A 45435-nucleotide genomic window follows, 5' to 3' on the forward strand; every position below is an offset into this window, starting at 1 on the left:
GGCGTCGTGTCAGGCAACACAGTATCGGCAGATCTGGCGCCTTCGCGGGCAAGCCTCGCTCCTACAGGTTTTTGTGTTGACGATGCACAAAAAAGCCCCGCGACCATTCGGTTGCGGGGCAAGGAATTTGGTTGGTTGCGGCCAACCAAAGGAGCTCTGTGAAGGCCGGTTACTTGCTGGCGACGGTTTCCGGTTGCCAGCCGCCACCGAGGGCCTTGTAGATGGCGACGATGCCGCGGTACAGATCGATTTCCGCCAGGGCCTGGGTGTCTTCGGCCGCCAGGCGTTCGCGCTGGGCGTCGAGCAACACGAGGAAGTCCGACGAACCTTCGCGATAGCGAATCTCGGCCAGATCGGCCGCCGAACGGCTGGACTCACTCTGACGGATCAGCGAAATCAAACGCTGTTGGCGTTTGTTGTAATCGCTGAAGGCGTTTTCCGATTCCTCCAGTGCCAGCAATACCTGCTGCTCGTAGGTCGCCAGGGCGCCTTCGGCATCGGCGTCGGCGCCGCGGATGCGGGCTTTCACGCTGCCCAGGTCAAACGCCGCCCAGGTGATGCTCGGGCCCAGCGCCCAGGCGTTGGCCGCCGAGGAGCCGATCTGCGAGCCACGTCCGGCAGTCCAGCCGAGGAAGCCGCTGAGACTGACCCGAGGGAACAGATCCGCCTTGGCCACACCGATCCGCGCCGTGGCCGAGGCCAGTTGGCGTTCGGCGCTGAGAATGTCCGGACGACGTTGCAGCAGTTCACCCGGATCACCGATGGGCAAGGCCTTGGCAATCGCCGGCAGGTCTTTCGGGCTCAGGTCCACGGTCAACTTGTCCGGACGCTCACCCAGCAGGGTAGCGATACGGTTTTTCTGCCGTACCTGCTCAGCCTGCAACTGCGGCACGCTGGCTTCCACCGCAGCCAGGCGCGCATCGGCACGCTCCACGTCGAGCTGATCGCCAACGCCGGCATCACGCAGGCTGATGGTGATCTTGCGCGACTCCTGCTGGTTCTGCAGGTTCGCGAGAGCGATCTTTTCCCGCAGTTGCGCACCGCGCAGCTGACCATAGGAGTCCACCAACTCGGCAATCATCGTCACTTGCAGCTGATACAGATCAGCCTCGAGTGCCTGTTGCTCGGCGTCGGCCGATTCCAGGTTGCGCTGGATACGGCCAAACAAGTCGACTTCCCACGCCATGTCCAGGCCCAGGTCGTAGCGTTCGCTGTTGACCCGATTGGTGGTCTGCCCCGGAATCTGGCCCTTGCCCAGATCGCTGCTGGCCCGGCTGGTGACGGTCGGCATGGCGTCGTTGCTGATGTCATCGCGGATCGCCCGCGCCGCTTTCCAGCGGGCGAAGGCGACACGCAGGTCACGGTTGCCCTTGAGCGATTCGGTCACCAACTGGTTGAGGGTCGGGTCCTCGAACTGCTGCCACCAGACACTTTGGAAGCGCGAGCGGTCGAAGTTCTTCTGACCCGCGGAGCCGTCAGTCGCCGTGGTGATGTTGGCTGGCGCCGTATCAGGGGTCTTATAGTCCGGGCCGACGGCACAGGCGCTCAGCGCCAGCACCAGCAGGCTCGGCAGAAAGGCTTTCAGACTCATCAATGCGACTCCAGTGGCTTGTCCAGTTTCGGCTTCTTGGCCGCTTTGCGCGCTTCGCTGCGCTCGACAAAGTTACGAATCAGTACGTAGAACACCGGCGTCAGCAGCAGACCGAAGAAGGTCACCCCGAGCATCCCGGAGAACACCGCCACACCCATCGCGTGACGCATCTCGGCACCGGCACCGCTGGAGATCACCAGTGGCACCACACCCATGATGAACGCGAAGGAGGTCATCAGGATCGGCCGCAGACGCAGGCGGCAGGCTTCCAGTACCGCAGCCAGCGGATTGAGACCTTCCAGCTGTTTGTCCTTGGCGAACTCGACGATCAAAATCGCGTTCTTACAGGCCAGGCCCACCAGTACGATCAGGCCGATCTGGGTGAAGATGTTGTTGTCGCCACCGGACACGATCACCCCGGTAATGGCCGACAGCAGCGTCATCGGTACGATCAGGATCACCGCCAGTGGCAGGCTCCAGCTTTCGTACTGGGCAGCGAGCACCAGGAACGCCAGCAGTACGCAGAGCGGGAACACGAACAGCGCAGTGTTGCCGGACAGAATCTGCTGGTAGGTCAGGTCGGTCCACTCGTAGGTCATGCCGTTTGGAAGTTCTTCCTTGAGCAGTTTCTCGATGGCGGCCTCGGCCTGGCCGGAGCTGTAGCCTGGGGCTGCGGCACCGTTGATTTCAGCGGTGATGAAGCCGTTGTAGTGCATCACGCGGTCCGGCCCCGAGGTGTCGCTGACCTTGATGAAGGTTGCCAGCGGGATCATCTCGCCCTTGTTGTTGCGCACTTTGAGCTGACCGATCTGGTCGGACTCCAGGCGGAACTGTTGCTCGGCCTGAACGTTGACCTGATAGGTGCGACCGAAGCGATTGAAGTCGTTGGCATACAGCGAGCCCAGATAGATCTGCAGGGTGTCGAAGATGTCGCTGACGGCCACGCCGTGGGTCTTGGCTTTCTCGCGGTCGATGGCGGCATCGACTTGCGGCACGTTCACGGTGTAGCTGGTGAACAGGTTGGCCAGTTCCGGAACGTTATGGCTCTTGGCGATGACGTTCATGGTCTGCTTGTACAGCTCTTCGTAGCCCAGGTTACCGCGGTCTTCGATCTGCAGGCGGAAACCGCCGATGGTGCCCAGGCCTTGTACCGGTGGCGGCGGGAAGATCGCCATGTAGGCTTCCTGAATCCCGGCGTACTGGCCGTTCAAGGCACCGGCAATGGCGCCGGCGGACATGCTTGGGTCCTTGCGCTCATCGAACGGCTTCAAGGTCACGAACACGATGCCGGCGTTCGGGCTGTTGGTGAAACCGTTGATCGACAGGCCCGGGAAGGCTACCGCGCTTTCCACACCCGGCTGTTTGAGGGCCAGGTCGGACATGCGCTTGATTACGTCTTCGGTGCGATCCAGGCTCGCGGCGTCTGGCAGTTGCGCGAAGGCCACCAGGTATTGCTTGTCCTGGCCGGGTACGAAACCGGTCGGCGTGCTGGAGAAACCAAAGAAGGTCAGCACCATCAGGCCTGCGTACACTAGCAGGGCGATACCGCTGCTGCGGATGACCCGGCGCACGGTACCGACATAGCCATGGCTGGCTTTCTCGAAGAAGCGGTTGAAGGGACGGAACAGCCAGCCACCGAAGATCTTGTCGAGAATTCTCGAAAAACGGTCCTTCGGCGCATCGTGACCCTTGAGCAATACCGCCGCCAGCGCTGGCGACAGGGTCAGGGAGTTGAAGGCCGAGATAACGGTCGAGATGGCGATGGTCAAGGCGAACTGTTTGTAGAACTGACCGGTGAGGCCGGAGATGAACGCCGCCGGTACGAACACCGCACACAGCACCAGCGCCGTGGCAATGATCGGGCCGGTCACTTCACTCATGGCCTTCTTGGTCGCCTCGAAAGGTTCGAGCCCCAGTTCGATGTTCCGCTCGACGTTCTCCACCACCACGATGGCGTCGTCCACCACGATACCGATCGCCAGTACCAGGCCGAACAACGACAGCGCGTTGAGCGAGAAGCCGAACAGGTGCATCACCGCAAAGGTACCGATCAGCGATACCGGCACCGCCACCAACGGGATGATCGAGGCGCGCCAGGTCTGCAGGAACAGGATCACCACCAGCACCACGAGGATCAGCGCTTCGAACAGGGTATGAACCACCGCCTCGATGGAGCCGCGCACGAAGATCGTCGGGTCATAGACGATGCTGTAGTCCATGCCTTGCGGGAAGCCTTTCTTCAACTCTTCCATCTTCGCCCGAACCTCGTTGGAGATTTCGATGGCGTTCGAACCTGGACGCTGGAAGATCGGGATGGCCACCGCCGGCTGGTTGTTCAGCAGGGAGCGCAGGGCGTATTGGCTGGAACCCAGTTCGACTCGGGCGATGTCTTTCAGGCGGGTGATTTCACCGTTGTCGCCGGCACGGATGATGATGTTCTCGAACTCTTCCTCGGAGACCAGACGGCCCTGAGTGTTGATCGACAGCTGAAAGCTCTGGGCGCTCGGGGAGGGCGGCGCACCCAGTTGACCGGCGGCCACCTGGCGGTTCTGCTCGCGAATGGCGGTCACCACATCGGTAGCGGTCAGGTTGCGCGAAGCGGTCTTGTTCGGATCGAGCCACACACGCAGCGAGTAATCGCCCATACCGAACAACTGCACGTCACCGACACCACCCAGGCGAGCCAGCTCGTCCTTGATGTTGAGAATCGCGTAGTTGGACAGGTAGAGCATGTCGTAGCGTTGGTCCGGCGAGGTCAAGTGCACGACCATGGTCAGGTCGGGCGAGGCCTTGTCCACGGTGATACCGATGCGCGTCACTTCCTCGGGAAGCTTCGGTTCGGTCCGGGTCACGCGGTTCTGCACCTGCACCTGCGCATTGTCCAGGTCGGTGCCCAGGGCGAAGGTGATGGTCAGGGTGATCTTGCCGTCGGCGGTCGACTGCGAGGACATGTACAGCATGTTCTCGACGCCGGTGATGGCTTGCTCCAGGGGAGCGGCCACGGTTTCACCGATGACTTTCGGGTTGGCTCCCGGGAAGTTGGCGCGCACCACCACGGTCGGCGGCACCACTTCCGGGTATTCGCTGATCGGCAACTGGAACAGCGAGATGGCGCCGGCGATCAGAATCAGCAGCGAGAGCACCGCTGCGAAGATCGGCCGGGTAATGAAGAATTTGGAGAAATTCATCGGAGTCGTTATCCCTTAACCGCGTGGAGTCACGGCAGCCACTTTCACAGCCGTACCCGGCGCGGCCTTGGCAGGCGCGACTTGGGGCAGGTTGCTGGCTTCCAGTGCTTGTCGTTGTTGTGCAAGAGCGGCGAGGGTCTGCTCGCTGGCCATCGGGATCACTTCAGGAGTCACCGGCGAGCCAGGACGCACCCGCTGCAGGCCCTTGACGATGATGGTGTCGCCCGCGTTCAGGCCGCTGCGCACGATGCGCAGGCCTTCGATCTTCGGACCCAGTTCGACGGCGCGGTAGGCGGTCTTGTTGTCGGCGTCCATCACGATCACGAATTTCTTGCCCAGGTCGGTACCGACCGCTTCATCGTTGATCAGCATGGCGTTGTAGGTGCCGCTGCCCACCAGTTTCAGGCGTGCATACAAGCCCGGGGTGTAGCTGCCGTCGCTGTTGTCGAACACCGCGCGACCGCGGATGGTGCCGGTTTTCGGGTTGACCTGGTTGTCGACGAAGTTCATCTGGCCCAGGTGCGGGTTGCCGTCTTCGTTGGACAGGCCCATGTACACCGGGGTGGTGGCGCCGCGTTTGCCTTGGCGAGCGAGCTGGGTGTACTTGAGGAACACACGCTCGTCGGCGTCGAAGTAGGCGTAGACCTTGTCGGTGGAAACCACGCTGGTCAGCGCGGTGGTATCGGCGGTCACCAGGTTGCCGGCGGTGATTTCCGCACGGCTGACGCGACCACTGATCGGCGCGGTCACGCGGGTGAAACTCAGATTCAGTTTCGCCAGATCCAGCTGGGCCTGAAGGGCGCCAACGGCGGCACGGGCTTCCTGGGCGGCGCTGGTGCGCGAATCGGCAAGCTCAGCGGAGATCGCGTTGCTGGTGCGCAGACGCTCACCGCGCTGGGCTTCGTTTTCACTGCGGGTGGCGTTGGCGCGGGACTGGGCCACCAGGGCCTCGAGACGGCGAACTTCAGCCTGGAACGGACGCGGGTCGATCTGGAACAACAGGTCGCCTTTCTTGACCAGCGCGCCTTCGGTGAAGGCCACTTCATCGATCTGGCCAGACACCCGTGGACGGATCTCTACGGTTTCCGGAGCTTCAAGGCGACCGGTGAACTCGTCCCACTCGTTGACCGGCTGCTCCAGCACCTTGGCCACGCTGACCTTGGCGGCGGGCGGAGTTGCGGCCGATTGCGGCGCTTTGCCACAAGCGCTCATCACCACCACGGCCAACACGGCCAACGGGAAGCGCAAATGTTTGAATGACTGTTCCATGGATGCATCCGCCAATGTATTGAGATGGGCGAATGATGCTAGGCGGGCGGATATCGCACGAATCGAACGCGGCGAAGGTAACTATCATTCGGAATGATAGGAAGGCGGGGGCAGCTCTCTAGCCTGCGCCTTTTCACGGGGGGCGATCAATGGGTTTGCAGCAATTCAGTCTTTCCCAAACAACACAAATCCCATGTAGGAGCGAATTCATTCGCGATGGAAGTCCAGGCGCCGCGGACATCCAAACAGCCCGCGTCATCGTTGACGACCATTGTAGGAGCCGAGCTTGCTCGCGATGGAAGTCCAGGCACCGCGGGCATTCAGACAGCCAGCGTCAACATTAACGACCCTTGTAGGAGCCGAGCTTGATCGCGATGGAGGTCCAGACACCGCGGGCATTCAGACAGCCAGCGTCATCGTTAGCGACCATCGCGAGCAAGCTCGGCTCCTACACGGGGCGGTGGTGTCAGAAGAGGTCGCGGGTGTAGGTCAGGTATACCCGGTTCTCATCGATGTCCCGCTGATTGGGCACGGTGCTGCGCAACGTGGCATTGCGCAGCGACACGCTCAAGCCTTTGAGCATGGGCTGTTGGAACGCATAGTTGAAGTGAATATCGCGCTCCCACTCATGCTGGTCGCCGGAATCGGTTTTCACATGATCACCCCGCTGGTACGTCACCTGGGTGGTCAGCCCCGGAATGCCGACCGCCGTGAAGTTGAAGCCGTATTGCGCCACCCAGGTGTCTTCGCCGGCCCGCTGGAAGCGGGCGCCGGTCTGGCGGTCGGTGATCAGATAGGTCGCTGAGCCATCACCCTGATTGACGAAGGGGAAATCACTGGAGCCGCTCAGGGCCTGATAACCCAGGCCGATCGAGTGCGGCCCCACGGTGTAAGTGAACATGCCCGCCAGGGCGCGGTTATCGACTTTGCCGTCATTGTGATAGCCGCTGCTGCGATAACCTTCCTGCCGGCCGGCCTGGCTAGCATTGCGACCGTCCGGGCCGCTGTCGAAAAAACGCAGGTCGCTCTTCAGATTGCCTACCGGCAAAGCGAGGTTATGCACCATGCCGAGGAAATGTTGCTGATAGAAGTTCTCCAGACCACCGTAGTAGTACTGGAGCAACAAGTTCGGATTGAGTTTGTAATCGATACCGGCGAAATAGAACTTGTTGCTGCGCTTGCCCGCGGCGCCACCGGCACCGGATATCGCCAGATTTTCATTATTGGAGGACGTACGGCTTTTGACCTTTTCAACTTTACCGGCGGTGAGGGTGATGTTGTCGAAGTCCTGGGACGTGACTTGCATGCCTTCGAAAGTTTCCGGCAGCAAGCGACCGTCGTTCAGCGTCAGAATCGGCATTCTCGGCCGCAGCGTGCCGAGCCGGGCTTCGGTCTTGGCATAACGCACCTTGGCGGTCAGGCCCAGGCTGCTGAAATCACTGACCGCCCGACCATCACTGTCGGTCGGGAAGACCAGGCCCGCCTGGTTGGTGCTGTTGGGGTTGTAGTGCGTGCCTTTGCCCGAATCCAGGCGGATGCCGAGCATGCCCAGTGCATCCAGTCCAAATCCCACCGGCCCCTGGGTAAAACCGGAGGTGTAATTGAGGATGAAACCCTGCCCCCATTCTTCCTGTTTCGAGGGCGCGGCCGAGCCGCTGCGGTAATCCTGATTGAAGTAGTAGTTGCGTAACTCGAGGGTGGCTTTGGAGTCTTCGACAAATCCGGCGGCGAAGGCGCTCAAGGGCAGGGCACAGGACAAGGCTGCAAAGCCGATCAGACTCAAAGGGGGCCGATGCCCCGCACTTGCAGCGAAGCGCGTCGTTGTAATGTTCATGTTCTTCTCGCCGTATTTATTTTTATTGGGACGTCGGGTGCAATCACAGGCAAAGCACTGCCGTCTGCGCTGAAAAGGCAGAAGGCTTTTATGTAGAGGGATGTCGCCGCAGCGAACTTCAATAAATGCCGATAGCAACTAAGCAATGAGTGGTGTGAGGGGCATCTCCAGATCTTTCAGTTGTTCGTGAAATCGAAATTAAGCCCGGTAGCTGGAGGGCAGTATCCAGTTTCTGCAGATCCTTATCCTCTTTCTACAAACCCGCCCCGGGTGCGCGCCGCACGCCCGTAGAACCCTGTATAAGGCAGGACGTTCGCAGCCGTTGGGCGGTTTGTGCCGGGCTGATGCTTGACGCCATCGGGCCACGGGTGGAACTTCGTGAGCAATGGCGACCATCAGGGTTCTGAGTGATGCAGCAGTTACTTTCAAGTCAACAAAGTGCGGTGTTCAATCTGGCCGACCCTTATGCGGTCTCCGACTACGTGAACGAACACCTGGGCAGTCATGACATTCAACTTTCCCGGTCCCGGGCGTATGTATCCAGTCTGTTGCACCGCAAGTTCGCCAACCTGGATCTGTGCCGTATCAGTTACGGCTCGGATGTACGTATCACATCCCCCGCGCTGGAAACCTTCTATCACTTGCAGATCCTCCTGAACGGACATTGCCTGTGGCGCAACCACAAACAGGAGCACTATCTGGGTGCGGGAGAGATGCTGATCATCAATCCCGATGATCGCGTCGACCTGACCGGTTCGGCCGATTGCGAAAAATTCATCCTGAAAATCCCGGCCTCGGTCATGGAGTCGATCTGTCGTGACCAGCGCTGGCAGACGCCGGGCGAGGGCCTGCGCTTTGTCGAGTCCTGCTACCGGATGGATGAGCTGGAAGGGTTTTTCGATCTGTTGCGCATGGTTTGCAGCGAGGCCGAAACGGCCGAGCCGATGCCGCGGATTCAGGAAAACTACATGCAGATCGTCGCCACCAAGCTGCTGATGTTGCTGCGCACGAACCTGACTCGCCCGGAACTCAATACCTCCCTGGCGACCTTCGAGCAGATCGCCGACTACATCAGGCAGAACCTCAAGGAAGATCTGTGCAGTGACGAACTGGCGCGTCGGGCGCACATGAGCCCGCGCTCGCTGTATGGGTTGTTCGAGCGCACCGTGGGGCTTACGCCCAACCGCTACATCCGCCAGAAAAAGCTGGAACGGGTACACGCCTGCCTCAGCGACCCTACCTGCGGCTACCGCAACGTCACCGAACTGGCGATGGATTACGGCTTCCTGCACCTGGGGCGTTTCTCCGAAATCTACCGCCGACAATTCGGCGAACTGCCCACCGAGACCCTCAAACGTCGCCAGTAACCACCACAACGCGATGATCCGAAATGGACGATCTGTAAAAAACGGATAAAGCCCTGCGAACTGCGGATATAGCCCATCCGCACCCGGACCTACCCTTGAGTTGCCTGAAAACAACAACAAGAGTTGAGTGCCATGCGAAAAATCGACATTAACGAGGTCATCGACCAGGCGCGCTTCAACGCCTTTCACTGGCAAGTGCTGTTCTGGTGCGCGCTGATCATCATCTTCGACGGCTACGACCTGGTGATCTACGGCGTGGTCCTGCCGGCTCTGATGAAAGACTGGGGCCTGACCCCGCTGCAAGCCGGTGCGCTGGGCAGTTACGCGCTGTTCGGGGCGATGCTGGGCGCGATCATCTTCGGCTCGCTGTCCGACCGGGTAGGGCGCAAGTGGATCATCGCCATTTGTGTGATCCTGTTCAGCGGCTTCACGCTGCTCAACGGCCTGGCGCGCGATACCACCGAGTTCGGTCTGTGCCGGTTCCTGGCCGGGCTGGGCATCGGCGGCGTCATGCCCAATGTGGTGGCGTTGATGAGTGAATACGCGCCGAAGAAAATACGTGGAACCCTGGTGGCGATCATGTTCAGCGGCTACTCCGTGGGCGGCATTCTGTCTTCGGGACTGGGCATCGTGCTGCTGCCGAACTTTGGCTGGCAGTCGGTGTTTTACGTGGCGGGGATTCCGTTGCTCCTGCTGCCGCTGATCCTGCGTTACCTGCCCGAATCGGTCGGCTTCATGATCCGCCAGGGCCACGAAGCGCAAGCCCGCGAGGTCCTGCACCGAATCGAACCCGCCTTCGTGTCCCGTCCGGACGATCAGTTCATCGTGCCTGCCCTCAAGACACCCGGCGCGCCGGTGGTGCAGTTGTTCCGTGAAGGTCGGGCGATGGGCACCGTGATGCTGTGCCTGGTGTTCTTCTGTTGCCTGCTGATGATCTATGCGCTGAACTCCTGGCTGCCGAAACTGATGATCAGCGCCGGTTACGGCCTGGGTTCTAGCCTGAGTTTCCTGCTGCTGATGAACGTCGGCGCCATTTTCGGTGCCGTGGGCGGCGGTTGGCTGGGAGATCGCCTGGGGCTGCGCAGGGTGCTGGTGGTGTTTTTCCTGCTGGCGGCAGCGTCGATCAGCCTGCTCGGTTTCAACAGTCCGCCCACCATTCTCTACGGGCTTATTTTCATCGCGGGCGCCACCACCATCGGCACGCAGATTCTTGCCTACTCCTGTGTGGCGCAATTTTTCCCGATGGGCATCCGCTCGACCGGCCTGGGCTGGATATCCGGGATCGGCAGAAGCGGCGCCATCAGCGGTCCGATCCTCGGCGGTGTGCTGGTGAGCATCCAGTTGCCGCTGCATCTGAACTTCATCGTCTTCGCCATCCCCGGCTGCGTGGCCGCATTGGCCATGTGCTTCGTGCGCCAACGAAAGGCCAGCCTCAAGGCGCAGCCCCAGCCCGTTTGACGCCGTCAACACCTTGCGTTGATGCCTTTGCTCCATCACTGACCATCGCTGACTGGCATTAGGCAATGCCGGGAGGCGTGTTGCCGGGGGAAGCCGTCAACGTTCGCAAAACAACCTCAATGGAGTGTCAGTTGATGACCAACCCGATGAACGACCAGGACGTAACCGCCGCCAGCGACTTGCCCGACCAGATCTGGCGCTGGGACGCCGTCGATGTGGCGGCGCATATTCGCCGTGGCACGATCTCCAGCCACGAAGCACTGCAAAGCTGTTTTGCGCGCACCGATGCACTCAATCCTCGCTTGAACGCCATTGTCCATGCCGACCGGGAACGGGCGTTGCTGGCGGCCAACAAGGCAGACAGTCAGGTTTATCGCGGGGAAATCACCGGGCCGATGCATGGCGTGCCGGTCACGATCAAGTTGAATGTCGATGTCCAGGGCGAAGCTACCACCAATGGCGTGCCGGCCTTCGCCGAGCGTATCGCTCCGGGCGACAGCACCGTCGTCAGCAATTTGCTCAAAGCCGGCGCGATCAACGTCGGTCGCACCAACACACCGCCATTTTCCTTCCGTTGGTTCACCGAAAATCCCCTGCACGGACGTACGCTCAACCCCTGGGATGAAACGGTGACCTCCGGCGGATCGAGCGGCGGCGCAGGTGTCTCGGTTGCCGCCGGCATGTGCTCGCTGGCCCACGGCACCGATATTGCCGGCTCCATCCGTTATCCCGCCTACGTCAACGGTCTGGCCGGTTTGCGAACCACGCCTGGACGAATCCCGGCTTTCCATCCCACTACGGGCCTGCGTTTCCTTGGACTGCAGACCATGTCTGCGCAGGGACCGCTGGCACGCCGGATGCGCGATCTGCGTCTCGGGCTGATTGCCATGTCCGGTGCCGATCGTCGCGACCCTTTGTGGGTGCCGGCGCAAATGGACTACCCGGACGACTCGGCGCCAGTGCGCGTAGCCCTGGTCGATGAAATTCCCGGCAGTTCGCTGGGCCCCGAAATCAAGGCTGCCCTGAACGCTGCAGCGCAGATCCTGGAAGCGGCCGGATACATGGTCGAGCGTGCAACGCCTCCGGGCATGGCCGAGGGCGTGGAGATCTGGCAATCGATCGTCATGACCGAAGCGCGTATGGGCATGATCGCCGGCGTAAAGGCCATGGGCGACGACGTGATTCTGCGCTCCGTCGAAAACATGCTGGCAGGCGCCCCGGCAATTGACCTCGAAGGATACGCACTGGCGATCGCCCGGCGCGATCAACTGCGCCGCCAGTGGAACGAGTTCATGAGCCGCTATCCGCTGATCCTGCTTCCCACCTCCTGCCGGCTGCCCATGCGCTGGGACGCGGATCTGGGCTCGACGGATGACATGAAAAGCGTGCTGGCGGACCAGAGTCCGCTGATTTCGGTGGCGGCGCTGTGCCTGCCGGGACTGAATGTGCCGACCGGCGTTGTCGATGGGCTGCCGATCGGTGTGCAGTTGGTGGCCGACAGTTATCGCGAGCAACGGTTGTTGGCGGCGGGCAGCGTGATCGAACGGGCAGTCGACATGCCCAATCTGCATGACCGGTTCTGATCGCGGCGCCAGATTCATGAGTTGAGCTCTGCCGCCGTTGTTGGCGGATTTGCGAGACCCGGTTGCGCAATTTCCGGGGCTCGCCCTTTTTATCCCTGCGGGTCTGTTTTGTGTCCGCCATGCTGGCAGACGTCATTGGCCAGGCTGTCCAGGTTGGCGAAACGCTCCACCAGAAAGTCGATCAGGCTGCGCACCCTGGCCGACAGATGCAACTGCTGCGGATACACCGCATAGATGTCCGCCCGATTGCTGTGCTCTTGCAACAGAACGCGAAGGCGGCCGCTGCGGACATAGCGAGCCAGATCCCACTCGGAACGCTGCAGGATGCCATAGCCGTCCAGTGCCCACCTCATGGCAATTTCACCGTCGTTGCAGCTCAGCGCGCCATGCACCTTGATGTTCTGCGCCCGCTCGCCACTGTCGAAGTTCCACACACCGTAAGTCGCTTCGTTCTGGCGCAGGAAAATGCAGCTGTGGTTCGCAAGATCCGCGAGGCTGGCAGGGGTGCCATGTTTTTCCAGGTACAGCGGGGACGCGCACAGCAGACGGCGATTGGAAGCGATCTTGCGCGCATGGAACGCCGCATCGGGCAGGGCGCCAATGCGGATGGCCAGGTCGAAACCATGGGTCGCGAGGTCCAGAGGATGATCACTGATTTCAAGCTGGACCTTGACCTCCGGATAACGGGTATGAAAAGCCGCCAGGGCCGGGCCGATGTAGCGTCGGCCAAAGCCCAGGGTGGCGTTGATCCGGATCAGGCCCTTGGGCGCGGCCCGGCAGCTGCTGAGCATCTGCTCCACCTCATCGATTTGGGTGAGGATGCGCTCGGCGTGGGTCAGGTAGATCTCGCCTTCATCGGTAAGGCTCATCGAGCGGGTGGTGCGATTGACCAGACGGGTACCCAGCCGCGCTTCCAGTGCGCTCAGGCGTTTGCTCACCGCCGGGGGCGTAACCCCCAACTCGCGGGCGGTCGCCGCCAGGCTGCCTTTTTCGGCCAGCAGGTAAAAGAAAGATAGATCGAGGGTCTGACTCATTGGTAACTCAGCGGTTAAGTATGTAGTGAGTTGAAGTAACTCTCAGGATGTTGCCAGCTATATATAATTTGGCCGGACATCCTGGTGAATGGACCAATCAAAAGATACCGCTAAAAACAATTTAAGTGGAGTTGATTATGAGTATGTAGATGATATTTAACTACCGGCCGACGGTCGGTTGATTAGTTGTGGCAAGTAATCGCCATTCGCAAGAATGACAGCGCCTTCGAGGTTGCTGCGAATTACTATGCCGGTACATATTTAGAACAATAAGATTCAGGACTTTTCAATGAAAAGAATGCTTGGAAAACTATACGTGCAAGTTCTGCTTGCCGTTATCACCGGCGCCGTGATCGGCGTGTTCTTTCCTGAAACCGGTACGGCGCTCAAGCCTTTGGGCGACGCCTTCATCAAACTGATCAAAATGCTTCTGGCGCCGGTGATTTTCCTGACAGTGGTGACGGGCATCGCCGGCATGGAAAACATGAAGGATCTGGGGCGGGTCGGCTTGCGTGCCCTGATCTATTTCGAGGTGGTTTCCACCCTGGCCCTGGTGGTGGGGTTGATCGTGGTCAACCTGTTCATGCCCGGTGCCGGCATGAACGTCGACGTCGCCACGCTGGATACGTCGAGCCTCAACGCCTACACCACGGCGGCGAAGCACACCTCGTTCATGGACTTCATGATGAACATCATTCCCGACACCATCGTCGACGCTTTCGCCAAGGGCAATGTGCTGCAGATCCTGCTGTTCTCGGTGTTGCTGGGCGTCGCCCTGGCCCACGCCGGCCCCCGGGCCAAGCTGTTCGTGGACACCCTGGAAAGCCTGACACACGGCATGTTCCGCATCGTCAGCATGGTCATGCGCCTGGCTCCCATCGGCGCCTTCGGGGCGATCGCCTTCACCATTGGCAAGTACGGCTTCGGCTCATTGCTGTCCCTGGGCAAGCTGGTGGCCTGCGTCTACATCACCTGTGCAATCTTCGTGATCTTCGTGTTGGGACCGATCTGCCGGTACAGCGGTTTCAGCATCTGGAAGCTGCTGAAGTACATCAAGGAAGAACTGTTCACCGTGCTGGGCACCTGTTCCTCCGAGTCGGTGCTGCCGCAAATGATCTCGAAGATGGAAAAGGCCGGCGTATCGAAACCGGTGGCCGGGCTGATCATTCCCGCCGGCCTGACCTTCAACCCCGACGGGCAGGCCATTTACTACACCATTGCCGCCGTCTTCATCGCCCAGGCGACCAACACGCCGCTGACCCTGACCGATCAGCTGATCGTGCTGGCTGTACTGATGTTTACCTCCAAAGGCTCGGCAGGTGTTGCCGGTGCGGGTTTCATCATCCTCACGGCGACGCTGGCATCCCTTGGGACCATTCCGGTGGCCGGCATGGTGCTGCTGTTGGGCGTGGATCGATTCATGTCCGAGGCGCGGGGGATTACCAATACGATTGGCAACGGTGTCGGAACAATGGCGATTGCCAAGTGGGTGGGGGCACTGGATACATCGAAGATGCACAAGGCGCTCAATGGCGAGGCGTCGGAAGATGGTTCTGCAAAAGTCGTGACTAAGCAATCCACGGGGCGCGTGGAACACATGAGTGATTCACTTCGCCAGTAAGTTCCATGGTTTCAGTTTTCTGGATTATCAAGTTGGAAATTAGTTGCCGAGTTTCACTGTGCGCGGAATGTAAGTCAGTTCTTAATGACTTGTTTTGCGCATTCATAAAAACAAAATATCGAAAACGCAAATGAGGATAGTTTGATGGCTGGCAGAACGCTCTACGACAAACTCTGGGATGCGCATCTCGTGCAACAGCGAGCCGATGGTTCGGCGCTGGTTTATATCGACCGCCATATCCTTCACGAAGTGACTTCGCCGCAGGCCTTCGAAGGTTTGCGTCTGGCCGGGCGCAAACCCTGGCGTATCGACACCAATATCGCGACGCCGGACCACAACGTACCGACGACCCCCGAGCGCAAGGGCGGCATCGACAGCATCACCGATCAGGTCGCGCGGCTGCAGGTCCAGACTCTGGACGACAACTGCGACGAGTACGGTATCACCGAATTCAAGATCGACGACGTGCGCCACGGCATCGTCCATGTGATCGGCCCGGAGCAGGGCGCCACCTTGCCGGGCATGACCGTGGTCTGCGGCGATTCGCATACGGCCACCCACGGCGCATTCGGTGCCCTGGCCCATGGCATCGGTACTTCCGAGGTCGAGCATGTACTCGCCACCCAGTGCCTGGTCGCCAAGAAAATGAAGAACATGCGAGTGCTGGTCGAAGGGCAATTGCCGTTGGGCGTGACGGCCAAGGACATCATCCTGGCGATCATCGGCAAGATCGGTACGGCTGGCGGCAATGGCCACGCCATCGAGTTTGCCGGCAGCGCGATTCGCGATCTGTCCATGGAAGGTCGCATGACCATCTGCAACATGGCGATCGAGGCCGGTGCCCGGGTGGGGCTGGTGGCGACTGATGATAAGACTGTGGCCTATGTGAAGGGTCGTCCATTTGCGCCGAAGGGCACGGAATGGGATCTGGCGGTCGAGGCCTGGAAGGATCTGCAGTCCGATGCCGATGCGGTGTTCGACACGGTGGTCGAGCTCGACGCGACCCGGATCAAGCCGCAAGTCAGCTGGGGCACTTCGCCCGAGATGGTCTTGTCGGTCGATCAGCGTGTGCCGGATCCTGCCGAGGAAATGGACCTGATCAAACGCGGTTCTATCGAGCGCGCCTTGACCTACATGGGGCTGAGCGCCAATCAGGCGATTACCGACATTCAGCTGGACCGTGTGTTCATCGGTTCCTGCACCAACTCGCGGATCGAAGACCTGCGCGCTGCTGCCGTGATCGCCAAGGGCCGCAAAGTGGCCTCGACCATCAAACAGGCGATTGTTGTGCCGGGCTCGGGACTGGTGAAGGCTCAGGCCGAATCCGAAGGCCTGGACAAGATTTTCCTCGAAGCCGGTTTCGAATGGCGCGAGCCGGGTTGCTCGATGTGCCTGGGCATGAATCCGGACCGTTTGCAGTCGGGCGAGCATTGCGCCTCGACCTCCAACCGCAACTTCGCCGGGCGTCAGGGCGCCGGTGGCCGTACCCATCTGGTAAGCCCGGCGATGGCAGCCGCCGCCGCTGTAAATGGTCGTTTTGTCGACGTCAGAGAGTTGATTTAAGGAGCACACATGAAAGCTTTTACCCAGCACACCGGCCTTGTTGCCCCTCTGGATCGTGCCAACGTCGACACCGACCAGATCATCCCGAAGCAGTTCTTGAAGTCGATCAAGCGCACCGGTTTCGGCCCTAACCTGTTCGATGAATGGCGCTACCTGGACGTGGGCCAGCCTTACCAGGACAACTCCAAGCGCCCGCTGAACAAGGACTTCGTCCTCAATGCCGAGCGTTATCAGGGCGCCAGCGTGTTGCTGGCCCGTGAGAACTTCGGTTGCGGCTCCAGCCGTGAACACGCGCCGTGGGCGCTGGAAGAATACGGTTTGCGCAGCATCATCGCGCCGAGCTACGCCGACATCTTCTTCAACAACAGCTTCAAGAACGGCTTGCTGCCGATCATCTTGGGCGACGAGGAAGTCCATGAGCTGTTCAAGCAGGTCGAAGCGGACCCGGGCTATCAGTTGCAGATTGATCTGCAAGCCCAGACCGTGACCCGTCCGGATGGCAAGGTCTTGGGGTTCGAGATCGATGCGTTTCGCAAGCACTGTTTACTCAATGGCCTGGACGACATTGGCCTGACGTTGCAGGACGGTGATGCGATTGCGGCGTTCGAGGTGAGGCATCGGGCGAGTCAGCCTTGGTTGTTTCGTGATGCTTGATTTTGCGTAAGACGTAATGACGCCTTCGCGGGCAAGCCTCGCTCCTACAGGTCGGTGGTAAACCTGTAGGAGCGAGCAGGCCGGTAGTGAATCTGTAGGAGCGAGGCTTGCCCGCGAAGAGGCCAGTACAGACACCACACGAACCCAGACAATATCAATCCCCCACCTGCGACAACGGCCTGGCCACATGCTCAAGCGACCGACGCTCCGCCGCCACACCCCACAACGCCTGCACCACCGCCGCCGCAACCATCAACACCGCACCCATCAAATAGCCATAAAACACATTGGTCCGCTCACCCGTCTCGATCAGCACGCCAAACAGCATCGGTCCGATCAGCCCGCCCAGACCGGTGCCGAAGGCGTAGAACACGGCAATCGCCAAAGCGCGTATTTCCAGAGGAAAGGTTTCGGCCACGTTGAGGTAGGCTGAACTGGCCGCTGCCGAGGCGAAGAAGAAAATCACCATCCAGGCGATGGTCTGCTGGGTGACATCGATCAATTGCTGCTGGAACAGATAGCCGCTCACTGCCAGCAGCACGCCCGAGAGCAGGTAGGTACTGCTGATCATGATGCGCCGTCCCACCACGTCGAACAGCCGGCCCAGCAGCAGCGGGCCGCAGAAGTTGCCCAGGGCGAAGGGCAATATGTACCAGCCGACCTGTGCCGAGGGCACGCCGTAGAAGTCGGTCAGCACCAGGGCGTAGGTGAAGAAGATCGCGTTGTAGAAGAAGGCCTGGGCCGTCAGCAACGTCAGCCCCACCAGCGCCCGTCGGCGGTGTGCGATGAACAGGCTTTTGAATACTTCCCTCAACGGCGTGTGGTTCCGTGCACGCAGTCGCAGTGGTGGCGTATCGACCGGGGGCAGTTCGATACCGCGTTCGCGGTATTGGCGTTCGATGTCGGCGACGATGCGCTCGGCCTTTTCCGGTTGATTGTGGATCATCAGCCAGCGCGGGCTTTCGGGGATCCACAGACGCATCCAGATGATCCCCAGGCCCAGCGCCGCCCCGATGCCGAAACACAGGCGCCAGCCGAGTTCGCTACCGGCCACTGCCGGATCGAGCAGAATCACCGCGCCCACGGCGCCCAGTGCCGCACCAATCCAGAAGGTGCCATTGATGGTCAGGTCGACCCAACCGCGAAAACGCGCCGGGGTGAATTCCTGGATGGTGGAGTTGATCGCGGTGTATTCGCCACCGATGCCGGCGCCGGTGAGGAAGCGGAACAGCAGAAAACTCGCCAGATTCCAGGAAAAAGCCGTCGCCGCCGTGGCGCCGATGTACAGGAACAGCGTGATGAAGAACAACTTGCGCCGCCCCAGTCGATCCGTCAGCCACCCGAAAAACAACGCCCCCAACACCGCCCCGGCGATGTAGACCGCGCCCGCCAAACCAATATCGGTATTGCTCATCGCCAACACCGGACTGTCCTTTAGCGCTCCCGACACCGACCCTGCCAGCGTCACCTCAAGGCCATCGAGCAACCAGGTGATGCCCAGCGCCAGAACCAGCAAGGTGTGGAAACGGGTCCAGGGCAGGCGGTCGAGACGGGCGGGGATGTCGGTGCTGTAGATCCGCTCGTCCGCCGCAGCACCGGCAGGAGCACGAAAAGCCTGGGTAGTCATTGGCAACTCCTGTTCGCTATTAGTCGATGGAATTGCCAAAGTGACCGCAAGTTCAAAAAACTGCGGCTCCCTGTAGGAGCGAATTCATTCGCGATGGAGAACAACGATAACGCGGAAAGCCAGATACTCCGCGGTGTCTGTGCCTCCATCGCGAGCAGGCTCGCTCCCACAGTTGATCGAGTGGCAGACACAAAACCCTGTAGGAGCTGACGAGTGAAACGAGGCTGCGATCTTTTGATTTTGTTTTAAAGCAGGATCAAAAGATCGCAGCCTTCGGCAGCTCCTACAGAGACAGCAGGCATCTGCCGGAATCGCTATTTATGTACGCTCGACTTCTTCCTGGTCGTCAGCATCGCGCAGGTCAAGAAGGTTGATGAGAACGTCAGTGCCCGGATAACAATCCGGGGCCTGATCGGCCCCGTATTTGTCGTTACTCAAGCTTTTATATGCCTTACCGCTTTGAGCACGGCTTCGCGGGTAGGCAATTTGATCTCGTCGTCACTGGAAGGCACGAAGCCCTCGAGGCGCAGGCTGGCGGCGAAATTGGATTTGCGTGTCTTGGCAAAATGGGCTTTTTTGGCCATTAGGCTCAGCTTTTCCATGGTGCGTTCTCACTGTGTGCGTGAGGTTGGGCCAGGTCACTGATCAGTCGTTATGCAAGTGCAACTGCACTTCCATGGCGTCATGAAGGAGTCTGACGACCTCGATCACGTCATCGTTTGCCACACGATAGAACACGATATGACGTGGGCTTTTGACCGTTCCAAGGGTTTGTTTGGCCTGCTGGCGTGAATAGACGAGGTGATAGCTGCGAAGGCCCGGTGCAAGCTCATCGCGGTCGTGGCTGCCAATACGATAAGGCGTGTCGGCAAGCGCTTGCAGCGCCGCGAGGATGAGCGCCTGGTCGCGCTGGCGAGCTTGATCGCCGAACTGCGTCTGGGAGAGCCTGAGGATGTCGACAATGTCAGTGCGCGCCGCGTTGGAAATCCGATACTGCGGCATGCTCAGTGTTTTTCTCTCACGGGGAGGGTTGCCTCCAGGCTCAAGCCCTCGAGGTAGTGCTCCAGATCCCCTTCGTTCACCTGAGTAAAACGCCCGTGCCCAATATCCATGAGGCCGATCGAGGTTGCCCGACGCAGTGCCTCAATTTTGGCGGTGTCTTCGGCGACGCGCTGTTCCAGTAGCCGCAAACCTTCCCGCATCACTTCACTGGCATTCTGATAGCGGCCAGACTGAACAAGGTCATGGATAACCTGTTCCTGGTGAGGTGTGAGCACAACGTTTCGCGTCGCCATAACCAGCTCCAGTTTCACGTAAACAGATACTTCTGATTGTTGGCATATTATGCCATCTCCTCTCGGGAGAATAGCTTGAGGGCGACCCCACAGATATGCCCCCAATGTAGCCATCCACGGGAAGCGAATGGAGCTCCATGGTTTGTGGAAAGGCAGAAATGATCAGCCGAACAGCCTATCCGACGACGCCTAAAGACTATCCGGGTCGCCGAAAAACATCTGAATCCGCGACCGCAACCAGCGCTCCCCGGGATCGTTGTCCTGCGATCCACGCCAGGCCATGTGCAATTCGAAACTTTGCACCGGCAACGGCGGCTCTTCAGCCCTTACACCACCCGCTGCGGTCAGTGCTTCGGCCGTGTAATCGGGGACGGTGGCGACGATGTCGGTGCCGGCGAGGAGGGTGCTCAGGCCGTTGAACTGCGGAACGGCGAGGACCACGTGGCGTTTGCGGCCGAGCTTTTCCAGTTCTTCATCGATAAAGCCGCTGAGGTCCCCGGCGAACGACACCAGTGCATGTGGCCGTGCGCAGAAGTCGTCCAGGCTCAGGGGGCCGGGGACGGAGTCGGCGCGCAGCAGTTTTGGCGAGCTGCGGCGCAATACTTTGCGCTTGGCGTTCGCCGGCAGGTCGGTGGTGTAGCTGACGCCGATGGAGATTTCACCCGAGGCCAGCAGGCCTGGCATCAGGATGTAATTGACGCGCCGGATGACCAGTACGATCCCCGGCGACTCGGCGCGCAGGCGCTTGAGCAGCATCGGCAACAGGGCGAACTCGACATCGTCCGACAGCCCGATGCGGAATACCGCATTACTGGTGGCCGGATCGAAATCGGCCGCGCGGCTGACGGCGGTGGAGATTGAGTCCAGCGCCGGCGAGAGCAGCGCGAAGATCTCCACGGCGCGCGCGGACGGCTCCATGCTGCGCCCGGTGCGGACGAACAGAGGATCGTCGAACAGCCCGCGCAGACGCGAAAGCGCCGCACTGATCGCCGGCTGACCGAGGAACAGCTTCTCTGCAGCGCGGGTCACGCTGCGTTCGTGCATCAGGGTTTCGAATACGATTAACAGGTTCAGGTCGACACGACGAAGGTCATTACGATTCATCTGGAGTCCTGGCAGAGTCAGCAAGCTTGACGTGAGCGGGCATATGAGAACAATGGCCAGCAGGAATATTACGGGGTATTGCTGGTACTCTGCACCGAGAAATTGAGTTTTTCCTGCAAGAAGCGGTCAAAATTCCTACAACATAGAGCGACTGTGGATGACGCTCCCGCTGTTGCGGAATCAATGACAGGCATGTCGACTATTAATAGCCACTGATAGTGTTGGGGCAAAAGCCCAGCTAGAGTTCAGGGCATTAGAGGTTCATTTGGCGAGGTTTGCGATGTCCCGCACGATCCGTTTTCACAAGTTTGGTTCAGCCGAGGTGCTCAAATGCGAAGAGCATGCGGCGGCTTTGCCTGCACCCGGCGAAGTGCAGGTACGCGTCGAAGCCATTGGTATCAGTTGGTATGACATTCTGTGGCGTCAGAACCTGGCGTCGTCCCACGCTCGTCTGCCGTCAGGTCTTGGCCAGGAAATGGCCGGAGTTGTCACAGCGGTCGGCGAAGGCGTCGATGACCTGGCAGTGGGCGACAAGGTCGCCAGCTTCCCGGCCGAAAGCCCGAACGATTATCCGGTCTACGGCGAACAGATCGTTCTGCCACGTTCGTCCGTGACCCGTTACCCCGACGTGCTGACCCCGATCCAGGCGGCCGTTCACTACACGCCGCTGCTGGTTGCCTATTTTGCTTACGTCGATCTGGCGCGGGTCAAACCCGGCGATTTCGCCCTGGTCACCGATGCCAGCCACTGCTCGGGTCCTTCGTTCGTCCAGCTGGGCAAGGCTTTGGGTGTGCGGGTGATTGCCGCGACCAAGTCGGCCGATGAGCGTGAATATCTGCTGGCCCTGGGTGCCGAGAAAGTCATCGTCACCGAGGAAGAAGATCTGCTGATGCGGATCAACAAGATCACCGACAACCGCGGCGTGAACGTTGTGTTCGATGGCCTGGGTGGCCCACAGATGTCGCTGCTCGGCGACGTGCTGGCGCCCCGTGGCAGCCTGGTGCTGTACGGTCTGCAAGGCGGCAACCAGACGCCGTTCCCGGCCTGCGCAGCGTTCCAGAAGAACATCCAGTTCTTCGTGCACTGCATCGGTAACTTCACCGGCAAGCCGGAGCTGGGCATCATTCAGGACCAGGTTGCGCTGCAACGTGCCTTGCGTGACATCAACCAGCTGACCGCCGATCGCGTACTGGTGCCGCTCGAAACTCGGGTCTTCCCGTTCACCGAGTTTGTCGAAGCGCATCGCTACATGGGCGAATGCCCGTGCCGCGAAAGGGTTGCCCTGCAGGTCGAACCGGCCTGATAGCTCCAACCGCTGCCACTCGAAGAGTCCGTGCCCTCACGGACTCTTTTGCTATCTGCGCCTTGTAAATCAGACATCCGTTGACCGGTCGACGGGACAGTTCAGCAACTGAACTGGTTTTTGCTCTGGATCTGTAGCTTCTAATCAGCAACTAAGCCTTGATAATTGAATGATTACTTTCATCTCAAGGAATGAGTCATGGGCGAGTATCAAGTCGATACTTTTCAATGCGCTACACGGTCGTCTATTCAGAAAAGAACGAACTTTCCTGTTGTTGTAGAACAATCGGCTGCAACTTCTTTCTTTATTTCCTGTATCCCATGTCTGTGGGACTGCGTAGGACATTTCCTAGGACATTGCGCGCAAACGCAAATTTCCTTTAAACCCCTGAGGTTACGGCGGCTGGCGTATGCGCAGGGTCGTGGAAGCTGTGTCGCCTCGCCAATGCTGCTCTGAAAACTTAAGTGCTAGCATTCGGCACTAACGCCCTGTTTTCAATTCATTCTCCGGCCATTCCCTGCACCGCGGGTGCAGTTGTCTGCGCATTATCGAACTTATGCATATCAGGTAAATAACGATGACCAACATCCATGAGCAGGCCATGAAGTATGTCTATCAACAAGTACTGCAACGACTGCTGAGTTTTTTCTCGCGCGCGGAACGCACGGCGTTGCAGTTGCTGATTCAGCGCCTGGGAGTGGCCGCGGGTGGCATGGAGCGGATCGGTGAGTTCAAGGTATTGGCCGTCCAGAACGGATCCCGCGACAACTGCTACGCCCTGGCGCTGCTGCGCGCCGCGCAACTGACCATCGCCAGCCGTGCGCCTTCGACATTTCGTTTGCGCGTGGCCAGTCTGCGTCTCAACAGCAGCCACCCGGCGGCGCTGGAAAACGTTCATCGCAGTTACAACGCGCTGTTCCTTTATGACGACCCCAGGGTGGAAGTGCTGATGGTCGATAACCGCGAAGTGCTGGCGTTCGACCATGCGGCGCCGATTTCCCCGGCCGGTCGCGCCACCAATCGCACCAATCTGCTGATGCTCGGGCACCGCCGGGCGTGGGACGGGCTTTTTGATCTATGGGATGACTGCTATCTGGCCAGCGGGGAGTTCCACGCGCAGATCTCCCGCTGGAACCACGGGGTCGATGCCTTGATCAGTTGCGATTCCCCGCGTCAGCAGAAGCAGTACCACGAGGGCGTGAGGCGGGCGGCCATCAAGGCCGGACTGCACTTTTCCAGTCAGCATAAACCCGACAGCACTGGGCTTTTCCCGTTGCTGGACGAACTCGGCAACCAGGGCTATCAGCGCTTCTACAGCGAAGAGGGCCAGCTGCCATGGCGTCCGGTCGATCAATTCGAAACCTGTCGTCGCGCGACGGTGATCGATATCCACGACATGCTGGTCAGCAACAGGGAAGAGCGCTGGCCATTGCTCACCGAGTTTCTAGGTTTCAAGCCCGACGAACTGTCGGCGCACCTGAGCGACAACGAACACGTGGGGCTGGCGGTATCGGCGCACCTGCGAGGCCTGCAAGCCTGTTTCGTGGAAGACAGCACCTACGAGGACGGCGTCGCCGAGTTCCTGCAACGGTCCTTGGTCATGATACGTCGCAAGCACTTGCCCGAGCGTTTGTGCGAGCAGGCGGTGGAAGCGTTCGGTAATCCATTGACCCTGGCAGAGCTGCGCGCTCGGGCAGCCGCCGAGGCGCAACGCAGTCTTGGCCTGAGCGAGGCGCAAATGGTCTGTCTGGTGTTTGCACCCTTTGCCAACAAGGCGTCGCAGCTTGAACGTTTCCTGCGCCAGTGCCATCCGGGCATGCTGGTGGCCTTGCCGGATCTGCATCGGGCGATGCAGGGCTACCCGGTCGCCGACCAGATCCTGCAATGGCTGGTGGACGTCAGCGGACTGTCGATCAACTTTATCGCCAAGCTCTATCGGATGCCGCGGCTGCCCATCCCCGAGGGCAGACCGGTTGATGCCAGTGGCGACCAGGACGAGGCAGAAGGCGATGCCCCGTCGATGATGGGCGAACGGTCGGCAGGTCGCTGAGCGTGCCTGGATTGCCAGCGATCCTGATGCCGCGACCTCAGCGGCGTCGTGCCCATGGCCCGATCCCATGAAAGGGCCTCGCGAATCCGATTTCGCCTACCAGGCGGTCTACCGCTACCTGACCAGCATCATCGGGGAGAGCGCCAGCGACGGGCATGTGCGTTTGCCGTCGTTGCGCCAATTGGCCGAGCGCCTGAACGTTTCCATCTCGACCATTCAGTACGCCTATTCGTTGCTGGAGAAGGAAGGGCGGGTGTATTCGGTGGCCAAGTCCGGTTATTACGCAGTACCCGCACCGGCCATCAACATGCATTGCCAGGGCAATGATCTGCTCGAAAGCGTCTACATCAACGCCCGACGCCCCGGCATGCTGGTGCTGAGCAGCGATGAGCCGGTGCTTTTGCAATCAATTGACAGCCCGTTGCTGCTGCAGGAGCGAGAGCTGCTGCGCCAGTACCCGCGTCAGCCACAACCAAACTCGCAACCGTGTGGCGAACTGGAGTTGCGCACGGCACTCGCGGCGCGCTACACCACGTCGCCTGTGCGCTGCTGGCACGCCGATGACGTCTATATCGGCGCCGATCTGCGCGGTGTGCTGGAAATCCTGATTACCGTGATGGTCCTCAGGGACGCCACCGTGGTGATCGAATCACCTTGTGACTGGGTCATTCTGCGGCTGTTCCAGGGCGCGGGCGTGCGGGTGATCGAATGGCCGCTGCAAGCCAACGGCCGATTGCATCATGACCGGCTCAAGCATCTGCTGGAAACCGAACCGGTGCGGCTGGTCATTGTGTCCTCGGGCCTGAACATGCCGCGTGGCAGCCAGGCGCCGGATGACGACCGCCAGGCCGTCGCGCAATTGCTCGACCGCCATGACTGCTTTGTGCTGGAAAACGACTGTTACGCAGAACTCGCTTTCGAGGCCCCCAGCTTGCGCTTTCGCGATCTGCTAGCCCCGGAACGGCTGATGATCTTTTCCACTTTCGAAAAGATCATCGGCCCGGAGGCGCCCTATGGATATTTGCTGTCCCGTCATCTGAGCGGCGAATGGCAGCGGCATTTCCTGTTGCGGGCCTTTCGTCTGTCCTCGATTCGCCAGAAGGCCATCGCCCGTTTGTTCAGCAATGGCCGGATAGACCAGCATTTGCAGTCGCTGCGGCGCAGGCTCAAGGAGAGCAAGCTGCAGATGATCGAATTGCTGGGCGAGCGAATGGGCGAGGCTTTGCAGTTCGTCGAGCCGCAAGGGGGCGCAACGATCTGGTTACGATCTTCGCGTCGGGTCGATGTACGACAGGTGTTCCAGCGGCTGCTCAAGGAACACGTGGTGATCGCGCCGGGCGAGTTGTTCAGTCTCCAGGGCCTGCATACCCAGTATTTGCGCCTGAGCCATAACGTCGGCAGCGACCATGATCTGGTCACCGCGCTGGGCCTGTTGGGTGACGCCCTGCGTCTGGAGTCGATCGATTGAGCGGGCAGGCTGGCAATTTATAACAGTGGGCCTGCACTTCGCCGGGATCTATAACGTCGCGCGATGGTCAAACTGCCAGTAAACTGCGTCCAATCTCCTGAACCACTCTATCCAGAGGTTTTGCATGACACTCAGTCCTTTTGCGGGTAAACCGGCACCGGCAGAATTGTTGGTCGACATCCCGCGACTGGTTACGGCGTACTACACCGGCCAGCCTGATGCCGCCATCCCGACCCAGCGCGTGGCCTTCGGCACGTCCGGGCACCGAGGCAGCTCCTTCGACCTGAGTTTCAACGAGTGGCACGTGCTGGCGATCAGTCAGGCGATCTGCCTGTACCGCGAGGCCCAGGGTATCGATGGTCCGCTGTTCGTCGGTATCGACACCCACGCGCTGTCCACCCCGGCCGGCGCCAGTGCTCTGGAAGTGCTGGCCGCCAACGGTGTGACGGTGATGATCGCCGAAGGCGACGAGTACACGCCGACCCCGGCGGTTTCCCACGCGATCCTGTGCTACAACCGCGGCCGCACCACGGACCTGGCGGACGGCATCGTCATCACGCCCTCGCACAATCCGCCGCAGAGCGGTGGCTACAAATACAACCCTACCAACGGTGGCCCGGCCGATACCCACATCACCAAGTGGATCGAAGCCAAGGCCAACGAGCTGCTGGCCAACAAGCTGGCCGGCGTCAAGCGCATCAGCTACGAGCAGGCGCTCAAGGCCAGCACCACCCACCGTCACGACTATGTGAACACCTACGTCGCCGACCTGATCAACGTCATCGATTTCGACGCTATCCGTGACGCCAAGCTGCGTCTGGGTGTCGATCCACTGGGCGGAGCAGGGGTGCGCTACTGGTCGGCGATTGCCGAGCACTATCGCCTCGATCTGGATGTGGTGAACAAGGAAGTGGACCCGACTTTCCGCTTCATGACCGTCGACTGGGACGGTCAGATTCGCATGGACCCGTCGTCCACTCACGCCATGCAGGGCCTGATCGGCCTGAAAGAGCGCTTCGACGTGGCCTTCGCCTGCGACCCGGACCACGATCGCCACGGCATCGTGACGCCGTCCGGTGGTTTGCTTGCGCCGAACAACTACCTGGCAGTGTCCATCGACTACCTGTTCCAGAACCGTCCGCAATGGCGCGCCGATGCCGCAGTGGGCAAGACCGTGGTCAGCAGCGGCCTGATCGACCGCGTGGCCAAGCGCCTGGGTCGTCGCCTGTACGAAGTGCCGGTGGGCTTCAAGTGGTTTGCCGATGGCCTGTTCGATGGTTCCCTGGGCTTTGGCGGCGAAGAAAGCGCCGGTGCCTCGTTCCTGCGCAAGGACGGCGGCGTCTGGAGCACCGACAAGGACGGTCTGATCCCGGCCCTGTTGGCGGCTGAAATGACCGCCCGTACCGGTCGCGATCCGAGCCAGGCTTATCGCGCGCTGACCGATGAACTGGGCGAGCCGTTCTCGGTCCGCGTCGATGCCAAGGCCAATCCTGAACAGAAAGCGTTGTTGAGCAAGCTGTCGCCGGCTCAGGTCACCTCGACTGAATTGGCGGGCGAAGCGATCCAGAGCATCCTCAGCCACGCACCGGGCAACGAACAGGCTATCGGCGGTCTGAAAGTCATGACCGAAAACGGCTGGTTCGCGGCACGCCCGTCGGGCACCGAGGATATCTACAAGATCTATGCGGAAAGCTTTGTCAGCGATGAGCACCTCAAGCAACTGGTCGCTGAAGCGCAGACCCTGGTGGACGGCGCAATCTCCACCAAGTAACGCAACCCCCTGTAGGAGCGAATTCATTCGCGATGGTCGTCAACGATGACGCGGGCATCCAGACAGCCCGCGTCATCGTTGGCGACCATTCGCGGGCAAGCCTCGCTCCCACAAGGTTTGGTGGTGTAATGCAAAAAGGGGCGACCTCCATGGTCGCCCCTTTTTCTATCAGGCCAGATCCACCAGCACGATTTCGCTGTCCTCGAGCGCCGTCACTCGCAACACGTCTTCTTCCTCCACCGCAACACCGTCTCGAGCTTGTGCACGTAAGCCATTGACTACTATCACACCAGTCGCCGGAACCAGGTACGCACGACGGCCGCTGTCCAGACGATACTCAGCGCTTTCACCCGCCTTGAGGTTCGCCGCCACCAACCGCGCATCGGCGCGGATGCGCAGGCTTTGATCATCACCCGCCTTGCCGCTGGCCAGGGTCACGAAACCTTCGCGTCCGTCTTTCGGGAAGGGTTTGGCGCCCCAGGACGGTGCCAGGCCGGATTCATTGGGGATGATCCAGATCTGGAAGATCTTGGTCGGAGTCGCTTCCAGGTTGTATTCGCTGTGGGCGATACCGGTCCCGGCGCTCATGACTTGAACGTCACCGGCTTCGGTGCGGCCCTTGTTGCCTAGGTTGTCCTGGTGGCTGATCGCGCCTTCACGCACATAGGTGATGATTTCCATGTCCCGGTGCGGGTGCTGCGGGAAACCGGTGCCGGGGGCGATCACGTCATCGTTCCAGACCCGCAGGTTGCCCCAGTTCATGCGCTTGGGGTCGTAGTACTCGGCGAACGAAAAGTGGTGATGGGCATTCAGCCAGCCATGGTCGGCACCACCGAGGGAATTGAAAGGTCTGAGTTCAAGCATGATCGTCTCCAGTAAAGGTTCGTCATGGTGGGCAGAGAAGGGTGCAGAGCGCCTGAGCCACGAAGAGACCGTTGGTTGATGACGGGCATCATCCGTCAGGCAAGGATCGATAAAAAGCGTAAAAAATGCCTCATAACAATCGAGTATCTTGATATAAAAACACCTCGAAACATTCTCATTCGGCATTCAGTTCATCGCTTAACCCAATGAGTCATAAGCATTTCACTAGAACTCAACGGCAAATGCAGACACCATAGCCCGCAACAGCCTCACACCCTGGAGCCTTTTCGCGTGTCGCAACACACCCCCGATCTCCCTCCCGAACTTCTTCCTCTGGCCGAGATGTCGCTGTTCAAGCGCCTGGCCGCCCGGTTCTTTGGTCACGGCCTGACACGCCTGCGCGCGCAACACCGCGCGTCCTGGCTGCACGGTCAGGCGGACGGCTTTCGCAGTGGACACACCGCCGGGGTCGAGTATGGCTATAAGGAAGGCCGGCTCGAAGGTCTGGAAGAGGGCCGGCAGGTCCTGCTGATTCGCGACTCGCGCTCGACCGAGCATCGGCCACCGAACATCGACGATCACCTGTTCGATGACTGGCGCCTGCCGCTGACGGCCGAGCTGAAAAAGCGCATGAAGGCCGACGTCGCGCGTCTATTGCCCGCCCACGCGCAACCGAGCGCCGCGCAGTGGAAGATGATCTTCAGCGATACCCCCTCGACTTCGGTGATCGCCGGTGCGGGCGCGGGCAAGTCGACGACGCTGGTGCTGCGCATTGTGTTGCTGAGCCATTACCTGGGCTTCGAATTGAGCTCGATGACAGTGGTGACCTTCACCCGCGAATCGCGCAAAGACTTCATCAATAAGCTGATCGAACTGTTTGCCCTGTGGGGACGCACCCTTGGCTTCAAGGAAGCGCGGGATCTGGTGCGCACCTTCCACTCGCGGATTCTGCCAATGGTCCGCAGCCTGCCGGGCTTCGAGCGCCTGCAAGCCTTCGAAAACCTCAGCCTGCGTTCGCAAGGCGGTGATGAGGAGATCGACAGCAATCCGTTCGACCTGCGCATCAACGATGCCCAGCGTCAGCAACTCAACGCCTGCTATCACGCCCTGCATACCCGCGATGAACGTTTCCGCGAGCTGATCCAGCCACTGTCGCGCCACGCCCTGCAACTCAAGGAGCTGGAGCGCGATCACCCGGATGTGCAGAAACGCGTGGCGGTCACCGAGCTGGCGGCCAAGCGCGACGAAGAGTTGTGCGATCTGGTCGAGGATCTGTGGGTACGCGCCGGCGCCTGGCCAATCAAAGGTATAAAGCCCAATCGTCAGGTCTTCGATATCAATGGCGCGAAATTCCATAGCCACGGCTACATTCCATCGCTGGATGCCTGGGTGGTACTGGGCTTCGATCCCCGGGAAAACCCGCAGGTCAGCCGCCCCAACGCCAAGCTGACGGTGCGCGCGGAATGGGCAGTAAAGCGCACCCTGTTTCAAGCTTTTTGTCGTAAGCCATTGATTTGGCTGGATAGCTACGAATCATCGAAACGTGTACTGGCCTCGCTGGCCGGTGACGCCAGCGCCGGGCCGGGCTTCGATTACAAGGTCAAGGGCGAGCTGGCTTCGGCGCCATTGCTGGACTGTTTTGTCGCCGCCGCCGGCTTTATCGAGAACCTGGGGCTGGATGTGCCGGACGCCGTCAGCCAGATGAGCTTCGGCAAAGACGATCCGGACCGGTTTTTCTTCGAGGCCCTTAGCCTGTTCTGGCGGGCGCTGGAAGATCATCTGCTGGACCAGAAACCGCCGATCATGACCTACAACCGCATGTTCGCGCTGTTCAGCGAGCATTCGCCGGAGAACCTCAAGCTGCTCGGCGATGACTTGCTGCGGCCGATGTCGCACCTGATGATCGACGAATTTCAGGACGTCTCGCCGCAGATCGTCTCGTGGATTCGCGCCAGTCTGGCCGAGATCCGCAGTCGCGGTCCGGCCATGCACGTGGGGCGCGGCGCCCAGCGTTCGTCGCTGCTGTGCGTCGGCGATGACTGGCAGTCGATCTACGGCTGGCGCGGCAGTTCGCCGAGTTACTTCATGGAATTCAACAAGACGTTTTCCTCGCCGAGCACCACCAAGGTCATGCTCAGCGACAACTACCGCAGCCATCAGCACATCATCGACGCGGCCGAACACATCGTGCGCGCAGCGCCCGCGATTGCCGGCAAGAAGGCCAAGGCCTGCGGCGAGCTCAAGGATCTGCTGCCGGTCAATGTCCTCGATCGCGATGACCAGGGCATGGCCAAGCAACTGATCGAGCACTATAGAAAGGGCGATTCGATCTTGATGCTCTATCGAAAAAGCAGCGATAAGTCATTGATTGAAGAGCATATTCAGTCTGTAGTTAATGTTGATTCTAGCTTGCCTCATGAGGCACGCCGCTTGAAACAACTGACCTATCACAGCGCCAAGGGCCTGCAAGCCGACGCGGTATTCCTGCTGGGCGACTGTCAGCACCTGACCAGTTCGCCCTACAAGAACCAGGTGTACCGCATGGCGGGCCTGGGCAAGGCCGGCGACAACGAAGCCTACGACAATGCGCAGAAAGACGAGATCCTGCGTCTGGCGTATGTGGGCATCACTCGGGCGGTGAGTCATTGCTACTGGTACGTCGACGGGCAGGACACCCAGGCTGCGAATCTACCGAAGGCATCCGACCGAATCGGCAAGGGCAAGCCGTTTTTCACCGATCACCGGCGCGAGGCATAAACGATCCCCCACAAAAAAGCCCACATAATGTGGGCTTTTTTACAGTCTCAAACGACCCTCAGGCATAACTCCTCAAGGCCACCGGTGGAATGAAAGCTTCCAGCTCATCTTCCACCGCTTCGATTATTCGTTCGACATCCGCGGCATTCATCACCGTCGCGCAAGGAATACCGGCAATGGCGATCATGGTCTCGCCACTGGCACGATCAAACAGACGGGCAATCATGCTGCCCGGCGCATCCATGCTCGCCTCGAAACCCATGGGATGAAAATGCCAGCGCATCAGCTGGCAGGCATTTGGAAAAGTGACCTTGCTGAAACCTCTATTCATGTGTTGCCCGCCTTCTTCATCGAGCGCTTCCTTTAGCTCACGTTAGGAGGGAAGAGCCTTCATTGGCTCAACCAGTGACAGACCTTAAAAGTAGCATTGGCATGTGAAAAGAATGTGTTTTTTTCAGGCCGTTTGGCGATTGCATCTCATTTTTTATGCGGGGCGAGGCGCGCAAACGTTTTACGCACGACCAAGCCTGCGGTGTGGCGATTGAATCAGCCGTGGAAGTTGGGCAAGCTCGGCTTTTTTTCATCGAGACCTTTATGCACGCCGAGGATGATGGCCCGCAGCAAACCCAGGCCACGGCCGAGACGGTCATGCGTTATCACTTGCGCTGGAAACACCGGGATCTGGACGGCGTGATGGCGCTTTATCACCCGGATGTTCAATACAACGACTTTTTCCAGAACCGTGTGATGGGCCTGGACGAATTGCGCGAATACGTACGCAGCAGCATGCCTCGCGATCCCGATGAAGCACTGGAACACTCGGACCGCATTCGCCTGGACGGCAACACCGCGTTCATCCAGTACCGCATCACCCTGCGTGGCGGCGAAGGTCTGGTGTCGTTTCGTGCCAGCGAAGCGATCACCGTGCGCGACGGCTTGATCTGGCGGGTCAACGAATACGCCTCGCTGGTCCACGAGCAGGCCACGCGCAAGCACTCGACAGCCCAGCGCCCGGCCGTCAGTCGACTTGGCCTGTCGCCCCGGCAATTGAGTTTCATGGCCGATGACCTGCAGCAATATTTCCAGCGCCAGCAACCTTATCTCGACCCTGAGCTGGATTTGCAGCGGGTGGCGAAGGAGTGCGGGTACAGCCGCAATCAGATCTCCTATCTGCTCAATCAGGTGCTTGGCCAGAGCTTCTACCGCTACGTCAACCAGGCCCGCCTGCAGCACTTGCTGGCGACGCTGGATCAGGCCACGCCACCGCTGCGTATCGACGAACTGGCGTTTGCCGCCGGCTTCAACTCGCTTTCCGCGTTCTATAGCTGTTTCCGTCAGCACACCGGTCAGTCGCCCAAGGCTTACGTGAAGCAAATTTCTCTGCGTGCACGCGCGCAAGACATTTCCTGAGATCACCCACTAGGATCGACGCCATCGAAGTTTTGAGTGGCGGGATCCGGCATGACAGCGTGGCGCAAAATCAGTTTATGGATGGACCAGCTCGACGAGCCGCTACAGGCGCGTTCTTCGCTGGAGCGGGACCTGGATGTCGACGTGGCGATCATCGGCGCCGGGTATACCGGGCTCTGGACCGCTTATTACCTCAAGCGCCATGCCCCTGAGCTGAACATCGCCATCGTCGAGGCGCAAACCGCGGGTTTTGGCGCTTCGGGGCGCAACGGCGGCTGGTTGATGGGGAACATGCTAGGCGAGGATCGGCTGCTTGCGGCTTTGTCTCCCAAACAACGCCGCTCCTCTTACGATTTGCTGCACGGCATTCCCGATGAAGTGGCGATTGTCCTCGAACGCGAAGGGATCGACTGCGATTACCGTAAGGGCGGGGCGCTGTATTGTGCGGCTCGCTACCCGGAGCAGGAAGCGAGCCTGCGTCAGTATCTGGCGAAGCTGTATTCCCAGGGACTTAACGAAAGCGATTACCGCTGGCTGAGCCCTGAGCAGCTGTCGCAGCAGATCCGTGTCGCCAAACCCTACGGCGGCATCTTCGCGCCCCATGTCGCCACCGTGCATCCTGCCAAACTGGCGCGCGGCCTGGCTCGGGCGGTCGAGCGTCTTGGCGTGACGATCTACGAGAACAGCCCGGTGACCCAATGGCAATCCGGCAGCCTGCGCACCGCCAAAGCCTCGGTGCGTAGCCGCTGGGTGGTGCCGGCGGTGGAAGGCTATTCGGTGACCTTGCCGCCGCTGGGACGTTACCAGTTGCCGGTGCAAAGCCTGATCGTCGCTACCGAGCCGCTGTCCAACGCCACCTGGGACGAGATCGGCCTGAGCCAAGGGCAAGCCTTCAGCGAAAGCAGTCGTCAGGTCACCTATGGCCAGCGCACCGCGGACAACCGGCTGATCTTCGGCGCTCGGGGCGGCTATCAGTTCGCCGGGCGGTTGCGCCATGACTTCGACCTGACCAGCAGCGAAATCGAACTGCGCCGCTATCTGTTCGGCGAGCTGTTCCCGCAGCTCAAGAACGCGCAGATCACCCACGGCTGGGGCGGCAACCTGGGCATGTCCCGGCGTTTCAAGCCGCACATGCTGTGCGACCGTGCCAGCGGTATTGCCTTGTCCGGCGGTTATGGCGGGGAAGGCGTTGGCGCCAGCGCCCTGGGTGGCCGGACCCTGGCCGACCTGATCCTCGAGCGCGATACCGAGCTGGTGCGCCAGCCCTGGGTCCTGCCGCAGCGGGGCCTGGATGCGCTCAAGGCCTGGGAGCCCGAACCCTGCCGCTGGCTCGGCTACAACGCGATCATTCGCAGCTTCGTCCATGAAGACCAGACCCTGGCCAATCCGGCCACCGCGCCCTGGCGGCGCAAGCTTGCCAGCGGGGTTGCCGGGTTCATGGAAGGTTTCATGCGTTAAACGCTTTTTCACAGACAGGTATTCCCATGAGCATCACCCAATTCAAGAACACCGCGACCCTCGAGCTGGAAGAGTCCAACCCGGTCGCCGTCCCTTTGGGCACCCCCGTGGCGGTGGCGTCGACCACCAGCGTGGAGCGCGACGACGGCGTCGAAACCGGCGTCTGGGAATGCACCCCGGGACGCTGGCGGCGGCAGATCGTCGCCCAGGAGTTCTGCCACTTCATCCAGGGGCGCTGCACCTTCACCCCGGACGGCGGCGAACCCCTGCACATCGAAGCCGGCGATGCACTGATGTTGCCGGCCAACAGCCTCGGAATCTGGGATATCCAGGAAACCGTGCGCAAGACCTACGTTTTGATTTTCTAAACGCTGATCCCTTTGATTGCCTGCCAACAAAAACAAACCCATACAGGAATCGATTCATGCTGCGACAGACACTGATATTTGCCCCGTTGATGCTTGTTGCGTCCATCAGCCAGGCGGCGGAAACCGTCAAGATCTATAACTGGTCGGATTACATCGCCCCGGACACCACCAAGGATTTCCAGAAAGAAACCGGCATCGGCTTCACCTACGACGTCTACGACAGCAACGAAACCCTCGACGGCAAATTGATGACCGGCAAATCCGGTTACGACGTGGTTTTCCCGTCCAACCACTTCATGGCCCGGCAGATCGAGGGCAAGGCGCTCAAGACCCTGGACAAGAGCCAGTTGCCGAACTGGAAGAATCTAAACCCGGTGCTGCTCAAGGCGTTGCAGGGCAACGATCCGGGCAACGAGCACGGTTTCCCGTATCTGTGGGGCAGTACCGGCATCGGCTACAACATTGCCAAGGTCAAGGCGGTGCTGGGCGACAACGCGCCGGTGGATTCGTGGGATCTGATTTTCAAGCCGGAAAACATGGAGAAGTTGCAGAAGTGTGGGGTGGCGATTCTCGATAACGGACCGGAGTTGCTGCCGGCGGCGCTGAATTACCTGGGGTTGCCGCATCACAGCAAGAACCCGGAAGACTACAAAAAGGCTGAGGCCTTGCTGCTCAAAGTCCGACCTTACGTCAGCTACTTCCATTCATCCAAGTACACCAGCGACCTGGCCAACGGCGATATCTGCGTGGCGGTCGGCTTCTCCGGCGACATCCTGCAAGCGGAAAACCGCGCCAAGGAAGCGAAGAACGGCATCGACATCGGTTATTCGATACCCAAGGAAGGCGCCGCGATCTGGTTCGACATGGTCGCCATGCCCGTCGACGCCCCGGACGAAAAGGCCGGTTACGCCTTCATGAACTACCTGCTGCGCCCGGACGTCATGGCCGGCATCAGCAACTACGTGCACTACGCCAACGGCAACGAACAGGCCGACACCCTGATCGACCCGGCCATCAAGAACGACACCAAGGTCTACCCGAGCCCGGACATGATGGGGAAATTGTTTGCGCTGGAAGCGATGCCGTTGAATATCGATCGGGTTCGGACGCGGGTCTGGAACAAGATTCGGACGGGTAGTTGAGCCGTTACATCACTATTGGATGTGCCGGCCTATTCGCGGGCGAGCCTTGCTCCTACAGGTCCTGAGGCTGACCACAAAATCTGTGATCAACCCAGAACCCTGTGGGAGCGGGCTTGCCCGCGAATGCGTCAGAGGGTCCAACATCAATGTTGGATGTGCCGGCCTCTTCGCGGGCAAGCCCGCTCCCACAGGTCCTGAGGCTGACCAGCAACAATCACCGGCACATCAATCTTCTTCACGCACCGTCGCCACTTCATCCGCCCGCACTTTGACTTTCGCTCCGGAAATGTCTTCGAACTCGTAGAAGCCATCTTTGGTCTCGGTTTTCGGCATGTCCTTGGTCAGGTATTGCGTGCCGTTTTGCAGGGTTACCACGGTGGGGGTGGAGCAGCCTGCCAGTGCCAGCAGGGCGGCAGCCGCCAACGGTAGAACCAACGTCTTGATGTTCATAACCACCTCTCATATTCGAAAAAAACGCAGCGACCGTCGCGTTTGACAGCACCTCTATCGCGGTTGGTGCCGTGGAGGGGCGGAAAGTTCGGCCTCTTAAGAAAAATGATTGATAGCGATCCGCCCATCTTTTTCCGATTGCGCCATGCAGGGTGTTGCTGGTATCTGTACGCATAACCAGTATTCGCTCGCCATGGCTCCCTTTCCCGTGACCGCAAATCCCCTCGAAGACCCGTTCTATTACTTGAACAACTTCATGCAAGTGCTTGATTGGCTTGAACAACGCTACGGCGATGTGCTGGCCGAAGAAGAGCAGCGCTTCATCTCTGACTTCAATCAACTAAATCGCGAATCCCGAGCGCTGTTGGTCAGGATGGTCATGCGCAAGGGCATTCATTTCAGGGCGAGCAAGCTGCAATACGTCGAAATCGGCGACACCCTCGAAGCGGTGGAACCATTGGTGGCGCTGGGATGGATCGACGAACAACGGCCACTGCCCATCGAGGCGCTGTGCGAGCTGTTGCTCAAGGCCGAAATCCTGCAATGTCTGGGCCACGCCATTGACCAGCCGAAGGCCAAGAAAACCGACTGGCTTCCCGTCCTGAGCGAGCGCTTTCCCGAGGCGCTGAGCTTTCAGGCGTGGTGTCCAGCCCTGAACGAGCGTCTGTTCAGCGTGACCATCATGGATCTGTGCGACCGGCTGCGTTTCATGTTCTTCGGCAATCTGTACCAGGACTGGTCCGAATTCGTTCTGGCGGACCTCGGCATCTTCACCTACGAAAAAGTCGAGTTCTGCGTCGACTCCCGAGGTTTCCGCAACCGCGAAGACGTGGATGCCGGTATGTTCCTGCACTTGTGCCAGCAAGCATTCATAGACGGCGAGGAAATCGAAGACATCGTCGAGCGTATCGGCGGCCTGCCCCTCGGCAACCCCTGGCTGCAAAGACGCCGGGACAAACTGCTGTTCCAGATGGCCCAACACTGCGAACGCATCGCCGATTTCGCAACGGCCCTGACACTCTATCGCCAATCTGCCTACCCCGGCGCCCGGGTGCGCCTGATCCGCGTGCTGGAGCGATGCGCCGAATACGAACTGGCCCTGGAATTGGCCACCCAAGTCCAGCAATCCACCCCAAGCGCCGCCGAGCAGCAACAACTGCTGCGTATGCTGCCCAGGTTGCGTCGCAAACTCGGTGGACCCGCGGTCAAACGCGCAGCACAACGGCAGATGGAGCGTCTGGACCTGCTGTTGCCCAGAATCGATCCCGACCTGTCCGTGGAGTACTACGTCCAGGCACACCTGGCAGAAGATTCGGCGCCGGTGCACTACGTCGAGAACAGTCTGATTAATTCGCTGTTCGGCCTGCTGTGCTGGCCGGCGATTTTCGCGCCGCTGCCCGGGGCGTTTTTCCACCCGTTCCAACGCGGCCCGGTGGACCTGCTCAACGAAGACTTCCAGGAAAGGCGAGCGCAGCTGTTCCAGGCTTGCCTTGAGCAACTGGACGACGGTCGATACCTGCACACCATTCGCCAGTGCTACACGGAAAAATGGGGCGTGCAGTCGCCTTTCGTGTTCTGGGGCGCGCTGGACGAGGCCTTGCTGGAGCAGGCCCTGGACTGCCTGCCACCCGAACACCTCAAACACTGGTTCAACCGCCTGTTGCTGGACATCAAGGCCAATCGCGCCGGAATGCCGGACCTGATCCAGTTCTGGCCGCAGCAGAAAACCTACCGCATGATCGAAGTCAAAGGCCCGGGCGATCGCCTGCAGGACAACCAGTTGCGCTGGCTGGAGTTTTGTCATGAACACGGCATGCCGATCGCCGTGTGTTACGTGCAGTGGGCGGAGCAGGGCGCTTGAGCTACAGCATCGCGGTACGTGCGCTGTGTGAGTTCACCGCCAAGGTGGGCGATCTCGACCTGCGTTTCACCCCGTCACCCACAGCGCTGGAAGGCATCGTCGGGCATCGTACGGTGGCCTCCCGGCGCAGCGAGGACTATCAAAGCGAGGTCGCCCTTGAAGGTCGGTTTCAAAGCCTGACCGTCAAAGGCCGGGCCGATGGCTACGACCCGGCGCGAAACTGCCTGGAAGAAGTCAAAACCTACCGTGGCGACCTGAGCAAGCAACCGGCCAATCACCGGCAACTGCACTGGGCCCAGGCGAAGATCTACGGCTGGTTGATGTGCCGCAAGTTGCAGTTGGAGCAGATCAACCTGGCGCTGGTGTACTTCGACATCGTCAGCGAAAAGGAAACCTGCCTGGTCGAAAGCTTCAGCGCCACACAGTTGCAGGAGTTCTTCGAAAAGCATTGCACCCGTTTCCTGCACTGGGCCGAGCAGGAAATGGCCCATCGCCAGGCGCGCAACTTCGGGGCGCAACAGCTTGCATTTCCCCACAGCGGATTTCGGCCGGGGCAACGACATCTGGCCGAGTCGGTGTTCAAGGCCGTCAGCACCGGCCGCTGCCTGATGGCCCAGGCGCCGACGGGGATCGGCAAGACCCTGGGCACGTTGTTCCCGATGCTCAAGGCGCTCGCGCCGCAGCAACTGGACAAGGTGTTCTTCCTCACGGCGAAAACCCCCGGACGCAAACTGGCGCTGGATGCGGCGCAGGTCATTCTCGACAGTGCCAACGCTCCGCCCCTGCGGGTACTGGAGATGATTGCCCGGGACAAGGCCTGCGAACACCCGGACAAAGCCTGCCACGGCGAGTCCTGCCCCCTGGCCCAGGCCTTTTACGACCGTTTGCCGGCCGCACGACAGGCCGCCAGCGAACTGAAGCTGCTGGACCAGGGCGCTTTGCGCCAGGTCGCCCTGGAGCACGCTGTATGCCCGTACTACCTGAGCCAGGAAATGGCCCGCTGGGCCGACGTGGTGGTTGCCGATTACAACTACTACTTCGACTTCAGCGCCTTGCTGTTCGGACTGGCCCAGGCCAATCAATGGAAGGTCGCGGTACTGGCAGACGAGGCCCACAACCTGGTGGAGCGCGGCCGGCAGATGTACAGCGCCAGTCTCGACCAGTTCACTCTCAACACCGTACGCAAAACCGCGCCCGAACCTCTGAAAAAGTCCTTCCAGCGGGTCAATCGCGAATGGAACGCCTTGCATGACCCGCAGCCGATTGCCTATCAGGCCTACGACAAGGCGCCGGAGAAACTGCTGCAGGCGTTGTCTTCCTGTACGGGCAGCATCGGCGAATACCTGAACGACCACCCGCAAGGCCTGGACAGCGCACTGCAGAGCTTCTACTTCGACATGCTGCAGTTCTGCCGGGTGGCCGAGCTGTTCGATGAGCAGTTCCTGTTCGACATCACCAAGCGCGACCTCGACCGCAAGAAACCGCTGTCGAATCTGTGCCTGCGCAACGTGGTGCCCGCCGGCTTCATCGGGCCACGCTTGACTGCGGCGCGCAGCACCGTGCTGTTCTCCGCGACCCTGAGCCCGCGCCGCTATTACGCCGATCTGCTGGGTACACCCGGCAACACGGTGTGCATCGACGTCGAATCGCCGTTTCATGCCGACCAACTTCAGGTGCACATCGCCAGCCAGATCTCGACCCGGTTCACCCATCGACAGGCGTCCCTTGCGCCTATTGTCGAGCTGATGGCCCAGCAGTACCAAACCCGCCCCGGCAACTACCTGGCGTTCTTCAGCAGCTTCGATTACTTGCAGCAGGTCTCGCAGTTACTGGCCGAACGGCACCCGCAGATCAAAACCTGGTCACAATCGCGAGGCATGGCTGAAGCGCAGCGCCAGCAGTTCCTCGATCAGTTCACCGAGGGCGGCGAGGGCATCGGTTTTGCGGTGCTGGGCGGGGCGTTCGGCGAGGGCATCGACTTGCCCGGTGCGCGGCTGATCGGCGCGTTCATCGCGACCCTGGGGCTGGCGCAGTTGAACCCGGTCAACGAGCAGATCAAACAGCGCATGGCGGCGATCTTCGGCGCCGGCTACGACTACACCTACCTGTACCCCGGCCTGCAAAAAGTCGTGCAGGCGGCCGGCCGGGTGATCCGCACTCAGCAGGACAAAGGCGTGGTGATGCTGATCGATGACCGATTTGCCGAGTCACGGATTCGGCAGTTGCTGCCCAGCTGGTGGTCCATCGGCGATACCGCGGTGCAGGGCGCCTAAATTCAGGCTGTCCAAATCGGAGGATTGCCGCATACTTCCAAGAAATATTCTGACGCGAGTACTCAATGAGCGAGGATCGGAGCAAAGGAATCGCAAGCGAGGACATGCGCTTTCGGCTGCTGGTCGATGCGGTCGTCGATTATGCGATCTACATGATCGATCCCGACGGCATCATCATCAGCTGGAACGCCGGCGCCAGGCGCTTCAAGGGGTATGAAGAAGCCGAGATCCTCGGCCAGCATTTCTCGCGTTTCTACACCGACGCCGACCGGCGTGCCGGCTTGCCGCAACGGGCGCTGGACACGGCGCTGCGCGAAGGACGGTTCGAAGGCGAAGGCTGGCGGGTGCGCAAGGACGGTACGCATTTCTGGTCCAGCGTGGTCATCGATCCGATTCGCGATCCGTCGGGCACGTTGCTGGGCTACGCCAAGATCACCCGCGACCTCACCGACCGCAAGATGGCCGAGGAAACCCTCAAGCAAAGCGAGCAGCAGTTCCGCCTGCTGGTGCAGAGCGTCACCGACTACGCCATCTACATGCTGACCCCGGACGGCTACGTGTCCAACTGGAATCCGGGGGCTCAGCGCATCAAGGGCTACCGACCTGAAGAAGTCATCGGCCAGCACTTTTCCATGTTCTATACCGCTGAGGACCGTGAGGCCAACGAGCCGTGTCGGACCCTGGACATCGCCCGGCGCGAAGGGCGCTTCGAAAATCGCGGTTGGCGCCAACGCAAGGATGGCACGCGGTTTCTGGCCCATGTGGTGGTAGACCCGATCTGGGGCGACACCGGCACCTTGCTGGGTTTCGCCAAGATCACCCGTGATGTCACCGAGGCGGCCCAGGCCCAGCAAACCCTTGAGAAAACCCGGGAAGCGCTGTTCCAGGCGCAGAAGATGCAGGCCATCGGTCAGCTCAGCGGCGGCATTGCCCACGACTTCAACAATTTGCTGACGGTGATCCTCGGTAATCTGGAAATCGTCCGCAAGCGCGTGGGCGACGATCCGCGCCTGACCCGCTTGATCGATAACGCCACCCAGGGCGCCCAGCGTGGCGTGTCTCTGACCCAGCGCATGCTGGCCTTCGCCCGCCGTCAGGAGCTCAAGGCAGAACCTGTCGATATCCCCGCACTGGTGCAGGGCATCACGGGTCTGCTGCGCAGTTCGCTCGGGCCTTCGGTCAGAATCGAAACCAATTTCTCTCCTGAACCTGAGCCGGTACTGGCCGACCTCAACCAGCTGGAGCTGGCGGTGCTCAATCTCGCGACCAACGCCCGGGACGCCATGCCCAATGGCGGCAAGATCGTAATGGGCACCAGCACCGAGGTCATTCTCGATCAACCCCACTCGACCCTGGCACCCGGGCGATACGTGTGCCTGTCCATCAGCGACACCGGCGAAGGCATGGACGAGGTGACGCTCGCCTCGGCGATGGACCCATTCTTCACCACCAAAGGTGTCGGCAAAGGCACGGGCCTGGGACTGTCGATGGTCCACGGTTTCATCGAGCAGATGGGTGGACGTTTCCTGCTCAAAAGCGAAAAAGGCATCGGTACCACCGCAGAACTCTGGTTGCCGGTCGCTCAGGCGGGATCGTTGGCCGAGGCCGCGAATACCGTGCCTGCCGCCCCCGAGGTGCCACGTTTGAATGTGCTGGTGGTCGATGACGACAGTCTGGTGCTGACCAGTACCTGTCTGCTGCTTGAGGACTTGGGGCATCGGGTCAGCTTTGCCGATTCCGGTGCACAGGCGCTGCGCTTGCTGGAGAGTGAGCAGCATTTCGATCTGGTCATCACCGACATGGCCATGCCGCAGATGAATGGCGCACAACTGGCCCAGGCGATCCGCATTCTGATGCCCGACTTGCCGATCATCCTCGCCACCGGCTTTGCCGAGAGCATTGATGGCTTCGCCGCCGGCCTGCCACGCTTGTCCAAACCCTTCACCCAAAACAGTCTGGTGGAAATCATCGCCGCGGCGCTGAAGTGAGCCGGCGTTCGCGCTGCTCGTAGCGTGCAAGCATCGGTTGGGTGCTGATGCCGTGCAGCAGAATGCTCAGCGCCACCACCGACAGGGTCAGGTCGGTGCACAGGCTGGCGACCGTTGCCGGCAGGTCGTGATTCAGGGCGTAGAACAGGTAGTAGAAGCTGCCGATCCCGCGAATCCCGAACCAGCCGATCAGCAGTCGTTGCCGGGTGTTGAGCAGGCTGCCCCAAGGCACCAGCCCGACGCTCAAGGGGCGAATCACGCAGAACAGCACCAGGGCAATCGCCAGCGCGCGCCAGTCCCAGTGGCCGACCAGCACCACGCCGAGCAGGGTCACCAGAAATACCTCCATGGCCCGTTCCACCAGCCCGCCGAACGCCAACATGTCGCCGATCATGATGCCGGCGGCCACCTGCGTGTCGTCCAGATGCTCCACGTCGCCGTGCAGCGCCTCGTGGGGTTCGACGTCCTGGTGGCCGACCACGGCTTTGACCAGATGCTCCGCCGGCGGCTGCAAATGCCCGGCGGAGTTGACCTCTGCAGCCCGCAACCCCAAGCCGGCGGCGAACACCGAGAGAAAGCCGTAACCGTGTACCGCTTCGGCGGCGACATAGGCCAGGGCAATCAGAGCGAAGGTCAGGTAATCGTTGGGCGACAGAGTGCTGTCGGCATTGCGGATACGCATCGACAGAGTCAGGCGACCAATCCCGCGCCCCATGCAGTAGCCGATCAGCAGGCCGGCCGGCACTGCCCACAGCAGCCTCTTCAAGGCCCAATCATCGAGCCAGGCGCTGGAAGCACCTTCAGGTTGTTGCAGGAACAACAAACCAAGAATGACGAAGGGAAAGGCAATGCCATCGTTCAGGCCGGCTTCGCCCGAAAGGCCGAAACGCACCGGGTCGTCATCCTGGGCATCGTTGACCTGCACCAGCGATGCAAGCACCGGGTCAGTGGGCGCCAGAATCGCGCCTATGAGCAAGGACGATCCCCACGCCAGATCGAAGGCGAAGTGCAGCAACAGGCAGACACCCGCAATGGTCAGCACCATCACCGGCCCGGCAAGGCCGTAGGCTACGCGCCATTTGCGCTTGTTGAGTGGCAGGCGCAGCTTCAGCCCGCAGACGAACAACGAAAACAGCACCGCGACTTCCGTCAGGTGCTCCATCCAGAACGACGCATCCTTGATGTCCAGCCTGAGCCAGCCCATGCCTGCAGGCCCAATGGCCATGCCGAGCAACAGGCACACGGCCGAGGTGGTCACCGGCATCCAGCGCAAATACGAAGACGTCAGCGCCAGCGCCAGCAACACGGCGCCCAACACCGACACCCAGGCAACGAAGCTCATGGCCTCGGGTCGTCAGCCAACGGTGGCACGCAGGTATTCAGGACTCAGCACGTTGAACCAGATCAGGATCATCTCCACCAGAACGGTGACCAGCACCAGCAGCGCGACACCCCAGACGCAGGCCGCATTGAGCAGGCCTTGCTCCTTGCGCTCGTGCATGAAGGTCGGCAACCCGACAAACAGCAGGAACGTCGAATAGACCGAGGCAGCGCCCAGCACCAGAATCGCCAGCCAGCGGCTCGGGTACAGACCGGCCAGGCCTGCGACGAAGAACGGCGTGACGGTGTAGGCGGCAAAGCCGATGCACTGGTTGAGGGTCGGTCTGGCGTCAAAGGTGCGGGACATCCAACGGATGAAACCGCCGATGACGGCAACGCCGACCATGATGCTGACGTACAGCAGCACACTGAGTTGCAGGGCGCTGGCGGCACTGAGCTTGACGGTTTCGTTTTCCGCCAGGCTCCAGCCCACATAGGTGGTGCCGATGAACAGGCATACCGGTGGAATCAAGGCCAACAGCAGCAGATGCGCCAGGTAGTGGCGCGGATGGGCTTCCTCTTCCTTGCGAATATCCGTCCAGGCGAAGTTGGGTTGGGTGAACAGCTTGACGATAGGTGCGGACATGGCGACCTCCATTGATCGACAGGCCCGCCATGGGAGGGCCCTTATCGTGTTGAGCGACGCGGCAATACCGGGGTTCCATCTTTTGGCCCAAGTGTCTAGGCCCAAGTGTCTAAAAAATGGGTTTGCCGCCTGTCACACCAAAGCGCTGGCCGGTGATGTAACTGCCTTCGTCCGAGGCCAGCAGCACATAGATCGGCGCCACTTCTACCGGCTGGCCCGGACGGCCGAGCGGGGTGTTGCCGCCGAAGTTCTGAATCGTTTCTTCCTTCATGGTCGATACGATCAGCGGCGTCCAGATCGGCCCCGGTGCCACGCTGTTCACCCTGATGTTCTTCGGCCCCAGCATCTGCGCCAGGCCTGCGGTGAAGTTGGCGATTGCGCCCTTGGTGGTGGCGTAGGCGAGCAGGGTGGGGTTGGGCATGTCCGAGTTGACGGAACTGGTGTTGATGATCGAACTGCCGGGTTTCATGTGCTTCAGCGCGGCTTGGCATATTCGGAAAATCGCGGTGATGTTGACGTCGAAGGTCATCACCCACTCTTCGTCGGAGATGTCTTCGAGGGTTTCGTGAGTCATCTGGAACGCGGCGTTGTTGACCAGCACATCGATGCGGCCGAAACGTTCGACGGTTTTCTCAACCAAACCCCGGCAATGAACCTTTTGCGCCAGATCACCGGGCAGCAGCAGGCACTGGCGGCCGGCCTGTTCGACCCAGCGCGCGGTTTCCTCGGCGTCCTGCTGTTCATCGAGATAGGCGATGGCGACATCGGCGCCTTCCCGGGCGAAGGCAATCGCCACGGCACGACCAATGCCGCTGTCACCGCCGGTGATCAGGGCGATCTTGCCCTCAAGGCGTCCCGAGCCCTTGTAACTCTGCTCGCCACAATCGGGATAGGGATCCATCTTGCGCTGCGAACCGGGGACAGGCTGGTGTTGTTTGGGGAAGGGTGGTTTGGGGTAGTGGGTCATCATCAATCTCCGAACGTTAGTGGTGCTTGTTCGGGGTTGACTGTGAGGGTTTGGCGGGAGTTCGGTTGGATTTAAAGACCTCACCACAACCCTAATGTAGGAGCAGAGCTTGCTCGCGAATGCGGTGTGTCAGCCACCATTCATACCGGCT

The 45435-nt window shown here is 60.4% G+C and carries 34 protein-coding genes; 18 read left to right on the forward strand and 16 right to left on the reverse strand.

Annotated elements, in window-relative coordinates; genetic code table 11:
• Positions 1-169 precede the first annotated feature (169 nt).
• The 4 genes from ACW9JE_RS07590 to ACW9JE_RS07605 form a co-directional block, all read right to left on the reverse strand.
• A complete protein-coding gene (locus tag ACW9JE_RS07590; protein ID WP_457432382.1) occupies positions 170-1591 on the reverse strand; it encodes an efflux transporter outer membrane subunit in 1422 nt (473 codons plus the stop codon).
• Complete coding sequence (locus ACW9JE_RS07595) at positions 1591-4779, reverse strand: efflux RND transporter permease subunit (RefSeq protein WP_457432383.1); 3189 nt, start codon at positions 4777-4779, stop codon at positions 1591-1593. Before ACW9JE_RS07595 ends, ACW9JE_RS07590 begins: the two co-directional genes overlap by 1 nt.
• A gap of 15 nt (positions 4780-4794) precedes the next feature.
• A complete protein-coding gene (gene mexE / locus ACW9JE_RS07600) occupies positions 4795-6048 on the reverse strand; it encodes a multidrug efflux RND transporter periplasmic adaptor subunit MexE (RefSeq protein ID WP_457432384.1) in 1254 nt (417 codons plus the stop codon).
• Positions 6049-6514: 466 nt separating this feature from the next.
• Positions 6515-7882 (reverse strand): OprD family porin, encoded by a 1368-nt coding sequence (locus ACW9JE_RS07605; RefSeq protein WP_457432385.1) that lies wholly within the window; start codon positions 7880-7882, stop codon positions 6515-6517.
• A gap of 410 nt (positions 7883-8292) precedes the next feature.
• Between ACW9JE_RS07605 and ACW9JE_RS07610 the strand changes: the two genes are divergently transcribed.
• The 3 genes from ACW9JE_RS07610 (at position 8293) to ACW9JE_RS07620 (ending at position 12290) form a co-directional block, all read left to right on the forward strand.
• Complete coding sequence (locus ACW9JE_RS07610) at positions 8293-9249, forward strand: AraC family transcriptional regulator (RefSeq protein WP_457432386.1); 957 nt, start codon at positions 8293-8295, stop codon at positions 9247-9249.
• A gap of 132 nt (positions 9250-9381) precedes the next feature.
• A complete protein-coding gene (locus ACW9JE_RS07615; protein ID WP_457432387.1) occupies positions 9382-10707 on the forward strand; it encodes an MFS transporter in 1326 nt (441 codons plus the stop codon).
• A 134-nt stretch (positions 10708-10841) separates the two neighbouring features.
• The gene (locus ACW9JE_RS07620) at positions 10842-12290 is read left to right on the forward strand and encodes an amidase family protein (protein WP_457432388.1); all 1449 of its coding nucleotides are present in this window, start codon (positions 10842-10844) and stop codon (positions 12288-12290) included.
• 89 nt (positions 12291-12379) lie between these two features.
• Here the strand turns inward: ACW9JE_RS07620 and ACW9JE_RS07625 are convergent, their stop codons facing one another.
• Positions 12380-13324 (reverse strand): LysR family transcriptional regulator, encoded by a 945-nt coding sequence (locus ACW9JE_RS07625; RefSeq protein ID WP_457432389.1) that lies wholly within the window; start codon positions 13322-13324, stop codon positions 12380-12382.
• A 289-nt stretch (positions 13325-13613) separates the two neighbouring features.
• Here ACW9JE_RS07625 and ACW9JE_RS07630 point away from each other — a divergent pair, with 289 nt between their 5' ends.
• The 3 genes from ACW9JE_RS07630 (at position 13614) to leuD (ending at position 17162) form a co-directional block, all read left to right on the forward strand.
• Positions 13614-14945 (forward strand): dicarboxylate/amino acid:cation symporter, encoded by a 1332-nt coding sequence (locus ACW9JE_RS07630; protein WP_224537313.1) that lies wholly within the window; start codon positions 13614-13616, stop codon positions 14943-14945.
• 144 nt (positions 14946-15089) lie between these two features.
• Positions 15090-16508, forward strand: coding sequence for a 3-isopropylmalate dehydratase large subunit (gene leuC / locus ACW9JE_RS07635; RefSeq protein WP_457432390.1), 1419 nt, complete (start codon positions 15090-15092; stop codon positions 16506-16508).
• A gap of 9 nt (positions 16509-16517) precedes the next feature.
• Positions 16518-17162 (forward strand): 3-isopropylmalate dehydratase small subunit, encoded by a 645-nt coding sequence (gene leuD / locus ACW9JE_RS07640; RefSeq protein WP_457432391.1) that lies wholly within the window; start codon positions 16518-16520, stop codon positions 17160-17162.
• Positions 17163-17316: 154 nt separating this feature from the next.
• On the opposite strand, the gene ACW9JE_RS07645 is transcribed toward leuD, so the two are convergent.
• The 5 genes from ACW9JE_RS07645 to ACW9JE_RS07665 form a co-directional block, all read right to left on the reverse strand.
• Positions 17317-18789, reverse strand: a complete 1473-nt coding sequence (locus tag ACW9JE_RS07645; protein ID WP_457432392.1) for an MFS transporter — start codon at positions 18787-18789, stop codon at positions 17317-17319.
• A gap of 434 nt (positions 18790-19223) precedes the next feature.
• Entirely contained in the window at positions 19224-19391 is a 168-nt protein-coding gene (locus ACW9JE_RS07650; protein WP_457432393.1) for a YhfG family protein, read from the reverse strand.
• 43 nt (positions 19392-19434) lie between these two features.
• Entirely contained in the window at positions 19435-19791 is a 357-nt protein-coding gene (locus ACW9JE_RS07655) for a type II toxin-antitoxin system RelE/ParE family toxin (protein WP_457432394.1), read from the reverse strand.
• A gap of 2 nt (positions 19792-19793) precedes the next feature.
• A complete protein-coding gene (locus tag ACW9JE_RS07660) occupies positions 19794-20084 on the reverse strand; it encodes a type II toxin-antitoxin system ParD family antitoxin (protein WP_457432395.1) in 291 nt (96 codons plus the stop codon).
• A 189-nt stretch (positions 20085-20273) separates the two neighbouring features.
• The gene (locus ACW9JE_RS07665; protein ID WP_457432396.1) at positions 20274-21188 is read right to left on the reverse strand and encodes a LysR family transcriptional regulator; all 915 of its coding nucleotides are present in this window, start codon (positions 21186-21188) and stop codon (positions 20274-20276) included.
• A 280-nt stretch (positions 21189-21468) separates the two neighbouring features.
• Between ACW9JE_RS07665 and ACW9JE_RS07670 the strand changes: the two genes are divergently transcribed.
• The 4 genes from ACW9JE_RS07670 (at position 21469) to pgm (ending at position 27780) form a co-directional block, all read left to right on the forward strand.
• Complete coding sequence (locus tag ACW9JE_RS07670; protein WP_457432397.1) at positions 21469-22491, forward strand: zinc-dependent alcohol dehydrogenase family protein; 1023 nt, start codon at positions 21469-21471, stop codon at positions 22489-22491.
• Between the two features lie 577 nt (positions 22492-23068).
• Positions 23069-24541 carry a hypothetical protein gene (locus ACW9JE_RS07675; RefSeq protein ID WP_457432398.1) on the forward strand — a complete coding sequence of 491 codons (1473 nt, stop codon included), beginning with the start codon at positions 23069-23071 and terminating at the stop codon, positions 24539-24541.
• Between the two features lie 67 nt (positions 24542-24608).
• Positions 24609-26009, forward strand: coding sequence for an aminotransferase-like domain-containing protein (locus ACW9JE_RS07680; RefSeq protein WP_457432399.1), 1401 nt, complete (start codon positions 24609-24611; stop codon positions 26007-26009).
• 124 nt (positions 26010-26133) lie between these two features.
• Positions 26134-27780, forward strand: coding sequence for a phosphoglucomutase (alpha-D-glucose-1,6-bisphosphate-dependent) (gene pgm / locus ACW9JE_RS07685; protein ID WP_457432400.1), 1647 nt, complete (start codon positions 26134-26136; stop codon positions 27778-27780).
• 168 nt (positions 27781-27948) lie between these two features.
• Here the strand turns inward: pgm and ACW9JE_RS07690 are convergent, their stop codons facing one another.
• Positions 27949-28644, reverse strand: a complete 696-nt coding sequence (locus ACW9JE_RS07690) for a pirin family protein (RefSeq protein WP_457432401.1) — start codon at positions 28642-28644, stop codon at positions 27949-27951.
• A 291-nt stretch (positions 28645-28935) separates the two neighbouring features.
• On the opposite strand from ACW9JE_RS07690, the gene ACW9JE_RS07695 reads away from it, so the two are divergent.
• Positions 28936-31401, forward strand: a complete 2466-nt coding sequence (locus ACW9JE_RS07695) for a UvrD-helicase domain-containing protein (RefSeq protein WP_457432402.1) — start codon at positions 28936-28938, stop codon at positions 31399-31401.
• Positions 31402-31459: 58 nt separating this feature from the next.
• Here the strand turns inward: ACW9JE_RS07695 and ACW9JE_RS07700 are convergent, their stop codons facing one another.
• A complete protein-coding gene (locus ACW9JE_RS07700) occupies positions 31460-31732 on the reverse strand; it encodes a DUF1652 domain-containing protein (RefSeq protein ID WP_224537290.1) in 273 nt (90 codons plus the stop codon).
• A 263-nt stretch (positions 31733-31995) separates the two neighbouring features.
• Here ACW9JE_RS07700 and ACW9JE_RS07705 point away from each other — a divergent pair, with 263 nt between their 5' ends.
• Genes ACW9JE_RS07705 through ACW9JE_RS07720 form a run of 4 tightly spaced genes read left to right on the forward strand, consistent with a single transcriptional unit; the run spans position 31996 to position 35779 of the window.
• On the forward strand, positions 31996-32811 hold the full coding sequence (locus ACW9JE_RS07705; RefSeq protein WP_457432403.1) for a helix-turn-helix domain-containing protein: 816 nt from the start codon (positions 31996-31998) through the stop codon (positions 32809-32811).
• Between the two features lie 51 nt (positions 32812-32862).
• The gene (locus tag ACW9JE_RS07710) at positions 32863-34269 is read left to right on the forward strand and encodes an NAD(P)/FAD-dependent oxidoreductase (RefSeq protein WP_457432404.1); all 1407 of its coding nucleotides are present in this window, start codon (positions 32863-32865) and stop codon (positions 34267-34269) included.
• A gap of 26 nt (positions 34270-34295) precedes the next feature.
• Positions 34296-34637 (forward strand): cupin domain-containing protein, encoded by a 342-nt coding sequence (locus ACW9JE_RS07715; RefSeq protein WP_175376301.1) that lies wholly within the window; start codon positions 34296-34298, stop codon positions 34635-34637.
• A gap of 56 nt (positions 34638-34693) precedes the next feature.
• Positions 34694-35779, forward strand: a complete 1086-nt coding sequence (locus ACW9JE_RS07720) for a polyamine ABC transporter substrate-binding protein (RefSeq protein ID WP_224537284.1) — start codon at positions 34694-34696, stop codon at positions 35777-35779.
• A gap of 225 nt (positions 35780-36004) precedes the next feature.
• Here ACW9JE_RS07720 and ACW9JE_RS07725 read toward each other — a convergent pair whose 3' ends face one another.
• Positions 36005-36229, reverse strand: a complete 225-nt coding sequence (locus ACW9JE_RS07725) for a YgdI/YgdR family lipoprotein (protein ID WP_224535541.1) — start codon at positions 36227-36229, stop codon at positions 36005-36007.
• Between the two features lie 193 nt (positions 36230-36422).
• On the opposite strand from ACW9JE_RS07725, the gene ACW9JE_RS07730 reads away from it, so the two are divergent.
• From ACW9JE_RS07730 to ACW9JE_RS07740, 3 genes are all read left to right on the forward strand, one after another.
• Positions 36423-38090, forward strand: coding sequence for a VRR-NUC domain-containing protein (locus ACW9JE_RS07730; RefSeq protein WP_224535539.1), 1668 nt, complete (start codon positions 36423-36425; stop codon positions 38088-38090).
• On the forward strand, positions 38087-40363 hold the full coding sequence (locus ACW9JE_RS07735) for an ATP-dependent DNA helicase (RefSeq protein WP_457432405.1): 2277 nt from the start codon (positions 38087-38089) through the stop codon (positions 40361-40363). Before ACW9JE_RS07730 ends, ACW9JE_RS07735 begins: the two co-directional genes overlap by 4 nt.
• Before the next feature lie 65 nt (positions 40364-40428).
• Positions 40429-42351, forward strand: coding sequence for a PAS domain S-box protein (locus ACW9JE_RS07740; protein ID WP_457432406.1), 1923 nt, complete (start codon positions 40429-40431; stop codon positions 42349-42351).
• Here ACW9JE_RS07740 and ACW9JE_RS07745 read toward each other — a convergent pair.
• The 3 genes from ACW9JE_RS07745 to ACW9JE_RS07755 form a co-directional block, all read right to left on the reverse strand.
• Positions 42329-43693, reverse strand: coding sequence for a cation:proton antiporter (locus ACW9JE_RS07745; RefSeq protein ID WP_457432407.1), 1365 nt, complete (start codon positions 43691-43693; stop codon positions 42329-42331). The two genes, ACW9JE_RS07740 and ACW9JE_RS07745, sit on opposite strands and share 23 nt — an antisense overlap.
• A 12-nt stretch (positions 43694-43705) precedes the next feature.
• Positions 43706-44317, reverse strand: a complete 612-nt coding sequence (locus tag ACW9JE_RS07750) for a Yip1 family protein (RefSeq protein WP_457432408.1) — start codon at positions 44315-44317, stop codon at positions 43706-43708.
• A gap of 109 nt (positions 44318-44426) precedes the next feature.
• Positions 44427-45284 carry an SDR family oxidoreductase gene (locus ACW9JE_RS07755; protein WP_457432409.1) on the reverse strand — a complete coding sequence of 286 codons (858 nt, stop codon included), beginning with the start codon at positions 45282-45284 and terminating at the stop codon, positions 44427-44429.
• Positions 45285-45435 lie beyond the last annotated feature (151 nt).

This window comes from Pseudomonas sp. SDO55104_S430, assembly GCF_054070595.1.

Excerpts from the sequence above, each read along its gene's own strand:
- ACW9JE_RS07650 (WP_457432393.1), bottom strand. The coding sequence starts at position 19,391 with ATGGAAAAGCTGAGCCTAATGGCCAAAAAAGCCCATTTTGCCAAGACA.
- ACW9JE_RS07655 (WP_457432394.1), bottom strand. The coding sequence starts at position 19,791 with ATGCCGCAGTATCGGATTTCCAACGCGGCGCGCACTGACATTGTCGAC.
- ACW9JE_RS07605 (WP_457432385.1), bottom strand. The coding sequence starts at position 7,882 with ATGAACATTACAACGACGCGCTTCGCTGCAAGTGCGGGGCATCGGCCC.
- ACW9JE_RS07705 (WP_457432403.1), top strand. The coding sequence starts at position 31,996 with ATGCACGCCGAGGATGATGGCCCGCAGCAAACCCAGGCCACGGCCGAG.
- ACW9JE_RS07630 (WP_224537313.1), top strand. The coding sequence starts at position 13,614 with ATGAAAAGAATGCTTGGAAAACTATACGTGCAAGTTCTGCTTGCCGTT.
- ACW9JE_RS07615 (WP_457432387.1), top strand. The coding sequence starts at position 9,382 with ATGCGAAAAATCGACATTAACGAGGTCATCGACCAGGCGCGCTTCAAC.
- leuC (WP_457432390.1), top strand. The coding sequence starts at position 15,090 with ATGGCTGGCAGAACGCTCTACGACAAACTCTGGGATGCGCATCTCGTG.
- ACW9JE_RS07675 (WP_457432398.1), top strand. The coding sequence starts at position 23,069 with ATGACCAACATCCATGAGCAGGCCATGAAGTATGTCTATCAACAAGTA.
- ACW9JE_RS07730 (WP_224535539.1), top strand. The coding sequence starts at position 36,423 with ATGGCTCCCTTTCCCGTGACCGCAAATCCCCTCGAAGACCCGTTCTAT.
- ACW9JE_RS07590 (WP_457432382.1), bottom strand. The coding sequence starts at position 1,591 with ATGAGTCTGAAAGCCTTTCTGCCGAGCCTGCTGGTGCTGGCGCTGAGC.
- ACW9JE_RS07725 (WP_224535541.1), bottom strand. The coding sequence starts at position 36,229 with ATGAACATCAAGACGTTGGTTCTACCGTTGGCGGCTGCCGCCCTGCTG.
- pgm (WP_457432400.1), top strand. The coding sequence starts at position 26,134 with ATGACACTCAGTCCTTTTGCGGGTAAACCGGCACCGGCAGAATTGTTG.
- leuD (WP_457432391.1), top strand. The coding sequence starts at position 16,518 with ATGAAAGCTTTTACCCAGCACACCGGCCTTGTTGCCCCTCTGGATCGT.
- ACW9JE_RS07670 (WP_457432397.1), top strand. The coding sequence starts at position 21,469 with ATGTCCCGCACGATCCGTTTTCACAAGTTTGGTTCAGCCGAGGTGCTC.
- ACW9JE_RS07645 (WP_457432392.1), bottom strand. The coding sequence starts at position 18,789 with ATGACTACCCAGGCTTTTCGTGCTCCTGCCGGTGCTGCGGCGGACGAG.
- ACW9JE_RS07595 (WP_457432383.1), bottom strand. The coding sequence starts at position 4,779 with ATGAATTTCTCCAAATTCTTCATTACCCGGCCGATCTTCGCAGCGGTG.
- ACW9JE_RS07720 (WP_224537284.1), top strand. The coding sequence starts at position 34,694 with ATGCTGCGACAGACACTGATATTTGCCCCGTTGATGCTTGTTGCGTCC.
- ACW9JE_RS07745 (WP_457432407.1), bottom strand. The coding sequence starts at position 43,693 with ATGAGCTTCGTTGCCTGGGTGTCGGTGTTGGGCGCCGTGTTGCTGGCG.
- ACW9JE_RS07755 (WP_457432409.1), bottom strand. The coding sequence starts at position 45,284 with ATGACCCACTACCCCAAACCACCCTTCCCCAAACAACACCAGCCTGTC.
- ACW9JE_RS07700 (WP_224537290.1), bottom strand. The coding sequence starts at position 31,732 with ATGAATAGAGGTTTCAGCAAGGTCACTTTTCCAAATGCCTGCCAGCTG.
- ACW9JE_RS07625 (WP_457432389.1), bottom strand. The coding sequence starts at position 13,324 with ATGAGTCAGACCCTCGATCTATCTTTCTTTTACCTGCTGGCCGAAAAA.
- ACW9JE_RS07620 (WP_457432388.1), top strand. The coding sequence starts at position 10,842 with ATGACCAACCCGATGAACGACCAGGACGTAACCGCCGCCAGCGACTTG.
- ACW9JE_RS07680 (WP_457432399.1), top strand. The coding sequence starts at position 24,609 with ATGAAAGGGCCTCGCGAATCCGATTTCGCCTACCAGGCGGTCTACCGC.
- ACW9JE_RS07610 (WP_457432386.1), top strand. The coding sequence starts at position 8,293 with ATGCAGCAGTTACTTTCAAGTCAACAAAGTGCGGTGTTCAATCTGGCC.
- ACW9JE_RS07715 (WP_175376301.1), top strand. The coding sequence starts at position 34,296 with ATGAGCATCACCCAATTCAAGAACACCGCGACCCTCGAGCTGGAAGAG.
- ACW9JE_RS07740 (WP_457432406.1), top strand. The coding sequence starts at position 40,429 with ATGAGCGAGGATCGGAGCAAAGGAATCGCAAGCGAGGACATGCGCTTT.
- mexE (WP_457432384.1), bottom strand. The coding sequence starts at position 6,048 with ATGGAACAGTCATTCAAACATTTGCGCTTCCCGTTGGCCGTGTTGGCC.
- ACW9JE_RS07750 (WP_457432408.1), bottom strand. The coding sequence starts at position 44,317 with ATGTCCGCACCTATCGTCAAGCTGTTCACCCAACCCAACTTCGCCTGG.
- ACW9JE_RS07690 (WP_457432401.1), bottom strand. The coding sequence starts at position 28,644 with ATGCTTGAACTCAGACCTTTCAATTCCCTCGGTGGTGCCGACCATGGC.
- ACW9JE_RS07660 (WP_457432395.1), bottom strand. The coding sequence starts at position 20,084 with ATGGCGACGCGAAACGTTGTGCTCACACCTCACCAGGAACAGGTTATC.
- ACW9JE_RS07665 (WP_457432396.1), bottom strand. The coding sequence starts at position 21,188 with ATGAATCGTAATGACCTTCGTCGTGTCGACCTGAACCTGTTAATCGTA.
- ACW9JE_RS07710 (WP_457432404.1), top strand. The coding sequence starts at position 32,863 with ATGACAGCGTGGCGCAAAATCAGTTTATGGATGGACCAGCTCGACGAG.